Annotated in this window: 55 protein-coding genes and 1 riboswitch (2 of these 56 running past the window's edge); of the genes, 23 read left to right on the top strand and 32 right to left on the bottom strand. The window is 53.7% G+C overall.

The genetic code is table 11. The annotated features are described in order from the left end of the window. Positions 1-128 carry the 3' end of a 6-phosphogluconolactonase gene (gene pgl, locus OGV75_RS12265; RefSeq protein WP_204566068.1) on the top strand. Its footprint begins 868 nt before the window's first position, so the window shows 128 of its 996 coding nt (coding positions 869-996); its start codon lies off the left edge, out of view; the stop codon is at positions 126-128. Positions 129-243: 115 nt separating this feature from the next. Here the strand turns inward: pgl and OGV75_RS12270 are convergent, their stop codons facing one another. The 14 genes from OGV75_RS12270 to OGV75_RS12335 form a co-directional block, all read right to left on the bottom strand. After that, entirely contained in the window at positions 244-1,641 is a 1,398-nt protein-coding gene (locus OGV75_RS12270; RefSeq protein ID WP_047359461.1) for a hypothetical protein, read from the bottom strand. A gap of 14 nt (positions 1,642-1,655) precedes the next feature. Beyond that, positions 1,656-2,432 (bottom strand): M23 family metallopeptidase, encoded by a 777-nt coding sequence (locus OGV75_RS12275; protein ID WP_286480705.1) that lies wholly within the window; start codon positions 2,430-2,432, stop codon positions 1,656-1,658. 12 nt (positions 2,433-2,444) lie between these two features. Next, positions 2,445-3,242 (bottom strand): prepilin peptidase, encoded by a 798-nt coding sequence (locus tag OGV75_RS12280; RefSeq protein WP_286480706.1) that lies wholly within the window; start codon positions 3,240-3,242, stop codon positions 2,445-2,447. Positions 3,243-3,254: 12 nt separating this feature from the next. Continuing rightward, positions 3,255-4,292: a type II secretion system F family protein gene (locus tag OGV75_RS12285; protein ID WP_286480707.1), complete on the bottom strand. Its 1,038-nt coding sequence runs from the start codon at positions 4,290-4,292 to the stop codon at positions 3,255-3,257. After that, positions 4,276-5,805, bottom strand: a complete 1,530-nt coding sequence (locus tag OGV75_RS12290) for an ATPase, T2SS/T4P/T4SS family (RefSeq protein ID WP_047359458.1) — start codon at positions 5,803-5,805, stop codon at positions 4,276-4,278. Before OGV75_RS12290 ends, OGV75_RS12285 begins: the two co-directional genes overlap by 17 nt. Then, entirely contained in the window at positions 5,802-6,338 is a 537-nt protein-coding gene (locus OGV75_RS12295; protein ID WP_053389688.1) for a hypothetical protein, read from the bottom strand. Before OGV75_RS12295 ends, OGV75_RS12290 begins: the two co-directional genes overlap by 4 nt. Further along, complete coding sequence (locus OGV75_RS12300; RefSeq protein WP_286480708.1) at positions 6,320-7,177, bottom strand: hypothetical protein; 858 nt, start codon at positions 7,175-7,177, stop codon at positions 6,320-6,322. Before OGV75_RS12300 ends, OGV75_RS12295 begins: the two co-directional genes overlap by 19 nt. A 4-nt stretch (positions 7,178-7,181) precedes the next feature. Beyond that, complete coding sequence (locus tag OGV75_RS12305; RefSeq protein ID WP_047359456.1) at positions 7,182-7,727, bottom strand: hypothetical protein; 546 nt, start codon at positions 7,725-7,727, stop codon at positions 7,182-7,184. Positions 7,728-7,734: 7 nt separating this feature from the next. Then, complete coding sequence (locus tag OGV75_RS12310) at positions 7,735-9,177, bottom strand: type II and III secretion system protein (protein WP_047359455.1); 1,443 nt, start codon at positions 9,175-9,177, stop codon at positions 7,735-7,737. A gap of 20 nt (positions 9,178-9,197) precedes the next feature. Continuing rightward, on the bottom strand, positions 9,198-9,653 hold the full coding sequence (locus tag OGV75_RS12315) for a TcpQ domain-containing protein (RefSeq protein WP_046274621.1): 456 nt from the start codon (positions 9,651-9,653) through the stop codon (positions 9,198-9,200). Between the two features lie 16 nt (positions 9,654-9,669). Next, complete coding sequence (locus OGV75_RS12320) at positions 9,670-10,323, bottom strand: hypothetical protein (RefSeq protein ID WP_286480709.1); 654 nt, start codon at positions 10,321-10,323, stop codon at positions 9,670-9,672. A 47-nt stretch (positions 10,324-10,370) separates the two neighbouring features. Then, a complete protein-coding gene (locus OGV75_RS12325) occupies positions 10,371-11,846 on the bottom strand; it encodes a prepilin-type N-terminal cleavage/methylation domain-containing protein (RefSeq protein ID WP_286480710.1) in 1,476 nt (491 codons plus the stop codon). 311 nt (positions 11,847-12,157) lie between these two features. Beyond that, the gene (locus tag OGV75_RS12330; RefSeq protein ID WP_286480711.1) at positions 12,158-12,610 is read right to left on the bottom strand and encodes a prepilin-type N-terminal cleavage/methylation domain-containing protein; all 453 of its coding nucleotides are present in this window, start codon (positions 12,608-12,610) and stop codon (positions 12,158-12,160) included. A gap of 548 nt (positions 12,611-13,158) precedes the next feature. Beyond that, positions 13,159-14,442 (bottom strand): putative acyl-CoA thioester hydrolase, encoded by a 1,284-nt coding sequence (locus OGV75_RS12335; RefSeq protein WP_046274669.1) that lies wholly within the window; start codon positions 14,440-14,442, stop codon positions 13,159-13,161. Between the two features lie 223 nt (positions 14,443-14,665). On the opposite strand from OGV75_RS12335, the gene hutI reads away from it, so the two are divergent. The 5 genes from hutI to hutH all read left to right on the top strand — a co-directional run bounded on the left by hutI (position 14,666) and on the right by hutH (position 20,967). Continuing rightward, a complete protein-coding gene (gene hutI, locus OGV75_RS12340; protein WP_046274624.1) occupies positions 14,666-15,889 on the top strand; it encodes an imidazolonepropionase in 1,224 nt (407 codons plus the stop codon). After that, positions 15,886-16,827, top strand: a complete 942-nt coding sequence (gene hutG, locus OGV75_RS12345; RefSeq protein WP_047359451.1) for a formimidoylglutamase — start codon at positions 15,886-15,888, stop codon at positions 16,825-16,827. The genes hutI and hutG overlap by 4 nt, the downstream gene beginning before the upstream one ends. Positions 16,828-16,914: 87 nt before the next feature. Next, the gene (locus OGV75_RS12350) at positions 16,915-17,634 is read left to right on the top strand and encodes a histidine utilization repressor (RefSeq protein WP_016152334.1); all 720 of its coding nucleotides are present in this window, start codon (positions 16,915-16,917) and stop codon (positions 17,632-17,634) included. A 125-nt stretch (positions 17,635-17,759) separates the two neighbouring features. Next, positions 17,760-19,445, top strand: coding sequence for a urocanate hydratase (hutU, locus tag OGV75_RS12355; protein ID WP_286480712.1), 1,686 nt, complete (start codon positions 17,760-17,762; stop codon positions 19,443-19,445). Between the two features lies 1 nt (position 19,446). Next, the gene (gene hutH / locus OGV75_RS12360) at positions 19,447-20,967 is read left to right on the top strand and encodes a histidine ammonia-lyase (protein WP_046274627.1); all 1,521 of its coding nucleotides are present in this window, start codon (positions 19,447-19,449) and stop codon (positions 20,965-20,967) included. A gap of 56 nt (positions 20,968-21,023) precedes the next feature. Here hutH and OGV75_RS12365 read toward each other — a convergent pair whose 3' ends face one another. Next, positions 21,024-21,500, bottom strand: a complete 477-nt coding sequence (locus tag OGV75_RS12365) for a kinase inhibitor (RefSeq protein WP_046274628.1) — start codon at positions 21,498-21,500, stop codon at positions 21,024-21,026. 57 nt (positions 21,501-21,557) lie between these two features. After that, positions 21,558-22,847 (bottom strand): adenosylmethionine--8-amino-7-oxononanoate transaminase, encoded by a 1,290-nt coding sequence (bioA, locus tag OGV75_RS12370; RefSeq protein WP_046274629.1) that lies wholly within the window; start codon positions 22,845-22,847, stop codon positions 21,558-21,560. Positions 22,848-22,923: 76 nt separating this feature from the next. Here bioA and bioB point away from each other — a divergent pair, with 76 nt between their 5' ends. From bioB to bioD, 4 genes are read left to right on the top strand one after another with little or no spacing between them, the layout of a single operon-like run. Next, positions 22,924-23,964, top strand: coding sequence for a biotin synthase BioB (gene bioB / locus OGV75_RS12375; protein ID WP_029139462.1), 1,041 nt, complete (start codon positions 22,924-22,926; stop codon positions 23,962-23,964). After that, positions 23,961-25,118 carry an 8-amino-7-oxononanoate synthase gene (gene bioF, locus OGV75_RS12380; protein ID WP_286480716.1) on the top strand — a complete coding sequence of 386 codons (1,158 nt, stop codon included), beginning with the start codon at positions 23,961-23,963 and terminating at the stop codon, positions 25,116-25,118. Before bioB ends, bioF begins: the two co-directional genes overlap by 4 nt. After that, positions 25,102-25,857 carry a malonyl-ACP O-methyltransferase BioC gene (gene bioC / locus OGV75_RS12385; RefSeq protein ID WP_286480717.1) on the top strand — a complete coding sequence of 252 codons (756 nt, stop codon included), beginning with the start codon at positions 25,102-25,104 and terminating at the stop codon, positions 25,855-25,857. The genes bioF and bioC overlap by 17 nt, the downstream gene beginning before the upstream one ends. Beyond that, complete coding sequence (gene bioD / locus OGV75_RS12390; RefSeq protein ID WP_115190797.1) at positions 25,850-26,548, top strand: dethiobiotin synthase; 699 nt, start codon at positions 25,850-25,852, stop codon at positions 26,546-26,548. The genes bioC and bioD overlap by 8 nt, the downstream gene beginning before the upstream one ends. Here the strand turns inward: bioD and OGV75_RS12395 are convergent. Further along, positions 26,514-27,236 (bottom strand): ATP-binding cassette domain-containing protein, encoded by a 723-nt coding sequence (locus OGV75_RS12395; protein ID WP_046274632.1) that lies wholly within the window; start codon positions 27,234-27,236, stop codon positions 26,514-26,516. The two genes, bioD and OGV75_RS12395, sit on opposite strands and share 35 nt — an antisense overlap. 770 nt (positions 27,237-28,006) lie before the next feature. On the opposite strand from OGV75_RS12395, the gene uvrB reads away from it, so the two are divergent. Continuing rightward, positions 28,007-30,028, top strand: a complete 2,022-nt coding sequence (gene uvrB / locus OGV75_RS12400) for an excinuclease ABC subunit UvrB (RefSeq protein ID WP_016152344.1) — start codon at positions 28,007-28,009, stop codon at positions 30,026-30,028. Positions 30,029-30,122: 94 nt separating this feature from the next. On the opposite strand, the gene yvcK is transcribed toward uvrB, so the two are convergent. After that, positions 30,123-31,031, bottom strand: a complete 909-nt coding sequence (gene yvcK, locus OGV75_RS12405) for a uridine diphosphate-N-acetylglucosamine-binding protein YvcK (protein ID WP_016152345.1) — start codon at positions 31,029-31,031, stop codon at positions 30,123-30,125. A 392-nt stretch (positions 31,032-31,423) separates the two neighbouring features. Then, positions 31,424-31,569, top strand: a riboswitch (molybdenum cofactor riboswitch). Here yvcK and moaA point away from each other — a divergent pair. From moaA to OGV75_RS12435, 6 genes are all read left to right on the top strand, one after another. Continuing rightward, the gene (gene moaA, locus OGV75_RS12410) at positions 31,557-32,546 is read left to right on the top strand and encodes a GTP 3',8-cyclase MoaA (protein WP_065554855.1); all 990 of its coding nucleotides are present in this window, start codon (positions 31,557-31,559) and stop codon (positions 32,544-32,546) included. Its footprint overlaps the riboswitch before it by 13 nt. Before the next feature lie 19 nt (positions 32,547-32,565). Next, positions 32,566-33,078 (top strand): molybdenum cofactor biosynthesis protein B, encoded by a 513-nt coding sequence (gene moaB, locus OGV75_RS12415; protein ID WP_016152347.1) that lies wholly within the window; start codon positions 32,566-32,568, stop codon positions 33,076-33,078. A gap of 2 nt (positions 33,079-33,080) precedes the next feature. Next, the gene (moaC, locus tag OGV75_RS12420) at positions 33,081-33,566 is read left to right on the top strand and encodes a cyclic pyranopterin monophosphate synthase MoaC (protein WP_003035188.1); all 486 of its coding nucleotides are present in this window, start codon (positions 33,081-33,083) and stop codon (positions 33,564-33,566) included. After that, positions 33,559-33,804 carry a molybdopterin synthase sulfur carrier subunit gene (moaD, locus tag OGV75_RS12425; RefSeq protein ID WP_016152348.1) on the top strand — a complete coding sequence of 82 codons (246 nt, stop codon included), beginning with the start codon at positions 33,559-33,561 and terminating at the stop codon, positions 33,802-33,804. The genes moaC and moaD overlap by 8 nt, the downstream gene beginning before the upstream one ends. Before the next feature lies 1 nt (position 33,805). Next, positions 33,806-34,258, top strand: a complete 453-nt coding sequence (gene moaE / locus OGV75_RS12430) for a molybdopterin synthase catalytic subunit MoaE (RefSeq protein ID WP_046274634.1) — start codon at positions 33,806-33,808, stop codon at positions 34,256-34,258. Positions 34,259-34,299: 41 nt separating this feature from the next. Next, positions 34,300-35,004, top strand: coding sequence for a Bax inhibitor-1/YccA family protein (locus tag OGV75_RS12435; RefSeq protein ID WP_286480719.1), 705 nt, complete (start codon positions 34,300-34,302; stop codon positions 35,002-35,004). 39 nt (positions 35,005-35,043) lie between these two features. Here OGV75_RS12435 and OGV75_RS12440 read toward each other — a convergent pair whose 3' ends face one another. From OGV75_RS12440 to OGV75_RS12450, 3 genes are read right to left on the bottom strand one after another with little or no spacing between them, the layout of a single operon-like run. Continuing rightward, the gene (locus OGV75_RS12440) at positions 35,044-36,006 is read right to left on the bottom strand and encodes a lysylphosphatidylglycerol synthase domain-containing protein (RefSeq protein WP_016152350.1); all 963 of its coding nucleotides are present in this window, start codon (positions 36,004-36,006) and stop codon (positions 35,044-35,046) included. Further along, positions 36,006-37,247, bottom strand: coding sequence for a cardiolipin synthase ClsB (gene clsB, locus OGV75_RS12445; protein WP_016152351.1), 1,242 nt, complete (start codon positions 37,245-37,247; stop codon positions 36,006-36,008). Before clsB ends, OGV75_RS12440 begins: the two co-directional genes overlap by 1 nt. After that, on the bottom strand, positions 37,244-38,005 hold the full coding sequence (locus tag OGV75_RS12450) for an endonuclease/exonuclease/phosphatase family protein (RefSeq protein WP_286480720.1): 762 nt from the start codon (positions 38,003-38,005) through the stop codon (positions 37,244-37,246). The genes clsB and OGV75_RS12450 overlap by 4 nt, the downstream gene beginning before the upstream one ends. A gap of 131 nt (positions 38,006-38,136) precedes the next feature. Between OGV75_RS12450 and OGV75_RS12455 the strand changes: the two genes are divergently transcribed. Further along, positions 38,137-38,547 carry a YbhQ family protein gene (locus tag OGV75_RS12455; protein WP_016152353.1) on the top strand — a complete coding sequence of 137 codons (411 nt, stop codon included), beginning with the start codon at positions 38,137-38,139 and terminating at the stop codon, positions 38,545-38,547. On the opposite strand, the gene OGV75_RS12460 is transcribed toward OGV75_RS12455, so the two are convergent. From OGV75_RS12460 to cecR, 5 genes are read right to left on the bottom strand one after another with little or no spacing between them, the layout of a single operon-like run. Then, positions 38,509-39,615 carry an ABC transporter permease gene (locus OGV75_RS12460; protein ID WP_008784194.1) on the bottom strand — a complete coding sequence of 369 codons (1,107 nt, stop codon included), beginning with the start codon at positions 39,613-39,615 and terminating at the stop codon, positions 38,509-38,511. The two genes, OGV75_RS12455 and OGV75_RS12460, sit on opposite strands and share 39 nt — an antisense overlap. Positions 39,616-39,625: 10 nt before the next feature. Then, on the bottom strand, positions 39,626-40,759 hold the full coding sequence (locus OGV75_RS12465; RefSeq protein WP_016156059.1) for an ABC transporter permease: 1,134 nt from the start codon (positions 40,757-40,759) through the stop codon (positions 39,626-39,628). After that, entirely contained in the window at positions 40,752-42,488 is a 1,737-nt protein-coding gene (locus tag OGV75_RS12470) for an ATP-binding cassette domain-containing protein (protein WP_286480721.1), read from the bottom strand. Before OGV75_RS12470 ends, OGV75_RS12465 begins: the two co-directional genes overlap by 8 nt. Next, entirely contained in the window at positions 42,481-43,476 is a 996-nt protein-coding gene (hlyD, locus tag OGV75_RS12475) for a secretion protein HlyD (RefSeq protein ID WP_016156061.1), read from the bottom strand. The genes OGV75_RS12470 and hlyD overlap by 8 nt, the downstream gene beginning before the upstream one ends. Beyond that, complete coding sequence (gene cecR / locus OGV75_RS12480; protein ID WP_286480722.1) at positions 43,473-44,150, bottom strand: transcriptional regulator CecR; 678 nt, start codon at positions 44,148-44,150, stop codon at positions 43,473-43,475. The genes hlyD and cecR overlap by 4 nt, the downstream gene beginning before the upstream one ends. A 221-nt stretch (positions 44,151-44,371) precedes the next feature. Between cecR and rhlE the strand changes: the two genes are divergently transcribed. From rhlE to OGV75_RS12500, 4 genes are all read left to right on the top strand, one after another. Next, a complete protein-coding gene (gene rhlE / locus OGV75_RS12485; protein WP_047415258.1) occupies positions 44,372-45,715 on the top strand; it encodes an ATP-dependent RNA helicase RhlE in 1,344 nt (447 codons plus the stop codon). Between the two features lie 96 nt (positions 45,716-45,811). Then, the gene (dinG, locus tag OGV75_RS12490) at positions 45,812-47,962 is read left to right on the top strand and encodes an ATP-dependent DNA helicase DinG (RefSeq protein WP_046274637.1); all 2,151 of its coding nucleotides are present in this window, start codon (positions 45,812-45,814) and stop codon (positions 47,960-47,962) included. 29 nt (positions 47,963-47,991) lie between these two features. Then, positions 47,992-48,960: a DNA-binding protein YbiB gene (ybiB, locus tag OGV75_RS12495; protein WP_046274638.1), complete on the top strand. Its 969-nt coding sequence runs from the start codon at positions 47,992-47,994 to the stop codon at positions 48,958-48,960. 161 nt (positions 48,961-49,121) lie between these two features. Next, entirely contained in the window at positions 49,122-50,207 is a 1,086-nt protein-coding gene (locus OGV75_RS12500) for a malate/lactate/ureidoglycolate dehydrogenase (RefSeq protein ID WP_200013814.1), read from the top strand. 98 nt (positions 50,208-50,305) lie between these two features. Here the strand turns inward: OGV75_RS12500 and ybiJ are convergent, their stop codons facing one another. The 5 genes from ybiJ to mcbA all read right to left on the bottom strand — a co-directional run bounded on the left by ybiJ (position 50,306) and on the right by mcbA (position 54,769). Next, positions 50,306-50,566, bottom strand: a complete 261-nt coding sequence (gene ybiJ, locus OGV75_RS12505) for a DUF1471 family protein YbiJ (protein WP_016152363.1) — start codon at positions 50,564-50,566, stop codon at positions 50,306-50,308. A 300-nt stretch (positions 50,567-50,866) separates the two neighbouring features. Further along, positions 50,867-51,133, bottom strand: coding sequence for a DksA/TraR family C4-type zinc finger protein (locus tag OGV75_RS12510; RefSeq protein ID WP_115190789.1), 267 nt, complete (start codon positions 51,131-51,133; stop codon positions 50,867-50,869). A gap of 75 nt (positions 51,134-51,208) precedes the next feature. Further along, positions 51,209-51,886, bottom strand: coding sequence for a PKHD-type hydroxylase YbiX (ybiX, locus tag OGV75_RS12515; protein WP_200013813.1), 678 nt, complete (start codon positions 51,884-51,886; stop codon positions 51,209-51,211). 43 nt (positions 51,887-51,929) lie between these two features. Beyond that, positions 51,930-54,215: a catecholate siderophore receptor Fiu gene (locus tag OGV75_RS12520; RefSeq protein WP_131405756.1), complete on the bottom strand. Its 2,286-nt coding sequence runs from the start codon at positions 54,213-54,215 to the stop codon at positions 51,930-51,932. A gap of 293 nt (positions 54,216-54,508) precedes the next feature. Continuing rightward, complete coding sequence (gene mcbA / locus OGV75_RS12525) at positions 54,509-54,769, bottom strand: DUF1471 family periplasmic protein McbA (RefSeq protein WP_016152367.1); 261 nt, start codon at positions 54,767-54,769, stop codon at positions 54,509-54,511. 210 nt (positions 54,770-54,979) lie between these two features. Between mcbA and rlmF the strand changes: the two genes are divergently transcribed. After that, the gene (gene rlmF, locus OGV75_RS12530) at positions 54,980-55,906 is read left to right on the top strand and encodes a 23S rRNA (adenine(1618)-N(6))-methyltransferase RlmF (RefSeq protein ID WP_016152368.1); all 927 of its coding nucleotides are present in this window, start codon (positions 54,980-54,982) and stop codon (positions 55,904-55,906) included. Here the strand turns inward: rlmF and ybiO are convergent. After that, on the bottom strand, positions 55,903-57,671 hold the 3' portion of the coding sequence (gene ybiO, locus OGV75_RS12535; protein ID WP_286480724.1) for a mechanosensitive channel protein. 469 nt of this gene lie beyond the right edge of the window; only the last 1,769 of its 2,238 coding nucleotides appear in the window; its start codon lies off the right edge, out of view; its stop codon occupies positions 55,903-55,905. The genes rlmF and ybiO overlap by 4 nt on opposite strands.

A 57,671-nucleotide genomic window follows, 5' to 3' on the forward strand; every position in this document is an offset into this window, starting at 1 on the left:
TTGCCGCCGGGCAAAAATCGCACCATATCGCGGTGTATGAGATTGCTGGCGAGCAGGGGCTGCTGGCAGAGAAGGGGCGTTATGCGGTGGGTCAGGGACCGATGTGGGTCGTGGTGAACGCCTACTAACGCCATCAGTTAGAGCAGGAAAAGCCTGTCCAAAGATAAAAAGCGAGGTTTACATCCGTGTGAACCTCGCGGGTAACAAATTAACTCATACGGCGCAGACGCCGCCGGTCAGCTATTAATACCGCGTCTTGTAGGCACAATTAGCCTTAAGGTATTCCTCTTCTGTTGCCCCATTAAGTTCTGCCCCGTCAGGGACTACTTCAGGGCCTTCTGAACATTTCCAGTCATATTTGCGAAGACTAACCCCCACTCCACCTCGTGTACCGTCCACGGACACGTTATTCTTTGCCATACGGGAGGGACCATTTAACACCATATGATCGAGAGATTTAAGGTTCACCTCCAGATAGTCAATATTTTTGAAATCCAGAAGAGGCCCGTAGTTGCCGTAACCGACATATTTGTCGTCGTGTCCGTCGTTGCTTATATCTCCATTCCAGTGAAAGTCGGACGCAAACAGATTTATATTTCTGTAAGAGCTAAAACCTTTATTATAAAATGGTACCATATAGCTGATAGGTTCACCTAAATTAACCCCCGTCTTGTCCTGCGACGAGACAAATTCCATCTTATAGCTGTCAGGATCGTCAGGAGCAATGTTGGTATATTTAAACGCTATAATGGGAAAAGTATGAAGATCGTGACTTTGAGCTTCAAACCCCATTACCTCAATAACCATATACTTCAGATTATTACTGGGGATATAGATATAGCCGCTGGGGGTATTGCCAGAGCCACCGCAATATAATGGACCTGCATCATTACAGATACTTGAATCTTGCGAATTGAACATAGCAGAAAGGTGGACATCGTTATCTGGATTAGTAACTTTAGCATCATAGGTTCCATCAGGTCGAAGTGTGCGCGTGGTGCCTGGGATGTTCTCTATGCCATTTCCACAGTATTCAAATCCATCATAAAAACCCCGAAAAAATCGCGTTCTCCTGCCATTAAAAGCATGATTTAAATCTTGATTTCTCACTAGATCGGGACAAACTCCATCGTCAAGGTATTTGGGGGAGCCTACCGTATCACCGTTGAATAGATGGTTAGAATAAACCCATACTAACCCTTCCAGATGCTCTGTTGATCCAAGTTGATACAGTTTTCCACCAGAGCTACGGTCCTCATTTCCATCTTCAGCATTAGCCAAAGTAACGTTACACGGGGCTTCGTTCCCAAATGAACAATTTGGCAGATTTGGCCCAACAAGAGAAGCATGCGAACGCCCCCGCTCCTGATCGATTCCCTTAGTTTTCCAGTAAACATTCACGCCTGTGATCTGATAGTTAATACCCGCTGTCTGTCCCAGGCGGCTAAAATCACTCGAAACCTTAACGAGAAAATAATGTGATCCCGGCAGTTTCAGCGGTGGCTGCGGAGGCAGAAAGCCAAAATGCCCTTTGCTGTTCTCTGGCTCCTGAGTGTCGTCACTTGCCAACACTCCTGGGTTAAAAAGCAGCGCTGCCGCCAGCAACCCCGCCGATAAAGCGATCCTTTTCTTTTTTTCCATTATGTAGCTCCTTGTTATACAGCGGAAATAATCTGATATTTACCACTGCGCAACAGCACGACCTGATAGTTGCCAAACACCATACTACCTGGTGCCACGGTGCGCGTTTTGTTGTTAAACCGGACGGTGATCCGGGTTCCGCCCGGTCCCTGAGAAACCAGCACCACCCGAGGCTGAGAGTCGGATTTTTCTTCCGCAGACGCACGCCCGGCGCGCGCCAGCATCGGGGTGTTGTTCAGCAAGGGCTGCGGGTCGAGCGCCACGCCCCGCCAGGCAATTTCCAGATGCAGGTGCGGACCGGTGCTAAAACCGCTGCTGCCGGATGCGGCGATCTCTTCGCCCGCCGTCAGCTTTTCGCCCTTACGCACCCGCGCAGAGGCGAGATGAAAATAGCGACTCAGCCAGCCGTCTGCATGACGGAGAGTGATAAAGTATCCGGTGCCGCGACCGTAGCCGCTCTCCACCACTTCGCCGTCGGCAATTGCATGCACGCTGCTGCCGAATGGCACAGGAATATCCATCCCTTTATGCTGCATCATGCGCCCCAGCACAGGGTGCAGGCGTTGTCCAAATCCTGAGCTGATCTGGCGCTTCGCCACGGGCCAGATAAAGCGTACTGGGGCGTTATCATCATCCACCGCCGCAGCGCTGGATGGCATCCTCAGGTTCTCTTCTGACCACATTTGCGCCGCCTGTAATGACGGAACGAAAGCTTGCTGCCAGGCTTGCTCGCAGCTGGTCGTCGCCAGCGGCGACATTGTCAGCCATACGCTCCATATCAGACACGACACGATCGACCTCCGTCAGAGCAGCAGTAAAAACGCGACCAGCGCGATAGCCGGACCGAACGGAATATAAAAGCGATGTTTGTCATCCTCTTGCGTATAAAAGCACCGCACGCAGGCGTAAAACAGCAGCCCGGCCAGCGCCGAAAAACAGAGTAATTCCGGCAGGCGCTGCCAGCCAAGCCATGCCCCGCAGGCGGCGTAGAGCTTGACGTCGCCGTAGCCCAGACCGTCGCGTTTGCAGAACGTCTCCCACAGCTTCATCACGCCCCACAGCAGCAGCCAGGCGACGGCGACGCCATAAACCGCGTCCTTCACCCGCACCATGGAGTACCCCGATGCGGCAAGCAGTAGCCCGCCCCAGAGCACGGTGAAGACCAGCGTGTCCGGCAGAATCAGATGTTTAAAATCGATAACCGCCGCGCTGTAGAGCACCATAAACAACAGCGCATATGCCAGCGCGAGTTGAGGAGACCATTGCGGCAGGTAAAACCAGGCCAGCGCCCCCCATACCAATCCCATCGCCAGTTCAGAAATCGGATAAATAACCGGGATCGCAATGCCGCACTGGCGGCATTTGCCCTTCAGTAACAGCCAACTGAGAACCGGAATATTATCCCAGGGCTTAATATCTGATTTACAGGCAGGGCAGTGCGACGGCGGCCACCACAAATTAACAGCCGCCCCTTCTGAATCATCCTCATCTATTACGCCAAGCATCAGCGGCAGACGATAAATAATCACGTTGGCTAAGCTGCCAAACAGCAATCCAAGAGGGATAAAAATAGCCACCATCCATGGCATTAACAGTTCCATGATTTAATTTTCCTAAAAAGAACCGCTGGCGCCCATCGCCGCCAACTTGTCGCTGAGCGAAAACAACGCGGCAAAAACCCATATTACGCAACCGCCTAATATCAGCGTGGAGAGCGCTTTTAATAACCCGGAAAGTTTAGTGATATATTCCCGAATGTGTTCACGTGATTTATTCGATACCGCCAGCAGCACCTCATTAAACGAGGGTAGCGCGGCGTAAAGGCTGATATTGAGCAGCGTTTCCGTGTTCAGTAAACCCGAATTGAGCGCCTCCCCATAGCTGACGCCTGCCGCCATTTTCTTCTGCATCCCGGCCAGGTGCCAGCGCAGCCAGCGGCTGGAGTTCAGGCTAATAATGCTGAGCGCATCGTTGAGCGGAATGCCGTTTTTTAACATCAGCGCCAGGTTGTTGAGAAAAATAGAGGCGGTCAACTGCTTATACGTTGAGAACGGCATAATTCGGTCAAGAAACTGATTACGAATATTCCCGGTCATTTTGCCCATCGCTATTTTGATCACGGTAACCAGCGCAATAAAACCAATGAGGATATATATCCACAGCCCATTACACAGCGCCATCCCAAAAATATAGAGCGCGCTGGTGACGCCAGGCCATTTTTCAACCGGTACAACGCCTTCAAAAGCCGGGAACACCTTATAGGCATAACCGCCTATTACCACCAGCGACAGGACCAGCATAATGAGCGGGAAGGTGATGGCGCCGACGATTTTCTTGCGCAGCTCGTCGTTATAATTAATCACGTTTACCAGGGTGATAAAGCCGTCGGCCAGGCTGCCGCTGCGCTCCGCCGCGTTAATCACGCTCAGTTCAGATTCAGGGACCAGCCCCTCGAAAACCATCGCAATGGAGGTGGTTTTCGCCATTTTCGCAGTTAGCTCTTCCAGACGTTTAGCAAATCCTTTGCCGAGCAGTTTTTCCCCTTCCGCGCGTAATTTTTGCAACGCGTCATACAGCGGAAGTTCAGCGTTAATCATGTCTGCGCAAAACTGATAAAGATAAATACGCTGTTTCTTACCGAATTTTTTCAACTATTACCTCCAGCTCTTCCTGAACGACTTGCCCAAATTCCATTTGAAACCAGGTCGCGCACACGCGTCCCTGAAGTACCGCCGCCATCGTTTTTTCTTTAATTTCGAATCCTTCGCTCAGGCCGGTCTGTTTTAATCGCTTAGCGCGCCAGACGGTATAAACTTTAAGCCACTTCTGTTCAGCAATGGCCTCCAGCTCGTCATACACTGGCAGCAAATACTCCATCACCAACTGGCGTCCGCCAATACCGGTGTGTTTGCAGGCCGGACAGCCTTCAGCGTTTTTTTCATAAAGCTGGAATTCGCGTCCCTTAATGGCGGTGGTCCGTAACGACGTTTTACACTGCGGGCACAGTACTGGTATTAGCTTCTGGCACTGTAAGCCCGCAATAAAGCCCGGCGTTGAAAGCTTATCGCTGGTAATACCGAGCGCGGATAAGCGTTGCAATAACGAAACGATGTTGCCTGCGTGCACGGTGGTAAAGCAGTAGTGACCACTTTCCACCGCCCCGGCCAGCGCGTTAGAAGAGATATTGTCGCGAATTTCCCCTACCATCAGTACGTCCGGGTCGCGACGCAGCGAAGATTTGATCGCCGAATGGAATCCTCCGGATTCGCCGCTTAATACCGAACTTTGCGTCGCGCCATAGATCTGATATTCGACCGGATCTTCTACGGTCAGAAAACAGCCGCGATTGTCATAGCGGTTGATCTGCATCCACTCCATCAGATTTTTCAGGGTAGTGGATTTCCCCGAACCGGTTGTTCCGGCAATAATATAAGCGCCGTAGGGGTTACTCAGGATCCTTTTGAGGTCGCTAATTTCCTCATCGGAAACGCCAAGCTTATCCAGACTCGCGACGCTGGCTCTGTCCAGACCCGATGGAATAATACGCAATACCGCGTGATAGCAATCGCTGGTCTCGCCAAATATCGGATAGTGCGCATAGCGGAAGCGGTAGCTTTTCCCCGCCAGCGAATAGAGGATATTGGCGTTTTGCGCAATATTGCGGTTCCAGGTGGTGTCGCGGGTGCTTGCCTCAACGTTGTAGAGCACGAACACCAGCTCATCGCAGCGTGACGCCTTCATCTGTATAAACGGACAAAGCACGCCGTTAATGCGCAGCTCAATATTCGCCACCATATCATTACGGGTGATATGCAGGTCGCTGGCCTTCAACGCCACGGCCTTTTTCAGCATCTCTTCCAGCGCAAGTTGTGTGTTACTGCTTTCCTGCTCAAGCAGCTTACTTCCTGCCGACAGCAGCTGTTCTACGATCAGGTAATAATTTTTCTCAGTAACCTGCGCTATTCCCTTAACCTGAATATTATGGGAAACCTGCAGGCGGTGGCACACCGCCTGCATTGGCGCCAGATTATCAATCAAAGGCGTGGATACCAGTAACCAGGCTTCATCCGCATGCTCAGCAACCAGAATATCGCCGTCATACTCCTGGAATTGCCACTCCTGAGAATGAATGTTCTCCTCGTTAAACTGGATATAATCGATCACTTACCCACAACCTCGACCGTCACGTCATTTGCCTGGTTATGACGCGCAATATAGTCATAACCGCCGTAGCTAAAACGCTGATTCAGCGGCACCATCTTCACGCCGCCGTCGGCGCCGGCAATCGCCACGCGTTTTTGACCCGCGATTTCGGAAATCAGCAGCGGCCGCAGCCCAGGCGCAGATTCTGACGTTGCTCCAGGGGAAGCGCTAATATCATCCATTGTGCTGGCGGTGCTCACCGGCATAACCGCTGCGCTATCCGCCTTTTTCTCACCGCGCAGCTTGCGCAGCTCGCTACGGACTTTTTCCAGCGCAAGCTGATTCGCCAGCTCGCGGTACTGGCTCTCGAAGTTGAAATCTTTTTCTATCATCTCAACAACGTGATCCTGCATCGGCGATACGTCGCTTAACGGCGGCGTGCCTTCCGCTTGCACAACCTGCTGCGCGGGGATGATTTCTGCCGTATCTGCGGCGTAAAGAGCAGGTGAAAGCGTCAACACTATTCCCGCAATGATTAATTTCCCTTTTTGCATGCCAGTCCTCCGGTAACGAGCGTTGAGTTTTCATTGAATACGATTGATTTGATAATAAACGCGTCGGCAAAGGGTTGTTTATTCAACACCAACGACACGCCTGAGAAATCCATTTTAGTCGGTGAGGTGATCGTCCAACCGGCGAACAGCATGCCGAATGACGTTACCGTACTTTTCAGCGCGCTTTCATTTTGCCCAACGGCAGAGGAGGGCATTCCTGTTAATACCAGTTCGGTATTTCGTCCGCCTAATGAGTTCCAGGTGCTGATATAACTTAATACATCGGTACAGACCGGCAGATTAACCGTATTTTTACTCTGCCACGCGCTGAGCCATGGGTGTTTATTCATCCCGGACTCAACGCCCGTATAGTCCAGCGTGTTTTTTGAAAAACTGGGCGACCAGGTTTTGCCCCAGAGATTAATATCGGCCACGCTAAATATCCGCCCTGGATTCAGCGCATAGCTGAGTGAACAGCCCGTACTGGTACATTCAATACTTTTTGGCGCAAAGCCTACCTGCGACAGTTTTTTATTCGCCAGCAAGAGCTGCTCCAGCAGCAGGCTGGCATCAGAAATGCTGCCGCCCGTAAGCGAGTTGCGATAAAAATCTTCGATAGCTTTGATTTTTTGCTGGCGGGCAGCCTGTTCAGCCTGGACTCTGGCCAATCGTTCCTGCTCCGGTTTCCAGATAAAATAGTAATAGCCCGCCCCGCCGCCGCCAGCTAATAAAATCAGTAGCGTAACGACCCAGACGATAATATTACCTCCTCGCCCGGTAGAACCGCCCCCTATAATATTACGACGTTTCCAGAAATAGATATTTTCAGAGACCGCCACGTTCTCATCCTTTTATAAATAATTTCAGCAGTGTCATAAACACCAGTAAAAATACGATGCCGCCTGCTAACAGAGCGCCGATCATCATCTGTCGCCGTTTTTTCTGCCGCCGCTGATGTTCAGTACAGCCTTCAATCACCGCCTCAAAGTGCTGTTCCGTTAACTGAATTAACGGTAGCTCCGCATACTGTGGCGATTCTTTCAGCTGCTCTTTCAGCTTCATCCAGAAGCGTCTGGAGACCAGACGATCGCTGCCCGAAACGGGAGCACCGCGCGAGATAATCAGGAAATAGTAGCTTTCCGCCTGCTCATAGTAATAAATACCGTCACCGTACAGGGCTTTCATCCACAGGGCGAAAGGCTCATATAAGGTGGAGTGTTTAGTACAGAAACCCGTAACCATTTCCCCTTCATCCGACAAGATCGTTAACTGGCGATGGGTTCGCCGTATATGTGCCAGCCAGTCAAGATAATAAGGTTCGTGAGAGGTGGGCTCGTAGCTCCAGACCAGATCAATTAATACCCGATTTTCTGATAAGTGCTTAAGCATGATGCCCTCATCGGGTCTGCGTTGGGGCACGGTAATTATCAATACCGACTACCATAACCACCGTTTCGACATGATCGTTGTTGGTGACCGAGCCTGCCAGCACCGACCATCCCTGACCGTCAGCATCCTCTTTCGCTTCGTATTTGCTGACCAGCAGCAGGCTACCCGGCGTAATTGTGGAAATGTTAAACATTTCCGTCGTGCTTACCGACGGCAACTGAACTTCATCAAAGGTATCGATTGAGTTGAGGTAGCGCTTGGTAAAGCCGCTGGCCACTTCAATTCGCCCGTCGGTTAAGATACGCGGGGTAAGAATAAAGCTGGTGCCGGTGACCAGTTCCGTGGTTTCCACCTCCGTACTGACGTCTCCTGAATTGGAGTCTTCTTCCCTAGTGCGACTTGAAACATAATATTGCGACGTGGTCATGTTGAGCGGAATAGGGATGTTATTACGGGTAATAAACGAACCGCTCTGGATCACCTTACTGCCGGTGAGTTCGTACAGGGCATCCAACTGAGAGCTGATATTCATATGCTGATTGGTCCAGCCTGCGGTTAAGCCGCCGGAGAGCTTCATCAGCATTTCTGAGCTGTCGATACCAAAAGAGGAGGTCCCGTCGTTGAAGGTCATATTGACCCCACCGCCCAGCTCTTTCGTTTTGCGCTTATCAAGGGTAAATATTTTGTAAGTCACGACAAACTGACGGGTATTATCCGCCTGGAATTTTTTCAGCGACTCATTCAGCGCGTGATACTCCGAAGGACGTGCGGTGATCGTCAGAATCGAGGCGTCTTTAAAAATGCTGTAAACGCCGCTGGAGACAAATTTTTCCGCCATATCCTCAACGTCGTCCCAGAAGCTGGATTCAAACTTGGTTTCGGCTTTGCCTTTCAGACCGCCGCCGGAAGTGGCTTCATTACCGGACAGATCGAGACTGGTCTCAAACTTGTTGTCTTCGCCGTAAAAATCGAGCTTCAGCACATAGTTCTGGAAATAAGAGACGACCAGCACGCCGTTGTTATCCAGCAGCGGATTCACGTCATACAGCGCGGAAATATAGCGGGTAAATTCCTCAAACGTTCCGTTGAACTTAACGCTGCGGAACTCCGGTTCCCCCGCATCCGATTTTCCACCGGGAACGGAAGTATTAATACGGTAGCTAATACCGGTTTGCGCGGTCACCGCCTCAAGAATTGTCGCCAGATCGGTAGGCTCGTAAGACTGAATACTCACCTGCTTACGCAGCAGCGCCTGTTTACGGGAGTTATATTCAACCTTTTTGCCCAGATAAGGCTCGTTATATTTCATATAACCGGTCGTTTTCATCTCATCCGGAGTGGTCGGGTTGCCGGTTTCCTGCTGGACAATACTTTTATCGTACTTGGTATCAATAGACGTACAACCCTGAAGAGCCAGCGTCAACGCCAGAAGCGAAACTTTAATTTTCATAGCATTATTCCCTTGCGTAATTACTGCTCATCAATGATCAGTACGTTATTCGCCTGGTAGTCTTTAATCACCAGCCCGTAGTTTTCTGACGTAAATACTTGTCCAAGTTTAACCAGCACATCCTGTGTTGATTTACCCTGCAAATGAATTGCCTTGTAAATAACAAAATCAGTTGAGCTGTTCCAGAGCAGCTTATAGCCATTTTGCTGCGCCCATTTTGAGAGCTGCTGGCTTAATAACTCTTCTTCCAGTAAATCAATTTTTATTTCCACTACTGGCGCACTGACAGGCGCGACGTTTTTCACCGTATCATCCCCGGAAAAGGGATTTCGCGGTGTGGTTGTACTTTCTTTCACTGGCGTGGTGGTTAACATCCCTGCGTCAATTTTTTGCCCGGCTGGTGCGCTGGCGGCAAAACTTCCCTGGCTGCCTAATAATGCGGACACGGCAGCCCCAATTATCCATGTTTTTTTCATCTTACTCTTCCAATGATTAATAGGTGATTCTTTCATGGTCCGGAATATCAAGTTCATTACCGTTTTCTTTATAAAACTTAAGATCGTTATCTTCCGCAACAAGAGAATGGAGCACATACTTATTCGGCTCCGCCTCAGTCCAGGCGTGACCTTCGGATGAAATCATTCCCCCCTGCGGGATTGTGCTGCACCACTGGTTAATTACCACTGAGAGAGACTGTGGGTTTATTTTATTCACATTTTTTTTGCCATCAGGGGTAATCGTTGCCGACGCGGCGCTGATTAACCAGAAGGGCTCGTCCAGATTATTACTTGTGCCTTTAAACCATTTCTCCGCGATCCAGTCCTCAAAGATTCCGTTTACGTTCGCTTTATCCGGGACGTTGGCAGAGACAATATCTTTGTTCACCACAATGTTGGCCTGGATCGCCACAGCTGCTACCGCGCCCACAGGTTTCGGATCGTTCTTACTCTTGTAGCTATTCGTCCGGGTTGCCCCCTGCTGGGTATAGTCGAAATAGCCACCGGTTTTGTTTGCCCCATCATCCTCATCTGCCGCGACAGATGATATGGCGACCGACAGGCGGGGATAGAGGCTACGCAGCTTGGTTTTACGATCTTTATCGATACCGGTTACTTTAGGACACGTTTGCAACGGTAAACGAATCACGCCTGGTTCAGTGAAGAGATTTTTGTAATTATCCTCACTATTCCAGTTTATATAGTCAGCATCAGCAACATCCGGTTTTTACCCTGCGGATAATTGTTTTTAAATGATTGATAAAAGGTGGTGGTGGGCGTCACCAGCTCATACTGACCATGGAAAGCATCTGCAAATTGATTAGGGAATCTAAGGGTGTCATCATCATCCTGGATACCGTTTTTAAGCCTGTCAGCATCAGTTTCATTGTAAGCCACATACCATTTTTCCGGATGCTTGCGCGAGGTATTTTCCATCACGATATTGGCGTACAGCGTGCCGGTGGTGCCTTTGAGCGAGCTCGGCGAAGCAGGATCCACTTCGCTACCGTCTGTTTTATCCGCGCTGGTACGCAGATGCAGAATGCGATCGTCTGGATTATACGGCGTGCCGTCTGGATTAAGCCTGCCATCCGGATTGACGCCGTTGCTGTTCATTGCCGCCAGGCACAGCGTGCTCTTGTTTTGCTCTCTGCTCCAGCACATCGCCGGTTCGTTTTTATCTTTGTCCGTTGCATCGCTGCTGGTAATCAGCAGGCGGTCTTCATCAATCGCCGTAATACACGGTCCGGCCTCGCCTTTGGCATCGTTCCAGCACAGCTTGGCAGCCGGAACAGAACCATCGGCAGTAATATCTTCACTGTTTTTGTCTAAGCTTAAGCGAATGCCGTAACGTTTATTTGCATCGAGCCTGTCCAGATTATTGGGAACGTCCCCCATCTGCAGCGGTTGGTCTGCGGCCGTTGTTACCAGGTTAAAATTACCGCTATTGTTGACTTCAAACACCACCGCCTGCAGATAACCGAGATCGACGCTTTTCAGCGCTTTTTCCAGCGGCTTAATAAATCCGGCAAAATGGAGGCCTTCGTTCTCGACCTCGTTCTGGTAGACGAGATAGAAGTCGACACGTTCAATGCCCAACCCGCTGGTGCGATTGTTGTTGACGAAGTCCACGCGTTCCAGCACCAGACCCAGCGATTCGGCGCCAGGGCGCAGTTCACACGGCAGCATAGACTCCGTCAGCTTGAAGGGCAGCTTCCCTTTCTCAATATTGCCATTTCTACATTCGCTACCCAGAAACAGATAGCGAGAACCCCGGGTGGGCGATACATCGGTTTGTGTTGACACAGCAGCAGACCAACCGGAATAAAAATTATTATCATCCCTGTCGGGTGAATCCTGTAATGTCCTGTTAGTGACGCGGTTATCATAATTCGCGATATTGACGTGAGTATTTTTTCCGTATAGTGGGTTGGCTTGTTGTGCGCTATTCATGGTAGCCAGTTTGTCTTGTGCCACAAAGCGCATCACGCCGGAAATATCACGGGCGATCATATCAGCGACAATCAGTTGGTGACTTTGCTGGGCTTCTTTTCGTTTATAATTGGCATAAGTCATCAGGCACATGCCGATAATGGCAAGCACAACAATCATTTCAAGAAGGGTGACGCCTGCCTGACGTTCGTAAATATTAGCGTTGCGCTTACTTATCATCGATTAAATCCATTTAGCAAAACTGCCCCCTTTAGGGGGGCAGAATAAGTACAACATAAAATATAAGCGTATTAACGACTACCCAGGATTAAAGCACTGGCACCCTCAGGCGTAGCGGCACAGAAGTTTGCACTCGCAATGTTTGTCGGATTCAGGTTATCCGTTGCGAGGGTTTTCAGAATAACCGGACTAACGGCTGCACTCATGTCAACAACACCAACACCAGCTTGTGCGCCTGCGATTGCTGAACCGCTTGCAACGTAATCCCACTGGGCGCCTATCTGCGATGCCAGGTTACGGCAGTCTTCTACTTACAGACCGTTAATAACAATATAGAAACCTTTATTTGTACCATCGGTAGTGAGTTTTGCCGCACCAATTTCAAACGCATCGCTGGAAATTCCGTTAAAGGCTTCTGGTACATCAAGTTTACCCATTCTCACCAGGGTAGAAATTGGGGTATCGCTAACTGCAGTGGCGATATTTGCTTTCGTCAAAGCAGTGATACTATTTGTCGGGGTTGGATATACTGCCTGGTCTTTATACGCCTCGGCCATTGCAACACGAACGGAGTTGGTATTGTCAATAATCTCAGAAATATCCTGTGCTTTAAACGCACGCTGTGCCAGAATAATCACCCCTGCGGCGATAATACCGATAATGCCCAGTACAATGATAATTTCAAGCAGCGTCACGCCTTTCTGCTTTTTCAGCTCACGATACTGCGCTGATTTCCTTTTCCATGAATGAATCATGTTTTTCATATCCATAAATCCTTAGATATTAGTTGCTGTAAAAAATTAACCCTGCACTCACTGTGCCGAAATATTATATGCGGCATTTTTCGTAAATCACCAGAAGCCAAAAGCTGTGATGGGATAATTAGGAATAAAGGTTACTGGTCAGATGAGTTGTTTTTGAATAAAATTTCACAATATATATATTATATATTGGAAATATCGTAACGGGTTTTTTGATTTATTTTTAGAAAAATTTACGGTAATTTTCCTTTTCCGGAAAGTGATATATATTGACAATGCTCATACATTAAAATTAATATGGCTTGGCTTTTTATCTATTTTAGGTTAAAAAGTGAGTTTAGCGGCAAAACAATATTTGTCCAATTAAACGTTACTGTAACTTACTTACGTAAGCGCCTGGGCTTGCCTTCATACAACTCGAATTATTTTGGCTATAAATAGATCGATTTCAAACCTGCATTGGTGAAAATATGACCTGTGTGAAGAAAAGACGTTGAAAGCGGTGAAGGGGGCTGGCGGGAGTGTTCCCGCCAGCGGTTTGATGGCTGTGATTACTGCTTCGGTTCGGCAACCACTTTGCTACCGATACCGCGGTTGTTGTATTCCCACATGCGGTTAAAGTTGGTGTCGTTCAGGTTGCGCTGGATTTCACCTTTGTCATCTTGTGCACCGGTATTACCGGCAAAAGGACGCTTCGAGATAACGCTGTCAGCCCATGGTTTTGCCATGTTAAAGCCTTCGTTGATCACGCTGTCGCGGATAACGACCTGACCGTTAGTGTTCGAATCGACATCCAGCGAGCGGCCCAACTGTGCCACGCCATCACCACTCGCCGTGAAGCGGCTATTTGTGGCGAGGAAGCCGTAGTAGATGTTTGACAGCGTCGCTGGTGCAAACACATAGGCTTCCTGCTGCGTACGGGAGTTCACAACGCGGAAATCGGTGTTATCGAACACCACGGCGCCGCGACCGGAAACAATATCCACATCCCCTTCAATGTAGCTGTTGGTTACCAAAGTACGCGGTTGACGATCGTTTTCCAGACGGTTTTGTACGCCGCTGTTAGTCACGAAAAACGTATTCTGGCGACCGAGGATGTTGACCTTATTGATCTGCACTTTATCGCCATCGGTACGTAGCGCAACGGCCGGGTGATTACCCGCATCAACGCTGTCACCCAGATTGTTTTCGATGGTCAGGTTCTGCAATTGCAGACCGTTATTTTGCGACCAGACGACGGCAGAACACATCACGCCAATATTTGTGCCGCGCTTGTTCTGGCAATTATCAAACATATACCACGCCGGTTTACCCGGCATGTATTTACCGCCCGGGTTCACCGTACGACGCCAGTCTGCGGTGCTCATGTCACCATCAATAGCCTGGCCAATTTTTACATCCAGCGGTTTTTCGCCCATGCCGTACAGCGTCAGACTTCCCGTTGCTGCCGGGATATATACCGTGCCCTGATACTCGCCCGGCATAATCGCGATGTACTGACGTTTGTTAGTACGCTTGATGATTGCCGCATCAACCGCAGCCTGAATGCTGGTATGGGTGACGCCCTGAGTCCCAGCCGGGCCAACCACGAAGTCAGGCTGTGCAGGCAGAGAAATAGCAGAAGGGCTCCACGGCGCGGTGTTAGGCGTCAGCGCGGAAAAATAGTGCGCAGCAACGAAGTTATTCGCTTCATTGGCCGACAAGATCGGGCGCGAAGAGGTACCTGGCGCGGTCTGATCGGAAGGAATTTGATCGGGCGGCGTAGAGCTACAGGCGGTCAGCGTCACGCCAAAAGCCATTGCCAGCGCCAGACGGGAAACTGATGATATGTTCACAGGTTGCTCCGGGCTTTGAAAGTTATCCATTGAAGCCTGCTTTTTTATACTAAGTTGAGCGAAACGGGAAGGTTAAAAGGTAAAAAGTTGTTTTTATCGCCGTAATGCCCGGCGCGGAGAGTTCTTATATCACAAATACATAACAATTACGGTCCTTCAGGTTGACAACATCCGTATAATCAAAAATAAATGTCTATACAACCTATGACAAGTGGTGAGTCGAATGCAGCAATTCTTCCCTGATGATGTTATCTGGCGCAATGTTCGTCTGGCGACCATGGATCCCGAACGTAACACCCCGTATGGGCTGGTGGAGGGTCATGCGCTGATCGTCCGCCAGGGGAAGATTCGCGATATCGTCCCGGAGTCATCGCTCTATCTCACACATGACAATACCTTTGATATGCAGGGCAGGCTAATTACACCTGGCCTGATTGACTGTCATACGCATCTGGTCTTTGGTGGAAACCGCGCAGGTGAATGGGAGCAGCGGCTAAACGGTGTCTCCTACCAGCAGATAAGCGCCCAGGGCGGGGGTATCAATGCCACCGTATCAGCAACCCGCAGCGCCAGTGATGAGCAACTCTTACATCTAGCGCATCAGCGTATGGAACAGCTGATCAAAGAAGGCGTTACCTTGCTGGAAATAAAATCCGGTTACGGCCTGGATTTGCAGACAGAAGAGAAAATATTGCGTGTGGCAGCGGCGCTGGCGGCGGAGAATATCATTGAAATAAGCCCCACGCTGTTGGCTGCCCATGCGACTCCAGCAGAATACCGGGATGATCCTGACGGCTATATTACGCTGGTGTGCGAGACCATTTTGCCGCAGCTGTGGGAACAAGGGCTGTTTGAGACCGTCGATCTGTTTTGTGAAAGCGTGGGTTTTTCGTTGGCACAGAGCGAGCGGGTGTTTCAGGCCGCGCAGGCGTTGGGCATCCCGATTAAAGGCCATGTTGAACAGCTGTCATTGCTGGGTGGCGCACAGCTGGTAAGCCGCTACCACGGGTTATCCGCCGATCATATTGAATATCTCGATGAAGCGGGCGTAGCGGCGATGAGCCAAAGCGGTACGGTCGGCGTACTGCTGCCCGGCGCATTCTATTTCCTTAAAGAGCAACAGCGTCCGCCGGTGGCATTGCTGCGTCAGTATCAGGTACCGATGGCGGTGGCGACAGATTTTAACCCAGGTACCAGCCCGTTTATCAGCCTGCACTGGGCGATGAATATGGCCTGCGTTCAGTTTGGCTTAACGCCGGAAGAAGCATGGGCGGGCGTCACCCGTCATGCGGCCCGGGCGCTGGGACGTCATACCACTCATGGTCAATTGAAGGCCGGGTTTGTGGCCGATTTTGTGGTGTGGGATGCCACTCTCCCGGTCGAGATCCTGTATGAACCGGGGCGCAACCCGCTCTACCAACGCGTATTCAAAGGACAAATAGTATGACTCACTGGCAACCTGTTTCACCTGCGCTGTGGCAGGGACGTGATGATCGCGCCGAATCGCCGAATGCGCTGCGCCTGTTTCAGACTATCACGCTGAGCCCGACATTTAGCCCAGAAATGTATCGCGAGCAGATAGCGCTGCTCGGGTTTGCCTGCGACGAAGGCGTGAAACGTAATCAGGGCCGGACGGGAGCCGCCGGAGCGCCCGATGTGCTGCGCAAGGCGCTGGCGAATTTAGCCAGCCACGATGGGCATCATCGGCTGGTAGATCTGGGAAATATTGTGGCCCAGGCCCCCGACCTTGAGGGCGCGCAGCAGGCGCTACGCAATGCGGTGCAGCGCTGTCAGCAGGAGAATATACGTACCTTTGTTCTGGGGGGAGGACACGAAACCGCATTTGCGCACGGCGCAGGCGTGTTGGATGCGTTCCCGCAGGCGAAAGTGGGGATCGTCAACTTCGATGCGCACCTCGATTTGCGCCATGCCGATCAGGCTACTTCCGGTACACCGTTTCGCCAACTGGCGCAGCTTTGCGATGAACAGCAGCGTGAATTTCACTATGCCTGTATCGGCGTCAGTCGGGCGGCAAACACCCAGGCGCTATGGGATGAGGCGCAACGGCTCGGTGTGACCGTGGTGGAGGATCTGTTCTGTGCAACGGCGCAGGCGCAGTTAGCGCAGTTTGTCGCCAACCTGGATGTTATCTATCTGACTATCGATCTCGACGTGCTGCCGGTGTGGGAAATGCCCGGCGTGTCGGCACCCGCTGCGCTGGGCGTACCGTTGGCGACGCTGCTGAATCTGATTGAACCCCTGTGTCGTAGCGGTAAACTGCAGGCGGTGGATATGGTTGAATTTAATCCACGCTTTGACGATGATGGCAGAGCGGCGCGCGTTGCGGCGCGATTAGGTTGGCAAATCGCGCACTGGTGGCACTGATATACCTGATGGCGTTGCGCTTATCAGGTTCGGGTAATGTCTGTAAACTGTACCCACTCACATTCTCAGCTTAAGGAAGGCTTACGCATGCTCCCATCCCGTTCTGCTCCGGCACCTTTTTACGAAAAGGTCAAACAGGAGATCAGCGAAAAGATTGCCAGCGGTATCTGGCAACCTCACGATCGCATTCCCTCTGAGGCGGAGCTGGTGGCGCAGTATGGTTTCAGCCGCATGACCATCAACCGGGCGCTGCGTGAGTTAACGGATGAAGGGTTACTGGTTCGTTTGCAGGGCGTAGGGACGTTTGTCGCCGAGCCGAAGGGCCAGTCTGCGCTGTTTGAAATTCGCAGCATCGCGGATGAAATCAACGCCCGTCAGCATCAGCACCGCTGCGAGGTGATCACGCTTGAACGAACCCAGGCAAGCGCGCAGCAGGCTTTGGTGTTAAACGTCAAAGAAGGTACCTCCATTTTTCACTCTGTCATGGTGCACTACGAGAACGAACTGCCGGTGCAGATTGAAGATCGCTGCGTGAATGCCGAAATTGTGCCAGCGTATCTGGCGCAGGATTACAGCCAGACTACGCCGCACGCTTATCTGTCGCTGATAGCCCCTTTAACGGAAGGCGAGCATATTGTTGAAGCGGTCCGCGCCAGTGCCGAAGAGTGCGCGCTGCTGAATATCAAAGAACACGATCCCTGCTTGCTGATCCGCCGTAAAACCTGGTCTGCGTCATCCATTGTCTCTCATGCCCGTTTGCTCTTCCCGGGTTCCCGCTATCGCCTGCAAGGGCGGTTTATGTCCTGAAAAGCGTGATTGCTGCCGCAGTATAATAAAATTGTATCTTTTTTGTTAAAAGCACGCTTGCGACAACTTGTATAGACAAGTATATGTTACTTATCTGTCCGATCGTTCGCGAGGAGTGCTCTACCATGTCTCATAGCAAGTACCGTCAGCAGGATATTCGTGCCCCACGCGGCACCACGTTAACGGCCAAAAGCTGGCTGACCGAAGCGCCGCTGCGCATGTTAATGAACAACCTGGATCCCGATGTGGCGGAAAATCCGCATGAGCTGGTGGTATACGGCGGGATTGGTCGCGCCGCGCGGGACTGGGAATGTTATGACGCCATCGTCAACGCGCTGACCAAACTGGAGACCGATGAGACCCTGCTGGTCCAGTCCGGTAAACCGGTTGGCGTTTTCAAAACCCATGACAATGCGCCGCGCGTACTGATTGCCAACTCCAACCTGGTGCCACATTGGGCTACCTGGGAACACTTCAACGAGCTGGACGCCAAAGGGCTGGCGATGTATGGCCAGATGACCGCCGGGAGCTGGATCTACATCGGTAGCCAGGGCATCGTGCAGGGGACTTATGAAACCTTCGTTGAGGCCGGGCGTCAGCATTATCAGGGTAACCTGAGCGGACGCTGGGTGCTGACCGCCGGGCTGGGCGGCATGGGTGGGGCGCAACCGTTAGCCGCAACGCTGGCAGGTGCTTGCTCGCTGAATATTGAGTGCCAGCAAAGCCGGATCGATTTCCGTCTGCGTACCCGCTACGTGGATGAGCAGGCGACATCGCTTGACGACGCGCTGGTGCGTATCGAAAAGTACACCCGGGAGGGTAAAGCGGTCTCCATTGCGCTATGCGCTAACGCCGCCGACGTTGTGCCGGAACTGGTGAAGCGCGGTGTGCGCCCGGATATGGTCACTGACCAGACCAGCGCCCACGATCCGCTGCATGGTTATCTGCCGTCCGGCTGGAGCTGGGAAGCGTATCAGGCGAAAGCGGTGTCCGATCCGCAGGGCACGGTACAGGCGGCGAAACGCTCAATGGCAACGCACGTCGAGGCAATGCTGGCGTTCAGCAAAATGGGCGTGCCGACGTTTGATTACGGCAACAACATTCGCCAGATGGCCAAAGAGATGGGCGTGGAAAACGCCTTTGATTTCCCCGGTTTCGTCCCTGCTTATATTCGCCCTCTGTTCTGCCGCGGCATTGGCCCGTTCCGTTGGGTGGTGCTTTCCGGCGATCCGCAGGATATTTATAAAACGGATGCCAAAGTGAAAGAGATCGTGGCTGACGATAAACATCTGCACCACTGGCTGGATATGGCGCGTGAGCGGATTAACTTCCAGGGATTACCGGCGCGTATCTGCTGGGTCGGTCTGGAATGGCGTCAAAAACTGGGGCTGGCGTTTAATGAAATGGTGCGCAGCGGTGAAGTATCTGCGCCGATTGTTATTGGCCGTGATCATCTGGATTCCGGGTCCGTCGCCAGCCCGAACCGCGAAACCGAAGCCATGCGCGACGGTTCTGATGCAGTATCCGACTGGCCGCTGCTGAACGCGCTGCTTAACACCGCCAGCGGTGCAACCTGGGTGTCACTGCATCACGGTGGCGGGGTAGGAATGGGCTTCTCCCAGCATGCCGGGATGGTGATTGTTTGCGATGGCACTGATGAAGCCGCAGCGCGTATCGCCCGGGTATTACATAACGATCCGGCTACCGGGGTGATGCGCCACGCCGACGCCGGGTATGACATTGCGGTGGAATGCGCCGTCGAAGAAGGGCTGAATTTGCCGATGGTCGCGGCGACGCAGGAGAAACGTTGATATGAACACCATGACATTAACGCCGGGTCATCTGAGCTTTGCGCAACTGCGCGACATCTGGCAGCAGCCGGTCAAACTGAGCCTGGATGCCGGGGCGATTGATGCGATCAACGCAAGCGTCGCCTGCGTCAATAATATTGTCGCTGAAGGCCGTACGGCGTATGGCATTAATACCGGCTTTGGCCTGCTGGCTCAGACCCGTATCGCCACGGAAGATTTGCAGAATTTACAGCGTTCTCTGGTGCTTTCCCATGCGGCAGGCGTTGGTGAGGCGCTCGATGACGCGATGGTTCGCCTGATTATGGTGCTGAAAATCAACAGCCTGGCGCGGGGTTTTTCGGGTATTCGTCTCAGCGTGATTGAAGCGCTGATTGCGCTGGTGAATGCCGGGGTGTATCCGCTGATCCCGGCGAAAGGGTCAGTGGGCGCATCGGGCGATCTGGCACCGCTGGCGCATATGTCTCTGACGCTGCTGGGCGAAGGTAAAGCGCGCTGGCAGGGGGAATGGCTTCCGGCGACTGAAGCGCTGAAAAAGGCCGGACTGGAGCCGATTACGCTGGAGGCGAAAGAAGGGCTGGCGCTGCTCAACGGTACCCAGGCTTCCACAGCCTTTGCGCTGCGTGGGTTAATTGAAGCCCAGGAGCTGTTCGCGTCTGCGACGGTGTGTGGGGCGCTGACCACCGAAGCGGTATTGGGCTCTCGTCGTCCGTTTGATGCCCGTATTCATGCCGCACGAGGACAGCGTGGGCAGATTGATGCCGCAGCGCTGTACCGCCATGTGTTGACCGACACCAGCGCACTTTCTCAGTCGCATCATAACTGTGAAAAAGTGCAGGATCCGTATTCTTTGCGCTGTCAGCCGCAGGTGATGGGGGCGTGCCTGACGCAAATGCGTCAGGTAATGGAGGTCTTACTGGTAGAAGCCAACGCGGTTTCCGACAACCCGCTGGTGTTTGCCGAAGAGGGCGATGTCATTTCCGGCGGCAACTTCCATGCTGAACCGGTGGCGATGGCGGCAGATAATCTGGCGCTGGCGATTGCGGAAATCGGGGCGTTATCAGAGCGACGCATTGCGCTGATGATGGACAAACATATGTCGCAGTTGCCGCCGTTCCTGGTGAAAAACGGCGGGGTGAACTCCGGCTTTATGATTGCTCAGGTAACCGCGGCCGCGCTGGCGAGCGAGAACAAAGCGCTGGCGCATCCGCACAGCGTGGACAGCCTGCCGACCTCCGCCAACCAGGAAGATCATGTGTCTATGGCGCCGGCAGCGGGCCGCAGGTTGTGGGAGATGGCGGCGAATACGCGCGGCGTGATTGCCGTGGAGTGGCTGGCGGCGTGTCAGGGGATTGACCTGCGTGAAGGGTTAACCTCAAGCCCGCTGCTGGAGCAGGCGCGCCAGGCTCTGCGCGAGCAGGTTGCCCACTATACGCAGGATCGCTTTTTTGCTCCGGATATTGAGTGCGCAACCGAACTGTTAGCCCAGGGGGCATTGTTGAAATTGTTGCCTGAATTTCTGTAGATAAGCCTTGTTTAGTAGGCCGGATGCGGCGAAGCCGACATCCGGCACAACACAGCTTAACTGAACAGCGCCGTAATCGAGGCGCTGGCGAGCGAGTGGAAGTGAACGTTAAAGCCAACCATCGCGCCGCTGGCGTCCTCATCGACATCAATACGCTCCACATCTAGCGCGTGAACCGTAAAGATATAGCGATGGGTTTCCCCCTTCGGCGGCGCAGCACCGCCATAACCTGCTTTACCAAAATCCGTACGGGTCTGAATCACTCCATCCGGCAGCGCAACCAGCCCGGAGCCGAAACCTTGCGTGAGTACGCGGGTATCTGCTGGCAGATTTACCACCACCCAGTGCCACCAGCCGGAGCCGGTTGGCGCATCAGGATCGTAGCAGGTCACGACAAAGCTTTTAGTCCCTGCGGGCACGTCATCCCACGCCAGATGCGGGGAAATATTATCCCCGTCATATCCCATGCCGTTAAAGACGTGGCGATGCGCAAGCTTTTCGCCATCGCGCAGATCGTTACTGATTAGTTTCATGCTGACTCCTCTCGTTAGCCAAAAAGTGTAGCCAGAAACCGTAGAGCTTACCGCTGATTAATCGCTAAAAAATGTTGCACTGCGCACAGCCTCGTTTACGGCCTGGGTCAGACGACGCAACTGATCGGGCTGAATAATGTACGGCGGCATCAGATAGATCAGTTTGCCAAACGGTCGTACCCACACACCCTGTTCAACAAAGAACTTCTGTAACGCCGCCATATTCACCGGATGCGTGGTTTCGATCACACCGATGGCGCCGAGTACGCGCACGTCGGCTACCCAACTGGAGTCTGCCGCCGGGGCGAGTTCTGTCCGCAGTTGCGCTTCAATAGCCGCTACCTGTGAGCGCCACTCACCGGTTTCGAGTAACGACAGGCTGGCGGAGGCGACGGCGCAGGCCAGCGGATTACCCATAAAGGTTGGACCGTGCATGAAGCATCCGGCTTCACCGTTGCTGATGGTTTCCGCGACCTGACGCGTGGTCAGGGTGGCGGAAAGGGTCATGGTTCCGCCGGTTAACGCTTTGCCCAGACACAAAATGTCCGGGGTTATGTTGGCGTGTTCACAGGCAAAAAGCTTGCCTGTACGACCAAATCCGGTGGCGATTTCATCGGCAATCAGCAGGATCCCTTCACGGTCGCACATCTTACGGATGCGTTTTAACCATTCGGGATGATACATGCGCATGCCGCCAGCGCCCTGCACAATCGGCTCAAGGATCACCGCCGCAATCTCGTGGCGATGCGCGGCCATCAGGCGGGCAAAAGGCACCATATCCAGTTCGTCCCACTCGCCGTCCATGCGGCTTTGCGGGGCGGGCGCAAACAGGTTCTCCGGCAGATAACCCTTCCACAGACTGTGCATCGAGTTGTCGGGATCGCAGACCGACATCGCGCCGAAGGTATCGCCGTGATAACCGTTTCGAAATGTCAGGAAACGCTGACGGGATTCGCCTTTGGCCTGCCAGTATTGCAGCGCCATTTTCATTGCTACTTCTACGGCGACCGAACCTGAATCCGCGAGAAAAACGCACTCCAGCGCCTCTGGCGTCATCGCCACCAACTGGCGGCACAGCGCAATGGCCGGGGCATGGGTAATGCCGCCAAACATCACATGTGACATGGCATCAATCTGCGTTTTCATCGCGGCGTTCAGCTGTGGATGATTGTAACCGTGGATCGCCGCCCACCAGGACGACATGCCGTCTATCAGCCTCTCACCGCTGGCTAAAATCAGTTCGCAACCTTCGGCACGCGCCACCGGATAAACCGGTAACGGGGAGGTCATGGAGGTGTAAGGGTGCCAGATATGGCGTTGGTCAAACGCAAGATCGTCCGTTGTCATAATCGACTTGTAAACCAAATTAAAAAGATTTAGGTTTACGAGTCTACACCAAACTCATAACGAAACGTATACCAATATGGCTCATTCTTCTCGCTGGACAATGTCGCAAGTCACCGAATTATTTGAAAAACCGCTGTTGGATCTGCTGTTTGAAGCGCAGCAGGTTCACCGTCAGCACTTTGATCCGCGGCAGGTTCAGGTCAGTACGCTGCTGTCGATTAAGACCGGTGCCTGCCCGGAAGACTGCAAATACTGCCCGCAAAGCTCCCGCTATAAAACCGGTCTGGAAACGGAACGTTTGATGGAGGTTGAACAGGTACTGGACTCAGCGCGTAAAGCGAAACAGGCCGGTTCAACGCGGTTTTGCATGGGCGCGGCGTGGAAGAATCCACACGAACGCGACATGCCTTACCTGGAACAGATGGTTCAGGGCGTCAAAGAACTGGGGCTGGAAGCGTGTATGACGCTGGGTACGCTGAACGAAAATCAGGCCCAGCGGCTGGCCAATGCGGGTCTGGACTACTACAACCATAACCTCGACACCTCGCCGGAATTCTACGGCAATATCATCACAACCCGGTCGTACCAGGAGCGCCTGGATACGCTGGATAAAGTGCGTGAGGCGGGCATTAAAGTTTGCTCCGGCGGGATTGTGGGACTGGGGGAAACGGTGACTGACCGCGCGGGTCTGTTGCTGCAATTAGCGAATCTGCCAACGCCGCCAGAAAGCGTGCCGATCAACATGCTGGTGAAAGTGAAAGGCACGCCGCTTGCCGATAACGACGATGTGGATGCCTTTGATTTTATTCGTACTATCGCCGTGGCGCGGATCATGATGCCGACTTCATATGTCCGTCTTTCAGCCGGACGCGAGCAAATGAACGAACAAACCCAGGCGATGTGCTTTATGGCCGGAGCTAACTCGATTTTCTACGGCTGCAAACTGCTGACCACGCCGAACCCGAACGAAGATAAGGATTTGCTGTTGTTTCGCAAGCTGGGTCTCAATCCGCAGCAAACGGCGGTGCTGGCAGGCGATAACGAACAGCAGCAACGCCTGGAACAGGCGCTGCGTACCCCGGATACCGACGAATACTACAACGCGGCAACCGTATGACCTGGCAGCAAAAAATAGACGATGCGTTAACGGCGCGTCGTCGTGCTGATGCGTTGCGTCGGCGCTATGCGGTGACGCAGGGCGCCGGTCGCTGGCTGCAGGCCGACGGTCGCCAGTACCTGAACTTTTCCAGCAACGACTACCTTGGCTTAAGCCACCATCCGCATATTATCTGCGCGTGGCAGCAAGGCGCTGAGCGTTTTGGCGTCGGCAGCGGCGGCTCGGGTCATGTGAGCGGTTATTCCGTTGCTCATCAGGCGCTGGAAGATGAGCTGGCGCAATGGCTCGGCTATTCACGGGCGCTGTTGTTTATCTCCGGTTTTGTCGCTAATCAGGCGGTCATTGCCGCGCTGATGGGCAAAGAGGACCGGATTGTTGCTGACCGACTCAGCCACGCCTCACTGCTGGAGGCTGCCAGCCTTAGCCCTGCCGTGCTACGTCGCTTTACCCATAACGATCCGCAACATCTGGAACGTCTGCTGACAACCCCCTGTCCGGGGCAACAACTCGTGGTCACTGAAGGTGTGTTCAGCATGGATGGCGATAGCGCACCGCTGGCGGAAATTCACGCGGTAGCAGAGCGGCAGGGCGCGTGGTTGCTGGTGGATGATGCGCACGGGATTGGCGTCAGCGGTGAGGAAGGGCGCGGCTCGTGCTCCCGACAGCAGGTGAAACCCGAGCTGTTAGTGGTGACGTTTGGCAAAGGTTTTGGCGTCAGCGGCGCAGCAATCTTGTGCTCAGACAGCGTGGCCGATTATCTGCTGCAGTTTGCCCGTCATCTGATCTACAGCACCAGTATGCCTCCGGCGCAGGCCCAGGCCTTGCGCGCCGCGCTGGAGGTGATCCGCAGCCGCGAAGGCGATGAGCGCAGAGAAAAACTGGCGATGCTGATCCAGCGTTTTCGCGCTGGGGTGAATACGCCGGACTTAACGCTGGCGCAGTCAGACAGCGCCATTCAGCCACTGATCGTGGGCGACAATCATAAAGCCTTGCAACTGGCGGAGGCATTACGTCAACAGGGATGCTGGGTGACGGCTATTCGCCCACCGACGGTGCCGGTTGGTACGGCCAGGCTGCGGCTTACGCTGACCCAGGCGCATGAAGTCCAGGATATCGATCGCTTACTGGAGGTGCTGCATGGCGCAGGTCAATAAGCAGGCGATTGCTGCCGCGTTTGGCCGCGCGGCTACTCACTATGAGCAACACGCGGAACTCCAGCGTCAGAGCGCCGATGCGTTACTGGCACGACTCGATGGTCGGGCATTCTCTCAGGTTTTAGATGCGGGCTGCGGACCCGGGCGTATGAGCCGTTACTGGCGGGAGCAGGGGAGCGAGGTCTGCGCGCTGGATCTGTCGGCGCAAATGCTGACTGAAGCGCAGCGTCACGATGTCGCCCACCGCTATCTGTTGGCGGATATTGAAGCCATTCCGCAGGCTGCTGCTACTTTCGACCTGGCCTGGAGCAATCTGGCCGTACAGTGGTGCAGTGACCTGCGCGGCGCGTTACGCGAGCTTTACCGGGTGGTGCGTCCTGGCGGGACGGTGGCGTTTAGTACCCTGGCGCAGGGGTCAATGCCGGAACTTCGTCAGGCGTGGCGAGCGGTTGATGAGCGGGAACACGCCAATCGTTTTTTGCCCGTGGAGCAACTGGAAAACGCCCTGTATGGGTGGGACGTTGAATACCAGTCTCATGCCGTCACGCTGTGGTTTGACGATGCGCTGAGCGCCATGCGCTCGCTGAAGGGCATTGGCGCGACGCATTTGCATGATGGCCGCGAGCCGCGCGTCCTCACCCGCTCACAGTTGCGCCAGCTACAGCTAGCCTGGTCCTGCCAGCAGGGGAAATATCCGCTGACCTATCATCTATTTTTGGGAGTGATTCAACGTGACTAACACTTTTTTTGTCACCGGGACGGATACCGAAGTGGGGAAAACTATCGCCAGCTGCGCGTTGCTACAGGCGGCGGGGCAGAGGGGATTGCGAACCGTCGGCTATAAGCCAGTGGCGTCGGGTAGTGAAATGACGGTTGAAGGTCTGCGTAATAGCGATGCCCTGGCATTACAGCGCAACAGCGTTGTGACGGTGGACTATGCGGCTATCAACCCCTATACCTTCGCGGAACCTACCTCACCGCATATCATCAGCGCGGACGAAGGTCGCCCCATTCAGGCCTCTGTAATGTCTGCGGGTTTACGCGCGCTGGAACAACAGGCTGACTGGGTGCTGGTGGAAGGTGCCGGCGGGTGGTTTACGCCGCTTTCGCCAACGCTGAGTTTTGCTGACTGGGTGAAAACAGAGCAGTTGCCGGTTATTCTGGTGGTTGGCGTTAAGCTCGGCTGCATCAACCACGCTATGCTGACCGCCCAGGCGGTGCAGCAGGCCGGACTGACGCTTGCCGGATGGGTCGCCAATGATGTGACGCCACCTGGCAAGCGTCATGCTGAATATATGGCAACGCTCAGGCGTGTGCTTGCGGCTCCGCTGCTGGGGGAAATTCCCTGGCTGGCAGAAGAGCCGGAGCGGGCATCGACAGGACGTTATATCGATCTTAGCGTTTTGTCTGTAGCGCCCCCCAGTCGGTGATTAGCGGGTTGCTGAGCTGTGTGATTTGCCCCTGAGCCACGTTGCGCCCACGGTGTAACAGGCAGTAGCAGTCAGCGACCCGACGAATAAACGGCAGGCTCTGCTCCGCGAGCATTATGGCGATGCCGAGCTCCTGGCCTAACCTTACAACCAGGTTCCCCAGTTTGTGGATATATGCCTGGCCACTTCCCCGCGTGGGCTCATCGAGGATCAGCAGGCGCGGGCGTGTGACCAGCGCGCTGGCGAGCGCAAGCTGGTGCTGATCATCTTCCGATAATGCCGCCCCTTTGGCCTGACGCAGTACGAACAACTGTGGAAACAGGCGGTAAATATCACTGCTGTTCATCGTTTCGCTTTCCTCAACCGCCTGACGCGCAATATGCAGATTTTCCTCTACCGTCAATTGCGAAAAAATCCGTCTCTCTTGTGAAACGTAGTTAATGCCCAGCGCGATGCGATTTGCCGCCGGAATGGGACTCAGGTCGCGCGGCGGCGCGCCAGCCTGATGCCAGAACATGGTGCCGCTTTCGATCGGTAAATTGCCGATAATGCAATTGGTCAGCGTAGTCTTTCCCATCCCTGGAAGCCCCAGCACACCGGTACATTTACCGGGCAGCAGGTCGAGATCCACATCCCATAGGGAGTGTTGATTACCGTAATAATGATTCACTGCGCGAAGACTCAACATAGATTCCTCCAGCATGATGCTATCCGCCCCACGTACAGGTCGTCGGAAGAAAATTGCAATTCTCTTGCCAGAAGAGGGATTGGGGTCAAAAAACAGCAGGAGAGTGTGCCGCGCAGGCGGTAACGTCTGGCTGGCCGGAGGGCTGGCGTTGTTTTGTGCACATTGCCAGTGCCTGGCGGTGTCGTAATGGTGCAGGCAAGAAAATGATGAAAATGCGAGCAAGATCCCGGCCATTTCAGGCCGCTTCGTTAGCTGATAAATATCAAAAAATAGCGATAAATTTTTTTTATCCCTCCGGAAAAGGGAGTGAGGGCGTTTTTGCCAGGCTACAGTCCATACGGGCTGGAGGCAGTTATCCACTATTCCTGTGGATAACCTTGTGTATTAGAGTTAGAAAACACAATGTAAGCGAGAGAAGACGCGGCCTGCGACTAAATTGATGCGAAAGACGGCTCGGGATAATAGTCATTAAATTACAGAATGTTAGATAAAATCAATGGCTGTCGCAGAAGTGTCATGCGTTGCCACAAAACTTTCATCGGGCGGCTTGACAAATGTTAAAAAAGTCATTGCTTTGGGGATAACACGTTTTTGCTGGTGTTTTATCTTGTCTGAGGCCAAATTTTAGCCTGCGGTCACGGTCATTCTGATGGCGTATCAGAAATATTCTGGTGCGTTACTGTTTTTTCATCCAGTATATTTTACTGGCAAAATATACGACTGCGAGTAAAATTACACACCTGCCCGCCCATTGCTTCAGGTAGCTGCTCATGAGTAAACCGTTCAAACTAAATTCCGCTTTTAAACCCTCTGGCGATCAGCCTGAGGCTATTCGCCGTCTGGAAGAAGGGCTGGAGGATGGTCTGGCGCATCAGACGCTGCTGGGGGTGACGGGCTCGGGGAAGACATTCACCATCGCTAACGTAATTGCGGACTTGCAGCGGCCTACCATGGTGCTGGCTCCCAATAAGACGCTGGCCGCGCAGCTGTACGGTGAGATGAAAGAGTTCTTCCCGGATAACGCGGTGGAGTATTTCGTCTCCTACTACGACTATTATCAACCGGAAGCCTACGTACCAAGTTCTGATACCTTCATCGAGAAGGATGCCTCGGTTAACGAACATATTGAGCAAATGCGTCTGTCGGCGACCAAAGCGCTGCTGGAACGTCGGGATGTCGTTGTCGTCGCGTCAGTTTCCGCTATCTATGGTTTGGGCGATCCGGATCTGTATCTGAAAATGATGCTGCACCTGACGGTGGGGATGATTATCGACCAGCGTGCGATCCTGCGCCGGCTGGCGGAACTGCAATATACCCGCAACGATCAGGCATTTCAGCGCGGAACCTTCCGCGTGCGTGGTGAAGTGATCGACATTTTCCCGGCTGAATCCGACGATATCGCGCTGCGCGTGGAACTGTTTGATGAAGAGGTCGAACGTTTATCGCTGTTTGACCCGCTTACCGGGCAGGTTGAATCCACGATTTCACGCTACACCATCTATCCTAAAACGCACTACGTGACGCCGCGCGAACGTATCGTGCAGGCGATGGAAGAAATCAAAGTTGAGCTGGCAGAGCGGCGTAAGGTCCTGCTGGCAAATAACAAACTGCTGGAAGAACAGCGGCTAAGTCAGCGTACGCAGTTCGATCTGGAAATGATGAATGAGCTGGGTTACTGCTCGGGGATTGAAAACTACTCCCGCTATCTGTCCGGGCGTGGCCCCGGCGAGCCGCCGCCGACGCTGTTTGATTACCTGCCTGCCGACGGCCTGCTGGTGGTGGATGAATCCCACGTCACTATCCCGCAAATTGGCGGTATGTATCGTGGTGACCGGGCGCGTAAAGAGACTCTGGTCGAATACGGATTCCGTCTGCCGTCGGCGCTGGATAACCGTCCGCTTAAATTTGAAGAGTTTGAAGCGCTGGCCCCGCAGACCATCTACGTCTCAGCGACGCCGGGCAACTATGAACTGGAGAAATCCGGTGATGACGTCGTCGATCAGGTAGTACGACCGACCGGCCTGCTGGATCCTATCATTGAGGTACGCCCGGTGGCGACGCAGGTTGACGATCTGCTGTCTGAGATCCGCATCCGTGCGGCGATTAACGAACGTGTGCTGGTCACTACGCTCACGAAACGGATGGCAGAGGATCTCACCGAATACCTCGAAGAGCACGGTGAGCGGGTGCGCTATCTGCACTCAGACATCGATACCGTGGAACGTATGGAAATCATTCGTGACCTGCGTCTGGGCGAGTTTGACGTGCTGGTGGGTATCAACCTGTTACGTGAGGGTCTGGACATGCCTGAGGTCTCACTGGTGGCGATTCTGGACGCAGACAAAGAAGGGTTCCTGCGTTCTGAACGTTCGCTTATTCAGACCATCGGTCGTGCGGCGCGTAATATCAACGGGAAGGCTATTCTCTACGGCGACAAAATTACCGCCTCAATGGCTAAGGCGATAGGTGAAACTGAACGCCGTCGTGAGAAACAGCAGCTCTACAACGAAGAACACGGTATTACGCCGCAGGGGCTGAACAAGAAAGTGGTCGATATTCTGGCGCTGGGTCAGAATATTGCGAAGACTAAGGCGAAAGGCAAAGGGAAGTCACGCGCAGGTGCGAAGTCTGAAATTGTCGAACTGGATATGACGCCAAAAGCGCTGCAGCAGAAGATTCATGAGCTGGAAGGGCAGATGATGCAGCATGCGCAGAATCTTGAATTTGAAGAGGCTGCGACGATCCGCGACCAGTTGCATCAGCTGCGCGAGTTGTTTATCGCGGCATCGTAAGATTGTGCCGGAGGCGGGGGAACCCCCTCATCCGGCCTGTGGGAGTAGATCGCGTTTGTAGGCCTGATAAGCGCAGCCCATCAGGTAATTCCACTTACCCCAGCGCCTGTACCGCTTTCTCCAGCGCGTAATGCAATAGCTGGCGGTCATGGCGGTAGGGAATGTCGCTGGCTTCCAGCACTTCCTGAATAACAACGCGGTCGGTAACGGTGGATACATCCACTTTCGGGCCCACAACCACCGCATCAATCACTTTCCTGCCAACGTACTGTTCAATGATTGCCAGCTTATCGTTAAGCGTCAGGCTGGCTGCTGGCAGGCTTAACTCACGACCCAGATTGCCGATGTAGACCATCGGGGCAGGTGTGCGACGTAATGCCTGCGCCAATTCGTCGAGCAGCAGGAGCGGCATCAGGCTGGTGTAAAAACTGCCGGGTCCGATCAAAATCAAATCCGCTTCGGCGATAGCTTCAACTGCCTCCCGCGTGGTGGGGACTTTTGGCGACAGCATCAGTTCCTGAGGCGGGATGGTGAGCTGATCGATATTCACTTCGCCATAGACTTCATGTCCCTGATCGTCGATAGCCATCAGATCCACCGGCAGCTCCGACATCGGAATTAAATGCGCATCAACTTTCAGCAGGCTACGAATTAAATTGATGGCTTCCAGAGGCCGCACACTGAGGTGATCGAGCGCCTTTAACATCAGATTTCCGAGGTTATGCCCGGAAAGCTCACCATTACCGCCAAAACGATACTCAAACATGGCGGATGCAACGCTGGGTTGAGTAATTAACTGGTTCAGACAGTTACGCATGTCTCCCCAGGCAATGCCTCCTTCAGAGCGACGAATACGACCTGTCGACCCGCCGTTATCGGTCGTGGTGACGATCCCCGTCAGGCGTGAACCTAAAGGGGAAAGAGAGGAGAGAACGCGTCCCAATCCATGCCCTCCGCCGAGAGCGACAACGCGGTCCAGATCTGCCAGCGTGCGAGTGCGCATATATTTTCCTGATATCAATTGATCGGCGCTACAGTAACGTAAATAGTGTGTTTTCAGCAATTATCCAGGCGGAATCTGGCGTAATTTTTTTCTGCGATCTACTCCTTTCTGACGAGATTCACCTGCTGGCAAGATGATGTATATCAATGCAAAACTGTGGTTTTTGCTTATTCTGTAGCGAAATTGCACGATCATGTCGCTATGTATGTGTTTATACAACGAAAGTGTACATGGCAAAAGCGTCATTTACACGCTAGTATCGGCATAACCACAATGTACTCTGAATAATTTGAGTTGCAGGAAGGCAGTGAGCGAGAAAATCCCCCGTAAGCGGACATAAGTACGTGACTGGGGTGAACGAATAAAGCCCACGCTTCTGCAATTTGAAGTATGACGAGAATAAACACTCTAGCCTCTGCACCTGGGTCAAATGATACGGTGCTTTGGCCGTGACAATACTTGAATAAGTTTGTCACCAGGGCGTAGGAAGAAATGACTACGTCTCCCGTATTTGGAAAGGTGTACATGGGCTCTCAACTTACCGATGCTTTCGCACGTAAGTTTTACTACTTACGTTTGTCGATTACCGATGTGTGTAACTTTCGTTGCACCTACTGCCTGCCGGATGGCTATAAGCCCGGCGGTGTCACCAATAACGGCTTTTTGACCGTTGATGAAATTCGCCGCGTCACGCGCGCGTTCGCCAGTCTGGGAACGGAAAAAGTGCGTCTGACAGGGGGCGAACCTTCATTGCGTCGCGACTTTACCGACATTATCGCCGCCGTGCGCGAAAACGATGCCATCCGTCAGATTGCGGTGACCACTAATGGTTATCGTCTGGCGCGTGATGCCGCTGCCTGGCGCGATGCCGGACTGACCGCACTTAACGTCAGCGTCGACAGCCTCGATGCCCGTCAGTTTCACGCCATTACCGGGCAGGACAAATTTCAGCAGGTGATGGCAGGCATTGACGCCGCCTTTGATGCGGGTTTTGAAAAAGTGAAAGTCAATACCGTGCTGATGCGCGACGTAAACCATCATCAACTGGACACCTTCCTGGCGTGGGTTCAGCCCCGTCCTATCCAACTACGCTTTATTGAACTGATGGAAACGGGTGAGGGTAGCTCTCTCTTCCGTAAACACCATATCTCAGGCCAGGTCCTGCGCGATGAGCTGCTGCGTCGCGGCTGGATCCACCAGATCCGACAGCGCAGCGACGGCCCGGCTCAGGTTTTCTGTCATCCTGACTATGCTGGTGAAATTGGTCTGATCATGCCTTATGAGAAAGACTTCTGCGCCACCTGCAACCGTCTGCGCGTTTCCTCTGTCGGCAAGCTGCATCTGTGTTTATTTGGTGAAGGCGGCGTAAGCCTGCGTGATTTGCTGGAAGATGACGCTCAGCAGTCGGCGCTGGAAGAACGCATTTCAGCCGCGCTGCTGGAGAAAAAGCAGACTCATTTCCTGCATCAGAACAATACCGGTATTACGCAAAACTTATCTTACATTGGCGGCTGATCGCTAAAAGGAGTTTTTCATGAGTCAGGTAAGCGCTGAATTTATCCCGACACGCATTGCTATTCTTACTGTTTCCAACCGTCGCGGCGAAGAAGATGACACCTCCGGCCATTATCTGCGTGACTCGGCGCAAGAGGCGGGTCATCAGATTGTCGACAAGGCGATTGTCAAAGAGAACCGCTACGCCATTCGCGCCCAGGTTTCTGCATGGATTGCCAGTGAGGATGTGCAGGTTGTGCTCATTACAGGCGGCACGGGCTTAACCGAAGGGGACCAGGCGCCAGAAGCGCTGCAACCGCTGTTCGACAGAGAAGTCGAAGGGTTTGGTGAAGTATTCCGTATGCTGTCGTTTGAAGAGATTGGCACCGCGACGCTGCAATCCCGGGCGATTGCCGGAGTGGCCAACAAAACGTTGATTTTCGCCATGCCGGGGTCGACTAAAGCGTGTCGTACCGCATGGGAAAATATCATTGCGCCGCAGCTCGATGCCCGTACGCGTCCGTGTAATTTCCACCCACATTTGAAGAAATAAGTATGTCGCAACTGACTCATATTAACGCCGCTGGCGAAGCGCATATGGTGGATGTCTCCGCCAAAGCGGAAACCGTACGCGAGGCGCGTGCAGAAGCATTCGTGACCATGCGTAGCGAAACGCTGGCGATGATTATCGACGGCAGCCACCATAAGGGCGACGTTTTCGCCACGGCGCGTATTGCCGGTATTCAGGCCGCCAAACGGACCTGGGATCTTATCCCGCTGTGCCATCCGCTGATGTTGAGCAAGGTTGAAGTTAATCTGCACGCCGAGCCGGAACACAACCGCGTACGCATTGAAACGCTGTGTCGCCTGACCGGGAAAACCGGCGTCGAAATGGAAGCGTTAACGGCGGCCTCCGTGGCAGCGTTGACCATCTACGATATGTGCAAAGCGGTGCAAAAGGATATGGTAATTGGTCCGGTGCGTTTGCTGGCTAAAAGCGGCGGCAAATCGGGAGATTTTAAGGTGGATGCGCATGATTAAGGTTCTTTTCTTTGCTCAGGTACGGGAATTGGTGAACACGGATGCGATAGAAGTCGCCGCTGAGTTTGCAACGGTAGAAGCGCTGCGCCGGAGTCTTGCGGCAAAAAGCGATCGCTGGGCGTTGGCGCTGGAAGACGGCAAGCTGCTGGCCGCGGTAAACCAGACGCTGGTCAGTTTTGACCATCCCCTTAATGCGGGTGACGAAGTGGCTTTCTTCCCACCGGTAACCGGAGGCTAAGATGGCTGAAACGCGAATTGTTGTTGGTCATGCGCCGTTCAGCGTCGGGGATGAGTATCCCTGGCTGGCCGAACGCGATGAAGATGGCGCGGTGGTCACTTTCACCGGTAAAGTCCGCAATCACAATCTCGGCGATAGCGTGCAGGCGTTAACGCTGGAACACTATCCGGGAATGACCGAAAAAGCGCTGGCGGAGATTGTCGACGAAGCGCGTGCGCGCTGGCCGCTGGGACGAGTAACGGTCATTCATCGCATTGGCGAACTGTGGCCGGGTGACGAAATCGTTTTTGTTGGCGTGACCAGTGCGCATCGCAGCAGCGCGTTTGATGCCGGGCAGTTCATTATGGATTATCTGAAAACCCGCGCACCGTTCTGGAAGCGCGAGGCCACGCCAGAAGGTGAGCGCTGGGTTGATGCCCGCGACAGCGATAAGCTAGCAGCAAAACGCTGGTAGAGTACAATTGGTGTAGGCTCATACTGATTCAGGAGATTGTCATGGACCGATTCCCACGATCCGATTCTATTGTACAGGCCCGTTCCGGCCTGCAAACGTATATGGCGCAGGTGTACGGCTGGATGACCTGCGGATTGTTGCTGACGGCGTTTATCGCCTGGTATGCAGCAAATACGCCCGCGGTGATGATGTTTGTCTTCTCCAGCAAAATCACCTTCTTTGGACTGATCATTGCCCAGCTAGCGCTGGTGTTCGTCCTGTCCGGCATGGTGCAAAGGCTCAGCGCGGGAATGGCGACCACGCTGTTTATGCTCTATTCGGTATTAACCGGGCTGACGCTATCAAGCATTTTTATCGTCTATACCTACTCGTCTATCGCCAGCACCTTCGTGGTCACCGGCGGGATGTTCGGGATCATGAGTTTGTACGGCTACACCACCAAACGCGATCTCAGCGGTTTCGGCAATATGCTGTTTATGGCGCTGATTGGTATTGTGCTGGCCTCGCTGGTTAACTTCTGGTTGAAGAGCGAAGCGCTGATGTGGGCGGTGACCTATATTGGGGTGATTGTGTTTGTCGGCCTGACCGCTTATGACACGCAGAAGCTGAAAAATATCGGTGAGCAGATCGACCTGCGTGACAGCTCAAATCTGCGTAAATACGCAATTCTTGGGGCCTTAACGCTGTATCTGGACTTCATCAACCTGTTCCTGATGCTGCTGCGTATCTTCGGCAATCGTCGTTAACTCTCTGTTGCCGGATGGCGTAAGCCGCCATCCGGTGAATCATTTCGCCATCGCCTTCTCGTTTTTTACCCGCAACTTTTTCGCACGACTCTCCAGCAGCAAATAGCACATCAGCGCCAGCAGCAGCGGAATAAAATAGTACAGCACGCGATATGCGAGCAGGGCGGCAATGATTGTCCCCTGAGAGGTGTTCTCTCCCGCCAGCAGCGCCATAAAGACCGCCTCCAGCACGCCAATCCCCGCCGGAATATGCACGATAACACCGGCGATACTGCTCACCAGCAGCACGCCCAGCACGAAGAAATAGTTGATATTCTGACCCAGCAACAGCCAGATAATCGCCCCCATTACCATCCAGTTAGTACCGGATATCGCCATTTGCGCGAGGGCAAATTTCCAGGAGGGCAGCACCAGTTTTTGGCCCTTGATGGTGATGTGGCGATGTTTAGCGAAAGCGCAAAACCACAGATAAACAACAATCATCAGCAGCAGCGCAATGCCTAAGAGGCGTAGCGTACCTTCATCGATATACCAGTGCGCGGGCAGTTCAACGACGCCGAAGGTGAAAATAAAACCGCCCAGCAGAATATAGCCCAGCCAGTTGGTGGTAATGCTCAGTGAAAAAATTCGCGTAATTGTGCTCCCCGGTAACCCGAGACGCGAGTAGAGACGATAACGCATCCCAATACCGCCCACCCATGTGCTTAACGTCAGGTTGAAGGCGTAACAGATAAACGACACCAGCATGACCTGGCGTTTTGCCAGCTTGTGCCCGCAGTAGTAGCGCCCGAGCAGGTCATAGCAGCCGTAAAGTAAATAACTGACGATCACCAGCCCTACGGCGCTGAGCAGGGCGATCCGATTGTAATCGCGAATTACCGTCCACACTTCCTGCCAGTTGACCTTACTGGCATAAACGACCAGCAATACGATGACCGCAATAAAAAATAGCCATGTGAGGATCTTTTTCGCTAAGCGCCAGCGTCGGTGGTTTTTTGGCATCAGGTTTCCCCTCCTGCATCCTCAGTTGGAATACGATCCTGGGTTTCCAGAGTTGGCTGTGCGGGTGGTTCTACCTCGGCCAGATGCGGGGTATGCGCCGGTAGCCAGCCGACCAGCGCCGGGAAGTGGCGTAAAAAGTGGAAGGCCAGCACGCTTTTGGTCAGGTTCCACCAGGTGCGTTTTGGCAGCATTGATTCATCAACTCGCTTGCAGTCCTGCGCAATAATGGGGTTCAGGTTGTCACGCAGGGTCTGGTTAAACGTGCGGTCATGAATAATAAGATTTGCCTCCAGATTGAGCGACAGACTGAGCGGGTCGAGATTGCTGGAACCTACCGTCGCCCAATGATCGTCCATTAGCGCGACTTTACCATGCAGGGGCTTACGCCGGTATTCATAGACATGGACGCCGCCTTTAACCAGATAGTTATACAGCAGGCGGGCACCCACTTTCACAATCGGCATATCCGGTTCACCCTGGACGATGAGTTTTACCCGAACACCGCGTCGCGCAGCTTTTCGTAGGGCATGCAGCAGGCGATAACCCGGAAAGAAATAGGCATTGGCAATGATCACTTCTCGCCGGGCCTGGGTCAGCATTTTCAAATAGTGGCGTTCAATATCATCGCGATGCTCTTCGTTATCGCGCCAGACAAACAGCGCCTGCGCTTCGCCAGGCCGATGATTCTCAATTGCCCGGTGATGACGTCGCCACCAGCGTCGTACGGCGCTCTGTCCCGGTAAGTTATCCAGCACGAATTTCAGGATGTCGGCCACGACAGGACCTTCCACGCGAACGGCATAATCCTGCTTGGCCTCGGGACCGTAATCAGACATGTGTTCAGCGGAATAATTAATACCGCCGACAAAGGCAACACGGTCATCAATGACCACAATTTTGCGATGCATACGGCGAAAGAGATTGGTGCGCATACCGAACAGACGCGGGCGCGGATCGTAGTAGCGGAAAACAACGCCAGCTACGGTCAACTCTTCGACAAAACTGTCGCTAAGATCCGGCGAACCGTAACCGTCCAGCAGCACCTCTGCTTTGATTCCGCGCTGGGCGGCTCCGAGCAAGGCGGCATGCAGCTGTTTTCCGACCGCATCTTCAAACCAGATAAAGGTCTCAAGGATAATTTTTTGCTGTGCCTGTTCAATGGCGTCAAAGACGGCGGGATAGTATTGATCGCCGTTTTCCAGCAGTTGAATTTGATTGCCTTCACGCCAGCCATTTTTCATAAATGAATCTCCGCACTCAGGGGGGCATGATCGGACAAATGTCGCCAGTGACGCAGCGCCAGCGTCGTTGGGGTACTGGCATTCGCGTTTTTCACGTAGATCCTGTCCAGACGCAGCAGGGGAAACTGCACCGGAAACGTCCGCGCCGGGCGACCGTGGGCGCGGGTAAAAATCTCGTCAAGGCCGGCCCTGGCTTTCAGCGGGTGATTGGCCGTTTGCCGCCAGTCGTTAAAATCTCCGGCGATCACCACGGGCTCCGCGTCGGGCAGGGCATTGACCCAGTCAGCCAGCATAGCGAGCTGGGCCTGACGGTGTGCTTCACGCAAACCGAGATGCACGCACATGACATGAATTGGGTGCGAGAGCATTGGCGGCACGATGCGGCAGTAGAGGACCCCGCGCTTTTCACTCGCGCCGACGGACACATCGCGATTTTCATAATGTTCAATAGGATAACGCGACAACACCGCGTTACCGTGATGCCCTTGCGGGTACACGGCGTTACGCCCGTAGGCGAAGTCGCTCCACATGGTGTCCGCCAGAAATTCGTAGTGGGTGGTATCCGGCCAGTTCTCAATCTGCAGCGAGTGAGCATCGTGCGCGCCCATAACTTCCTGTAGGCACACAATGTCTGCACCGACCGTTCTGACAGCCTCCCGTAGCTCAGGCAAAATAAAACGCCGGTTGAAGGCGGTGAACCCTTTGTGAGTATTAATGGTGAGCACATTGAATGAAAATTGAACTCCTGATCCGTTCATGAGCCTCCCGTTGGCGTCACTTCCTAAATAAAATAGTGTAGTCGTCGTCACAAAAAGATGCGGTGTTGCGGAATTTTCCGTAAAGTCCGGTACTCTGAATAATTAGTTGAAAATCCTTCAGGAGAAAAGCCATGAGGTGGCAACAACGTGTTCGTGTCGCAACGGGTCTAAGTTGCTGGCAGATTGTGTTGCATTTACTGGTAGTGGCGTTGCTGGTAATGGGCTGGATGAGCGGTACGCTGGTGCGCGTCGGCCTGGGATTATGCGTCGTTTACGGCGTAACGGTTTTATTAATGCTGGCCTTGCAACGTCACCATGAACAGCGCTGGCGCGACGTAGCTGATGTGCTGGAAGAACTGACTACCACGTGGTATTTCGGTGCCGCGATGATCGTACTGTGGTTGCTGTCGCGCGTGCTGCAAAACAACGTCTTGCTGGCCCTGGCGGGGCTGGTGATCCTTGCCGGACCCGCCGTGGTCTCGCTGTTGGCGAAAGACAAAAAGCTACATCACCTTGCGTCTAAACATCGCATACGCCGCTGAGCCGGTCGTGGCCGCTATCACCAACAGCGGCCACAAACTTCCCCACACAATCTGCAGACTCGCATCCTTCAGGTAAATCTGTTTCGTGATGTCCGTAAAATGGCGGATTGGGTTTATCCACGTCAGATTCTGTAGCCAGACCGGCATATTTTCGACCGGCGATACGTAGCCTGAAAGTAAAATCGCCGGCATCATAAACACAAACACGCCGATAAACGCCTGCTGCTGGGTGGCACACAGTGATGAAATCAGCAGACCAAAGCCGACCAGCGACAGCCCGTAAATCACCATCGTGAAATAGAACAACCCCAGTGAACCGGCAAACGGGATGTGATAAGCCCAGATGCCGATCGCCAGCACAATGGTGGCCTGAAACGTTGCCACAATTAACGCGGGCACCGCTTTACCGATGAATATCTGCCAGGTGGTAAGCGGGGAGACCAGCAACTGATCCAGCGTGCCTTGCTCGCGCTCGCGGGCAACCGAGAGCGAAGTGACGATCATGACGCCGATGGTGGTGATCATGGCGATCAGCGACGGAACCACAAACCATTTGTAATCCAGATTCGGGTTATACCAGTTACGCACCACCAGCTCGCTGTTGTTCGGTTTCGGCTTGCCGTCCATCAGCTCCTGCTGATACTCCTTAACGATTTGTTGCAGGTAATTCGCGGCAATTTGCGCACTGTTAGAGTTACGCCCGTCGAGAATAATCTGCATGGGAGCCTGCTGGAAAGTATCCAGATTACGCGAAAAGTTGGCCGGGAAGCGCACCAGCAACAGGGCTTTTTGCGTGTCGATGGTGGGCTGGATCTCCTGCGGGCTTTTCAGCAGCAGAACGTGCGTAAAGGCGCTGGCGCGAGCGAAGCGCTGGGTTAGTTCCACCGAATGTTTACCGTTGTCTTCGTTATAGATAGCGATAGTGGCGTTGGTGACTTCCAGCGTGGCCGCGAACGGGAACAGAATAACCTGAATCAGCACCGGTAAAATCAGAATGGCTCGCGTCTGCGGTTCACGTAACAGCGATTGCAGCTCTTTACGAATTAATGTCCATAAGCGATGAAACATGCCCGTCCCCTTAATCCAGCCGACGTTTGGTTTTAAGCCACGTCAGGCCAATAAACATCACCGCCGAAGCGATTAAAAACAGCACGTTGATAATCAGTACCACCGGAATATTTCCCGCCAGAAACAGGCTTTGTAGGGTGCTGACGAAATAACGAGCCGGAATAATATAGGTTACTGCCCGGATAATCGCCGGCATGCTGTCTATCTGGAAGATAAAACCCGACAGCATAATCGAGGGCAGGAAGGCGGCGTTTAGCGCGACCTGCGCAGCGTTAAACTGATTGCGGGTGATGGTGGAGATAAGCAACCCCATGCCGAGCGTGCTGAGCAGAAACAGGCTGGTAATGAAAAACAGGATCAGCAACGAACCGCGATAAGGCACGCCGAGAATAAACACCGACACCAGCATACACAGCAGCATCGCCAGCATGCCCAGAAAGTAATAGGGGATCAGTTTACACAGCAGCAGTTCGACGCGGGTGACTTCGGTAGACAACAGCGCTTCCATGGTTCCGCGCTCCCATTCGCGCGCCACCACTAATGAGGTGAGGATAGCGCCAATAACCGTCATGATGATGGTTACCGCCCCGGGAATAATAAAATGTTGGCTGATGGCCGCCGGGTTAAACCAGTAGCGTGTCTGCACGTCGATCAAAGGTTCAAATGATTCTCCGCGATCTTCCGCCCGCTGTTGTTGCCAAATCTGCCAGATGCCTTCGACATAACCCTGCACAAAGTTAGCGGTATTCGGTTCACTGCCGTCGGTGATCACCTGGATCGGCGCCACGTCGTTGGGGCGCGCCATCTGCTGGGCGAAATCCACCGGGATCACCACCAGCCCGCGAATGCGCCCGGCCTGCATTTTCTCAATCAATTCCTGACGGTTATCGCTGATGGTGGCGTCAATATACGGTGAACCGGTCATGGTATGGGTAAAATCCAGCGCCTCTTCGCTTTGCTGTTCGAGCAAAATCCCTACCCGCAGCTTGCTGGAGTCGAGGTTGATCCCGTAGCCGAAGATAAACAGCAGCAGCAGCGGGATTACCACCGCAATCAGCCAACTGCTGGGATCGCGGACGATCTGGCGCGTCTCTTTCACGCACAGCGCGCGTACGCGACGCCAGGAGAGAACGGAGTTACTCATGCGTATGCTCCTTATCCCAGTCATTGATTAGCGTGATAAACGCCTGTTCCATGGTCGGGTCTGGCGTCTCACTGTCAGCAGCCTGAGCTTTCAGGTCGTCCGGCGTACCGCTGGTAATCAATTTGCCGCGATACACCAGCCCGATGCGATCGCAGTATTCTGCCTCATCCATAAAGTGGGTGGTCACCATCACCGTGACGCCTTTTTCCACCATGCTGTTGATATGTAACCAGAACTCCCGACGGGTGAGCGGATCGACCCCGGAAGTGGGTTCATCGAGGAACAGAATGTCGGGTTCATGCATCAGCGAACAGGCCAGCGCCAGGCGCTGTTTAAAGCCCAGCGGCAGTTCGTCGGTGGCGTGGGAGGCGATACTCTTCAGGCCGAATGCCTCGCTCATCCGCTCGATTTTCTCCTTCTGCGCCCGACCGCGCAGGCCGTAGACGCCGGAGAAAAAGCGCAGATTCTGTTCAACCGTCAGGTTGCCATAGAGGGAGAATTTCTGTGCCATATAACCCAGATGCTGGCGCGCTTTACCGGAGCTGACCTTCAGGTCCATGTCCAGCACCAGCGCTTTACCCGAAGTGGGGACCAGCAGGCCGCACATCATTTTAAAGGTAGTGGATTTGCCCGCGCCGTTGGGTCCTAACAAACCAAAAATCTCGCCGCGCTGCACGGCAAAGTCTACGTGGTCGGTAGCGGCAAAATCGCCAAATTTTTTGGTCAGCGCTTTGGCTTCGATCACCGTTTCACCAGGCGTGCCTTCCACGGTATGCAGGATAGCGCCCAGCGGGGACTCCGATGTTCCGGCCCCGCCGAGTAAATCGATAAAGGCATCCTCGAAGCGGGGGGCGGTTTCGTTGATGGTTATCTCCGGCATGCCGTCAGCGTTTTGAATCTGCTGGGCCGTCGCTTCTTTTTTCAGGATTAAGCGGACGGATTTCCCCTGAATCATCCCGTCGCTAACCTGCGGCAGTTTTAACGTGCGTTGCAGCAGTCGGCGGTTATTTTCCTGCGAACTGCTCATCAGGAAGCTGCGACCCGACATGGTTTGCGTAAGCTGAGTGGGATCGCCCTGATACAGCAATTCACCTTCGTTCATCAGCAGCACATCACGGCATTGTTCAGCTTCATCCAGATACGACGTGCTCCAGAGGATCAGCATGCCGTCCCCGGCCAGTTCATGAACCATTTGCCACAGTTCGCGGCGGGAAATAGGGTCGACGCCTACGCCAGGCTCATCCAGCAGCAACACGCTGGGTTCACCGACCAGCGTACAGGCAAGTCCGAGCTTCTGTTTCATGCCGCCGGAAAGCTTGCCGGCCAGTCGTCCGGTAAACGGCCCCAGTGAGGTAAATTCCAGTAGCCGGGCAAAGGTTTTTTCTCGCGCTTCACCGGTAACGCTACGTAAATCTGCATAGAGATTGAGGTTCTCCATGACGGTCAAATCTTCATACAGACCAAATTTCTGCGGCATGTACCCCAGTACCGCATGCAGCACGCTGTCGTCTTTGATGGGATCAAAACCAATCACCGTTGCGCTACCGGCGTCGGGTTTCAACAGCCCTGCCAGCATTCGCATCAGCGTGGTTTTGCCAGCGCCATCCGGCCCGACCAGCCCGGTCACGTAGCCCGCATGAACGGTACAGTCGAGCGGGGCGACAGCCGGTTTATCCATTCCGGCAAAGTTTTTCGTCAGTCCATTCAGCGTAATGACGGCGTCATTCATGCCGTGCCTCATCGCTGAACTTTATCGTTACCGGCATTCCCTGGCGCAGCGCATCGTCCGCGTCGGTCACCACAATACGCAGGCGATAAACCAGGTCGGTGCGCAGGTCAGGGGTCTCGACTGTTTTTGGGGTAAACTCGGCGGTGGGCGACACGAAGCCGATTTTACCGTGATACGGTTTGTCCGGACGGCCATCGGTGTAAAGCAGGATTTCGCGTCCTGGCTGCGCCTGGCTCAGATTTCGTTCGTCAACGTAGGCGCGAACCCATACCGGACGCGTGAGTGACAGCGTCAGTACCGTGCCCCCTTCGTTCAGCATGCTGCCGGGTTCGACCGCACGGGTGAGTAACGTGCCGTCAGACGGCGAGGTCAGCGTGGTGTCATGCAAATTAAGCTCTGCCTGGGCCAGCTCGGCCTGAGCTTGTTCGAGCGTGGCTTTCGCCTGCTCGATGTCCTGCACACGATTACCGCTGCGGTATTGGCTGAGTTTATCCTGTGCGGATTTCAGAGAGGCCAGCGCCTGATCGCGTGATGAACGGGCGTTTTCCAGATCGTTGGCGGAGATAGTGCGGCTTTTCCACAATCCCACCTGCCGATTGTAAAAGTTTTGCGCGTAATCATAGGCTGCCTGCGCCTGTTTGACTGCCGCTGCGGTTTGCGCGATCTCCTCTTCACGATACCCTGCCAGCATCAGATCGTATTGCGCCTGGGCGGCGGCAACATTCGCTTTTGCCTGCATTAATGCGTTTTCATACGGTGCTCGGTCCAGTTCGCCCAGCACCTGACCGGCGGTAATGGCATCGCCTTCGTCAACCGCCAGCGAGGCCAGCCTGCCGCCGACGCGAAAACTCAGGTTGACGCTACGGATATCGACATTGCCGTACAGCGTCAGACCGTTATCTTGCCGACTTTGATACCACCACGTTCCACCGGCAATCACGGCAACGAGGGCCGCGATGACCAGCCCGAGAACGACAGGTTTTTTCATGACTCCTGACTCCTTTGCGTTAAACCTTGCAGAATAAGATCGATGTGACAGGTGATCGTTTGGTCAATCAGCGCGGTTTTATCCTCATCAAATTGTGACCAGCCCGTACGCAACAGAATGGTTTCTTTCCCCAGACGAAAGGCCAGTACCTCGCCGAGTAGGGCGTGGGTGTGCAGGATCATTCGGGTATCGTTGGCATCGCCGCCGGTATAGGCAGCAATCAGGCGCGTCAGGTGAGTATGTAGCGGATTGATAACCTGGTCGTGCACCAGTTGATAAGCCGCGGTGGGGGAAAGCTGTTCGCGCGAAATAAATTTGCTCAGGTTAACGGTATCGTCCTGGGTTAACAGCATGATCATATTTTTGCAGGCGCGGAGGATCAGTTCGCGCATCGCGCCACGATCCGGTTCCGGCTGAGCAAACAGACGCTCGGCTTCTTCAGCGTGCGGGCGAAACTGTGAGCCGATAAAATCCGCAATCCACTGGGCGCAGGCGAGATATAAATCCTCTTTTGAGCCAAAATAGTAGGTGATAGCAGCAATATTTTGCCCGGCCTGCGCGGCGATATCGCGCGTTGTGGCGTGCAGACCATACTCGCCAAACTGCGCCAGCGCGGCGGCAATGAGCTGATTTTTCGCCTGTTCACCTTTGGTTGTCATGGTGGGTGTATTCATAGCACGACTCAGATCTTAATCAATCGATTGATTAAGATTATGACTGATGTGTAACCTTGTCCAGTCCGGACCGTTATTTTTCAGCGCAGGGATAATTTATGCGGCATATCACAAAAACTGCTACACTCCGCCCCTTCATGACATTGTGGTTTTTGTCATCTTTATTATATGTATCTCCCTGAAAACGACACCGGTAACGGTCAGGGGGGTTCGGAGTTGTTATGTCTTTTGATTCCCTTGGTTTAAACCCTGATATTTTACGTGCCGTTGCCGAGCAGGGTTACCGTGAACCTACCCCTATTCAGCAGCAGGCGATCCCTGCCGTGCTGGAAGGCCGCGATCTGATGGCTAGCGCCCAGACCGGTACGGGGAAAACGGCAGGTTTTACCCTGCCGCTGTTGCAGCACCTGATTACCCATCAGCCGCATGGCAAAAGCCGTCGTCCGGTGCGTGCGCTGATCCTTACGCCAACCCGCGAACTGGCGGCCCAGATTGGCGAAAACGTACGTGATTACAGTAAGTATCTGAATATTCGCTCGCTGGTGGTCTTCGGCGGCGTGAGCATTAACCCGCAGATGATGAAGCTGCGCGGCGGTGTGGATGTGCTGATCGCCACGCCTGGTCGTTTGCTCGATCTGGAACACCAGAATGCGGTGAAACTGGATCAGGTTGAGATTCTGGTACTGGATGAAGCTGACCGCATGCTGGATATGGGCTTTATTCATGATATCCGTCGCGTTCTGGCGAAACTGCCGGCAAAACGCCAGAACCTGCTGTTCTCAGCAACGTTCTCTGATGATATTAAGTCGCTGGCCGAAAAGCTGCTGCACAATCCGCTGGAAATCGAAGTGGCGCGCCGTAATACCGCGTCAGAGCAGGTGACTCAGCACGTTCATTTCGTTGATAAAAAGCGTAAACGTGAACTGTTGTCGCAGATGATCGGTCAGGGCAACTGGCAGCAGGTGCTGGTGTTTACCCGTACCAAACATGGTGCAAACCATCTGGCGGAACAGCTGAATAAAGACGGCATTCGCAGCGCGGCGATCCACGGTAATAAATCTCAGGGGGCGCGTACGCGTGCGCTGGCTGATTTTAAATCCGGTGATATTCGTGTGCTGGTGGCAACCGATATTGCCGCGCGCGGTCTGGATATTGAAGAGCTGCCGCACGTGGTGAACTACGAGCTGCCAAACGTCCCGGAAGATTACGTGCACCGTATTGGTCGTACCGGTCGTGCGGCCGCTACCGGCGAAGCGTTGTCTCTGGTGTGCGTCGATGAACACAAGCTGCTGCGTGACATCGAGAAGCTGCTGAAAAAAGAGATCCCGCGAATTGCGATGCCAGGCTACGAGCCAGACCCGTCCATCAAAGCCGAGCCGATCCAGAATGGTCGCCAGCAGCGTGGCGGCGGTGGTCGCGGTCAGGGTGGAGCAGGGCGTGGTCAGCAGCCGCGTCGTCAGGATGGCGGTGCGCCAAAAGCGAAACCGCGTAGCGGCGAAGGCAAACCGGCGGGCGATAAGCCTCGTCCACCGCGCCGTCCGCGCAAACCGTCTACAGCGCAGTAATTGCGAGCCCGGCCGAAAGGTCGGGCTTTTCTTTTTGCGACACGTATCAGAAAGTGCCACAATAGTGGCTGTTTATACAGTATTTCAGGTTTTCTCATGGCACTAACGGCTGCGCTAAAAGCGCAAATTGCCGCCTGGTATAAGGCGCTTCAGGAACAGATCCCCGACTTTATTCCCCGTGCGCCCCAGCGGCAGATGATTGCTGACGTCGCGAAAACGCTCACCGGGGAAGAAGGGCGGCATCTGGCAATTGAAGCGCCGACCGGGGTGGGGAAAACGCTGTCGTACCTGATTCCCGGTATTGCCATAGCGCGTGAAGAACAAAAAACGCTGGTGGTCAGTACCGCCAACGTTGCTTTACAGGATCAGATCTACAGCAAAGATTTACCGCTGCTGCGCAAAATTATCCCCGATCTGCGTTTTACCGCCGCGTTTGGTCGCGGGCGTTATGTCTGCCCGCGTAATTTAGCGGCGCTGGCCAGTAGCGAACCCAATCAGCAGGATCTGTTGGCCTTTCTCGACGATGACCTGACGCCCAACAACCAGGAAGAACAAAAGCGCTGCGCCAGGCTAAAAGGCGATCTCGACAGCTACAAGTGGGACGGGCTGCGCGATCACACGGATATCGCTATCGACGACGGACTCTGGCAGCGCCTGAGCACTGATAAAGCCAGCTGTTTGAATCGTAACTGTCACTACTATCGTGAATGCCCCTTTTTTGTCGCCCGCCGTGAGATTCAGGAAGCCGAAGTGGTGGTGGCTAACCACGCGCTGGTGATGGCGGCCATGGAAAGCGAAGCTGTTTTGCCGGAGCCGAAGAACCTGCTGCTGGTTCTTGATGAAGGTCACCATTTGCCGGACGTCGCGCGTGATGCGCTGGAGATGAGCGCAGAAATCAGCGCCCCCTGGTATCGGCTGCAGTTGGATCTGTTTTGCAAATTAGTAGCCACCTGCCTGGAACAGTTTCGCCCAAAAACCACGCCGCCGCTGGCGAATGCCGAGCGTCTGAACGGTCACTGTGAGGAACTGTATGAGCTGATTTCATCGCTCAATAACATTCTTAATCTGTATATGCCTGCGACCCAGGAGGCGGAACACCGTTTCGCGATGGGCGAACTGCCTGCGGAAGTGATGGAGATTTGTCAGCGTCTGGCGAAGCTAACAGAAATGCTGCGCGGTCTGGCGGAACTGTTCCTCAACGATCTCAGCGAAAAAACCGGCACCCACGATATTGTGCGTCTGCATCGGGTTATTTTGCAGATGAATCGGGCTTTGGGCATGTTTGAGGCGCAAAGCAAACTGTGGCGGCTGGCTTCGCTCGCGCAGTCGTCAGGCGCGCCGGTGAGTAAATGGGCGACGCGCGAAGTGCGTGACGGGCAGATCCACGTCTGGTTCCACTGTGTGGGGATCCGTGTGAGCGATCAGCTTGAACGACTGCTGTGGCGCAGCGTACCGCATATTATCGTGACCTCCGCCACGCTGCGTTCGCTCAACAGCTTCTCGCGTTTGCAGGAGATGAGCGGGCTGAAAGAAAAAGCAGGGGACCGCTTTATCGCGCTGGATTCACCGTTTAATCACGTTGAGCAAGGCAAAATCGTCATTCCACAGATGCGCTACGAACCGTCAATTGATAACGAAGAGCAGCATATCGCGGAAATGGCCGCCTATTTCCGCGAACAGCTGGAAAGTAAAAAGCATCAGGGCATGCTGGTACTCTTTGCCAGCGGTCGGGCAATGCAGCGTTTTCTTGAGCACGTTACCGATCTGCGTCTGCTGTTGCTGGTACAGGGCGACCAGCCGCGCTATCGACTGGTGGAGCTGCACCGCAAGCGGGTGACCAACGGCGAGCGTAGCGTACTGATTGGGCTGCAATCTTTTGCCGAAGGTCTGGATTTGAAAGGCGACTTGCTGACCCAGGTGCATATTCACAAAATTGCTTTTCCGCCTATCGACAGCCCGGTGGTGATCACCGAGGGCGAGTGGCTGAAAAGCCTGAACCGCTACCCCTTTGAGGTGCAGAGCTTGCCCGCGGCGTCATTCAATTTGATCCAGCAGGTTGGGCGACTCATTCGTAGCCACGGCTGCTGGGGAGAAGTGGTTATTTATGACAAGCGTTTATTGACCAAAAGCTATGGCAAGCGTTTACTGAACGCATTACCCATATTTCCGATAGAGCAACCTGCTGTGCCAGACGTTATAGTAAAACCAAAAGAAAAAGCGAAACCCACGCGTCGCCGTCGGCGTTAACGATGCGAGCAACAGGCAAGGAGTTATCGATGGATTACCGCAAAATCATCAAAGAGATTGGGCGAGGAAAAAATCACGCGCGTGACCTGGATAAGGATACCGCTCGCGGACTGTATACCCATATGATGAACGGCGAAGTGCCCGATCTTGAGATGGGCGGTGTACTGATTGCGCTGCGTATTAAAGGCGAAGGCGAAGCGGAGATGCTGGGCTTTTACGAAGCGATGCAGAACCACACCATTCGCCTGACTCCGCCAGTGGCCAAACCCATGCCGATTGTCATTCCCAGCTACAATGGCGCGCGCAAGCAGGCAAATTTGACTCCGCTGCTGGCGATTTTACTGCATAAGCTGGGCTTCCCGGTGGTGGTGCACGGTGTCAGCGAGGATCCAACCCGCGTGCTGACTGAAACCATTTTCGAACTGATGGGGATTGCGCCGACGCTGCATGCCGGGCAGGCGCAGGCAAAGCTGGATGGTCATGAGCCGGTGTTTATCCCGGTGAGTGCGCTGTGTCCTCCGCTGGAAAAACAGCTGGCGATGCGCTGGCGAATGGGCGTGCGTAACAGTGCGCATACGCTGGCTAAATTAGCCACGCCGTTTGCCGAAGATGCCGCGCTGCGTCTTTCCAGCGTTTCCCACCCGGAATACGTATCGCGCGTGGCGAAATTTTTCGGCGATATCGGTGGGCGTGCCCTGTTGATGCACGGTACCGAGGGTGAAGTGTACGCCAACCCGCAGCGCTGCCCGCAGATAAGCCTGATAGATTCGTCCGGCGTGCGAGTGCTACAGGACCGGCAGAGCGAGATGCCCGATGAGCCGGTCCCACTGCCGGTGGCTAAAGACCCGGAAACTACCGCGCGCTGGATTGAGCGTTGTCTGGCGGGCAGTGAGCCGGTTCCGGCATCGCTGAAAATCCAGATGGCCTGCTGCCTGGTAGCAACCGGTGAATCCGCGACGCTGGCTGAAGGACTTGACCGCGTCGAGCAAAGCTTCTGATTTTTCTTTCTCCCGACGGGTCATTTGCCTGGCCCGTCGCTTCACGCCTTCCGGCAACGTGAAATTTCTGCACGTTTATTGATCTCCTGAGCGCTGTGGCGCAGCATAGTTTGTTGAAAAATAAGAACCACAATCAACACGCGACACAACAGGAGATAACAATGAACAGTGGACATCGCTTCCATGTGCCAACGCTGCACGCCTTTATCCAGGCCGTTTTTCACCAGATGGGAAGCAATGAACTGGAGGCGCGGCTGGTGGCCGATCATCTGATAGCCTCTAACCTCGCCGGCCACGACTCCCACGGTATCGGCATGATCCCAAGCTATATTCGCTCATTTTCGCAGGGACACCTGCAGATCAACCGCCATGCCAAAGTGGTCAACGATGCGGGAGCGGTGATTACGCTTGACGGCGACTGCGCATTTGGTCAGGTGGCGGCCCACGAGGCAATTACGCTTGGGATCGAAAAAGCGCGCCAGTACGGTATCGCTGCCGTGGCATTACATAATTCGCACCATATTGGACGCATTGGCTACTGGGCGGAGCAATGTGCGGCGGCGGGTTTTGTTTCGGTGCACTTTGTGAATGTGGTAGGGATCCCGATGGTCGCACCGTTTCATGGCCGCGATAGTCGATTTGGCACCAACCCCTTCTGCGTGGTGTTCCCGCGTAAAAATACGTTCCCGTTGTTGCTGGACTATGCAACCAGCGCCATCGCGTTTGGCAAAACCCGCGTGGCATGGCACAAGGGCGAGCCGGTGGCTCCGGGATGCCTGATTGATGCTAATGGGGTACCCACAACCGATCCCGCCGTAATGCAGGTCTCTCCGCTGGGGTCGTTGCTGACCTTCGCCCAACACAAAGGTTATGCGCTGGCGGCAATGTGCGAAATTATGGGGGGAGCGCTTTCTGGTGGTAAAACTACACATGAAGAGAGCCTGCAGACCAGCGCGGACGCCATCATTAACTGTATGACGACCATCATTATGAATCCGGAACTGTTTGGCGCGCCGGACTGCGACAACCAGGTCGCGGCATTTGCTAAGTGGGTGAAAGCGTCCCCCCATGCTGAAGATGTCCCGATCCTGTTGCCAGGGGAGTGGGAGGTGAATACTCGTGAAGAACGGCTGGAGCAAGGTATTCCGCTGGATGCCGGAAGCTGGCAGGCGATTTGCGAGGCGGCGTTGCAAATAGGGATGCCAGACGCCGTGTTGCAGGAATTCCGTCAACGACTGGAACACTAAGCAAAAAAAAAGCCCGTCCAGTGGCGGACGGGCAAACAAAGGGTAACAAACAGGGTCAATGAGGGTTGGAGCATTGGGTCGTACAGGTAATCTTTCGGTTATTTATAGATAACCGCGGTGCCGCTCATTTTGTCTTTGCCGATAGCAGAAGTGATGCTGTAACCCGTTGCGCCAGCAGCAGTCGCTTTTTCAGCCAGTTTTGCTTCCAGGCCGTCCAGCGTGGTGGCGCCGTCAGCAGATACCACACCAATTTTGTTCATGTTTTGCGCCTGAGTAGAGGAAACTGGCTCGGCAGCGAAAACGCCAAATGACAGGGTAGACAGAGCGATGGCGGCAACAGCAAATTTGATATTTTTCATGATTAATTTCTCGCAGGTTTGTTCTGTTAGTCAGTGTTCTTTAAGAAGACGTTGTTTCGTCGATGTGAGAAGTATCACGTTTTTTTATGCGAGATAAAATCGAATAGAATTGACGACGTCAATCAAAAAAATTGAATGACAAATAACTTATTGAATATTAATAAATTCGAAAGAGGGATTTACAGTTCTTGTCATTGCGCTTTACAGAGAAACCGACAACGGCACATTTTGCTACACAGAGTGCAAAAAAGCGTGCTCGTAAAGGAAATCGTATGCGCTGAAACTTTCGGTAAAGATAAGTCAACGTAGCTGGCTGTCTTTCGAACCTCTGCGATTATATCCTGAAAATCCTGCGCTATGTGAATCTTTATCCTGCTGGCATGTGATGCACAAGCGTACGCCGGGCACGGCCTCCCGTCTGGCCTGAGGGATTGGATTACCACATTCTTCGCATTCATACAGACTTTCCCCCGTCGGTAACTCACCGCGGGCGCGGGCAACAGCATCTTCAATAGTATTGTTGATCTGTTCGTTAACAGCGTCGTCATTTGCCCATCCGGATGCCATACCTACCTCCTGCTGATGTCTACAGAATAAGTATAGCGAATGTGATGGCTGAAAAACGACCACGCGTCAGCGGTATCAGATTTCAGACCATTCGCGCAGCAGGTTATGGTAGAGATTGAGAAGCGACAGGATCTCGCTACTCTCCCCATGACGTGTCTTCAGGGACTGGATGTTTTTATCCAGTTCAAAAAGCATGGCGCGATTTTTGTCGTCCCGGATCATCGACTGGATCCACATAAAGGATGCCACCCGAACCCCACGGGTCACCGGCGTAACGCAGTGCAGGCTGCTGGAAGGGTAAAGTACCAGATCGCCTGCCGGAAGTTTTACCGCATGCTGGCCGTAGGTGTCATTGACCAGCAGCTCTCCTCCCTCATAATCGTCGGGATTACTCAGGAATAAGGTGGCGGAAAGATCTGTGCGCATCCAGCCGTTTTCCGGATGACTACGCACCGCGCCGTCAACGTGAAAACCGTAGGTCTCGTTGTGCTGGTAGCGATTGAACAGCGGTGTGGAAAGCGTTTTCGGTAATGCAGCGGCGAAGAATAACGCGCTGTTGTTCACCGCGTTTTGTACCGCCTGTTGTAAAACGCTGTAACGCTCACTTTGCGTATCCACCTGCTGGTTGTTTTTAACCTGCGCACCCTGAGCGCCGGTGGTTGCGCGTCCATCAACCCAGTCGGCAGCGTCCAGTTGTTCGCGAAACCAGGTGACATCCTGCGCCGACAGAATGCCGGGAATGTGATACATCATCAGTGTTTCTCCTGAAAGTGGGGCTTACGCCCCACGTAAAAGATCAGAAATGCATATTTGCCGTGAGCAGGAAGGTTCTTGGCTCACCCGGATGGTAACGGTATCCGCTCTTGTTAATGGAGGATACATAATCGGTGTCGAACAGGTTATAGACGTTCAACTGGAAATCGAGATTGCGATTCACGCGATACCCCAGTTTTGCGTCGGCGACCCAGTAACCTTCGGTGTAGGATGGCGTACCCACGGCCCCGTCGGAACCGCGATGCATACTGCCCACGTAGCGAGCGCCCGCGCCAACAGAGATATCATCGGTAGCCTGATACTGGTTCCACAGCGTGAACGCATGTTCTGGCGTATACGGCAGGGATGAAGAACCATCCTGAGCAACGTTTTTGCCGCTGTGGATCGTCGCGCGCTGCTGGGTGTAACCCCCAATAACCTGCCATGCGGGAGTGATGTTCCCTGCTACCGAGAGTTCGTAACCTTCAACGCGCTTCTCCCCGTACTGGGAATATGTGCCGTCGTCGTTCTGCTCAACTTCGTTCTCAATATCCGTACGGAAAATCGCGGCAGTTAACAGCAGGCGCTTATCCAGCACCTCCCATTTGGTGCCGATCTCGCTGGTTTTCGCTTTCTGCGGTTTGAAATCGGTACGGTTCGCACTGTTACCGCTTCCGCCCTGAGCGAGGGCAAAGTTGCTGCCGCCCGGCGGTTGCTGAGAAACGGCGTAGTTAATGTAAACGTTACCGTTATCGGTCAGGTGATACAGCGCGCCCGCTTTCCAGTTCACCAGATTGCCTGATTTGGCAGTATCCACGGTGGTGACCGGAGAACCTTTCGCCACGCCTGTCGGACACGCGACCGCGCCGCGACCAGAAGCGCCGCAAGCGGTGGCGCTGTCATATTCCGTGCGGTAATTGTCGAGGCGAATACCACCGTTTAGTTCAAACTCACGGGTAATCTGTAGCGTATCAAAGGCGTATACACCGAAGGTATCGGTTTGCCCGTTAGCATTAGCGCCGTTACGAGACAATCCGCCGATATTCACATTGCTGTCGGGATGATAGATATTTACCGGCGGCGGGGTGATCGGGTTTACACCATAGTTGGTTTGCGTTTCACGCGTTAGCTCCACGCCGGTGCTGATGTCGTGACCGATGGATCCGGTGTAAAATTTTGAGGTCAGGTTGGTCTGGTTGGTCAGGATCTTATTGCTGACATCTTTGGTATTAGCCAGGCGTGACCAGGTCCAGGTGTCGACGCTGCTGGTGGGTTGAGTGATGTTAGTCGCGCCGCCCATCACCGCCGTCATCAGATAATCCTGCTTAATGCGTGACCAGCGGGTGGTGTTGCGAATAGTGGTGCTGTCGTTCAGGTCATGTTCAAAACGCATCGTTGCGGTATCGGTCGTCGAATCGTCGTAATCAGAGTTGGTACCGTAGAAGTTATGCGTATCCACTTTTCCTGACTGATTCAGTGCAGCAGTCCCCGCGGAAGGCGCGGAATATCCCGGCAGACCGATGGTCGGGACACCTCCATCCGGGGTGTTGTGCTGGGTGACATGCAGATAGTTCAGATACAGTCGGTTCTCAGTGCCTAAGCCAAAGGCGAGAGAGGGGGCCACACCATAACGTTCATTCTTAACGTTATCGCGACCGGCATCATGCGTTTTTTCACCCATCAGGTTTAACCGTGCAGCGGTGGTCTCGCCGATGACCTGGTTAATGTCCAGCGTACCACGGCGGAACCAGGCGCTACCGACGCTGGCCGAGGCATCGATCCCTGAGTCAGTGCGCGGCTGTTTGCTGATCATATTGATGGAGCCCGTTGGCGCGCTACGGCCATAGTCGGTGCCGGAGGGGCCTTTGATCACTTCAACCTGTTCGGTATTGAAAGTGTCGCGCGTAACGCTGCCAATATCTCGGATACCGTCGATATAAATACTGTTCGAGGTATCCGCACCACGCATGTACACCGCGTCACCGGTGGTGGAGTTACCGTTCTCACCGGCGAAAAACGCGCCAACGCCCGGTACGTTTTTCAGCGCATCGGTCAGATTGGTTGCACCTTGATCCTTAATCACCTGCTCAGAAATCACTGTCATGGTGCGGGTTGTATCCGCTACCGGGCGGGAGAACTTAGGGTCGGCAGACTGCGTTGGGGCGTATAACGAAGGTTTGGCCGCTTCAACAACCAACGTATCTTCTTGTTTTTTATCTTGATCGCCCGCGGCGACAGCCTGAGCTACCGGAGACAGGCCAATACACAGACCGGCAAAAAAAGTCAGTGAATGAAAACTACTGGCAGGCAAATTGCGATTTTTATCCATGTTAGTGAGTGACTTATTATTTTTTGAGTAGACGGTTTCACTCGCGCGAAGGGACATCTCTGTGGATGTTATACCCTGCAGGCCTCGCGGGAGTGAACGTGTAATTGATAATGATTTTGATAAGCATTACTAATCAGTGCGACGTTTTAGCATTCATTAATTCAAAAATAAATACATTTATTTACATTGGACTCAAAATTGCTACACGATGATTACAATTTAAGCGGTGAACGACGTGAACAGTAGGTAGCAAACTGCATTCGGGGTGAATGCAGTTGGGCTAAGGTGAGGGACTACTTATAGATAGTTGCGCTGCCGTACATCTGGTTTTTACCGCCCGCAGAATTGACGACAAAGCCTTTTGCGCCTTGCTCTTTCGCTTTCTCTGCCAGCTTGTCTTCGAGATCGCTCAGGTTAGAAGCTCCGGTAGCGAAAACAGTGCCGGAAGCTTGTAGCTGGCCGGTTTGGGGGCTGGTGTAGGGCTGTGCAGCAAAGGACGCAAATGTCATGCCGGTCAGTACGGTAGCGGCAAGGAATGTGAGGCATTTCTTCATGGTGATATCCTCTGAGAAACAACAGGTCGTGCCTGATAAGTTTAGGCCGTCAGTGGATAACATTTACCGCAAAAAACTGGTGATGAGATGTCTGTTTTTTGAACAATCAGCAAGCCATCAAATAGGTATAAAAAAAGCAAATTTCCTTGCTGTGTGTTTACCGCGTGGCGTTATGCGGGTATCTTACGCCGCTGTTAAAAGGAGAATGCTATGTCCCCCCAGAAACCGGGATTACACCCACGTAACCGCCACAATGGCCGTTATGATCTTGCGACTTTATGCCAGGTTACACCCGAGTTGACGCAATTTCTCACCCTCACGCCAGGCGGCGAGCAGAGTGTTGATTTCGCGAATCCGCAGGCAGTGAAGGCGCTCAATAAAGCACTGCTGGCGCATTTTTATGCGGTGAAAAACTGGGATATTCCAGACGGTTTTCTGTGCCCGCCGGTTCCTGGTCGCGCTGACTACATTCACCATCTGGCCGACCTGTTAGGTGAAACCAGCGGAACCATTCCGGCAAATGCGAGCGTGCTGGACGTGGGAGTTGGGGCAAACTGTATTTATCCGCTGATCGGCGTGCATGAATACGGCTGGCGATTCACCGGCAGTGAGACCAGTAGCGAAGCGTTTAACAGCGCTCAGGCGATCGTAAATGCCAATCCGGGGTTAACTCGCGCAATTCGTCTGCGTCGCCAGAAAGATGCTACGGCAATCTTCAACGGTATCATTCACAAGAATGAGCAATACGAAGCCACATTGTGTAACCCGCCATTCCATGATTCTGCGGCTTCAGCCCGCGCCGGAAGCGAGCGCAAACGTCGTAATCTGGGGCAGGATAAAGATGATGCGCTGAACTTTGGCGGGCAGCAGCAGGAGCTGTGGTGTGAAGGCGGTGAAGTGGCGTTCATCAAAAAAATGATCGCCGAAAGCCAGGCCTTTGGCCGTCAGGTGATGTGGTTCACCACGCTGGTTTCGCGCGGTGAGAATTTGCCTCCGCTGTACCATGCGTTAACGGATGCGGGCGCGGTGAAAGTGGTTAAGAAAGAGATGGCCCAAGGGCAAAAGCAGAGTCGCTTTATTGCCTGGACCTTTATGGATAACGATCAGCGTCGCCGTTTTATGGCGCGTAAACGCTAAAGCGTTGGCTCGGTTGGCGGCAGCGGTTCGCTTGCTGCCGACGCAGGGCCATTCACCGGTGCAGGCAAAACCTGATAGGTCTGTACCGGCGCGCGTACGTTGGCCAGATCGAAGTATTTCTTCACCTGGCTGTCGAGCGCGAAACGTACCGTCCACTGTTTCAGCGGTAATGTGGTAAATGAGACCCGTAGCGTGAAGGCCGTATTGGTTAACCCCACAATCCCGGCAAACGACGGCTCGCCAATAATCAGCCCGCGAATATCGTCCTGTTCCATCACTGCAGCCACAGCGTCTTTCAACGCCTGATTCGCTTTATCTGCATCCTCATGGCGGTCTACGTCGTAATTGGCGACGACCGATCCAATCCCGCGCACAAAGTTGGCGAAGGTCGTTATCGATGACCAGGGAATGATATGGTACGCCCCGGTGTCCTGACGGACGCCCACAGAGCGGATGGACATCCGTTCAACCGTACCGGTGAGTGGGCCGATAGTCACCAGGTCACCTGTGTTCATGCCATTTTCGAACTGAATAAAGATCCCGGTAATAATATCTTTTACCAGCGTTTGCGAGCCGAAAGAGATAGCCAGCCCCAGCGCCCCGGCCCCGGCCAGTAAGGGCGCGATATTGACGCCAATTTCGGATAGCACAATCATGATGGTGATCGTGCTGATGATCACCGCCAGCGCGTTGCGAAACAGCGTCAGCAGGGTGCGGGTACGGGCGCTGGGGAGCGGGCGGCCGTGAATATCGGAAGCCAGACGATTTTCAATCAGGCTGGCAAGGATCGTCCAGCCGATGGCGGAGAAGAATAAAATCAGTGCGATACGGATCAGGATATCCACCGTTTTTTCTCCTGCGCCGTAATGCAGCCAGTTCCAGAAGTCGAACAATCCCCAGGCATTCAGTAGCAGCATTACCGCGACGCACACCGTCAGGATCCTGGCCACGCTTAACGCCGTCGACAGCCAGCCATTCAACCGTTTTTGTAGTTCCGGATAGCTGCGCTGGGTGTGTGGCGAAAGGGTAATAGTTTTGGCTATCCAGCGGGAAAACATGCCGGAAACAAAGGCGGCAATTCCAATGATTACCAGACTGCGCAGCGTAGCGCCCATCATGAATTTCAGGCTGTTGCCCGGATCAAACAGCGAGAAGAAAAACAGCACAATGAAGTAGGCGCTGGCCAGCCAATGCCATACCAGCGCAAAGGCGCGGATAAACAGGCTGAAAAACGCTAACGATCTTTCCGCCAGATTCAGCAAATGCTGCGTTATCTCTTTCTTGTTTCTGAAAATCAGGTACAGCGCCCATAGCGTGATACACAGCATGATGATGACGTTGGCCATCGCGCCGACCTGCACGTTGACCTGATTCGAGATAATGGGAACGGCAACGATAAGTCCGTATCCAATCAGGCTGCTCAATGAACTTAAACGGCGATTCCAGTAGCGCGCACCGGCATCCTGAATGTTAAACGGGCGCAGTTCGGCCACCGTTGGGCAAAATATCAGGCGCAGAATGGCTTTGAAGAACTCAATCAGCGCAAAGGCATTGAGAAACAGACTTTGCTGAAAGGCGATAGTGCGGCTACCGGCGTTCATTCTGTCGCTCAGTATCTGCCCGACAAACAAAGTCAGCGCCAGCAGAAGCAAATCGATAATGAATGCGCCGACGATCATTGCCGGAAGCTGGAGCCAGTTGCTGCGTTCGCGGTTTTTCCGTCGTGCCCATTGCCCCATTTTGCGATACAGCGGCAGCGCGCACA

Origin of the sequence: Citrobacter sp. Cb028 (assembly GCF_030336705.1) — a bacterium.
Taxonomy (GTDB): Bacteria; Pseudomonadota; Gammaproteobacteria; order Enterobacterales; family Enterobacteriaceae; genus Citrobacter; species Citrobacter braakii.

Coding starts and splice junctions, on each gene's coding strand:
- OGV75_RS12270 (WP_047359461.1), bottom strand. CDS start 1,641: ATGGAAAAAAAGAAAAGGATCGCTTTATCGGCGGGGTTGCTGGCGGCA.
- OGV75_RS12280 (WP_286480706.1), bottom strand. CDS start 3,242: ATGGAACTGTTAATGCCATGGATGGTGGCTATTTTTATCCCTCTTGGA.
- OGV75_RS12295 (WP_053389688.1), bottom strand. CDS start 6,338: ATGCAAAAAGGGAAATTAATCATTGCGGGAATAGTGTTGACGCTTTCA.
- OGV75_RS12305 (WP_047359456.1), bottom strand. CDS start 7,727: ATGCTTAAGCACTTATCAGAAAATCGGGTATTAATTGATCTGGTCTGG.
- OGV75_RS12310 (WP_047359455.1), bottom strand. CDS start 9,177: ATGAAAATTAAAGTTTCGCTTCTGGCGTTGACGCTGGCTCTTCAGGGT.
- OGV75_RS12315 (WP_046274621.1), bottom strand. CDS start 9,653: ATGAAAAAAACATGGATAATTGGGGCTGCCGTGTCCGCATTATTAGGC.
- OGV75_RS12325 (WP_286480710.1), bottom strand. CDS start 11,846: ATGATAAGTAAGCGCAACGCTAATATTTACGAACGTCAGGCAGGCGTC.
- OGV75_RS12330 (WP_286480711.1), bottom strand. CDS start 12,610: ATGAAAAACATGATTCATTCATGGAAAAGGAAATCAGCGCAGTATCGT.
- hutI (WP_046274624.1), top strand. CDS start 14,666: ATGCAGCAATTCTTCCCTGATGATGTTATCTGGCGCAATGTTCGTCTG.
- hutG (WP_047359451.1), top strand. CDS start 15,886: ATGACTCACTGGCAACCTGTTTCACCTGCGCTGTGGCAGGGACGTGAT.
- OGV75_RS12350 (WP_016152334.1), top strand. CDS start 16,915: ATGCTCCCATCCCGTTCTGCTCCGGCACCTTTTTACGAAAAGGTCAAA.
- hutU (WP_286480712.1), top strand. CDS start 17,760: ATGTCTCATAGCAAGTACCGTCAGCAGGATATTCGTGCCCCACGCGGC.
- hutH (WP_046274627.1), top strand. CDS start 19,447: ATGAACACCATGACATTAACGCCGGGTCATCTGAGCTTTGCGCAACTG.
- OGV75_RS12365 (WP_046274628.1), bottom strand. CDS start 21,500: ATGAAACTAATCAGTAACGATCTGCGCGATGGCGAAAAGCTTGCGCAT.
- bioA (WP_046274629.1), bottom strand. CDS start 22,847: ATGACAACGGACGATCTTGCGTTTGACCAACGCCATATCTGGCACCCT.
- bioB (WP_029139462.1), top strand. CDS start 22,924: ATGGCTCATTCTTCTCGCTGGACAATGTCGCAAGTCACCGAATTATTT.
- bioF (WP_286480716.1), top strand. CDS start 23,961: ATGACCTGGCAGCAAAAAATAGACGATGCGTTAACGGCGCGTCGTCGT.
- bioC (WP_286480717.1), top strand. CDS start 25,102: ATGGCGCAGGTCAATAAGCAGGCGATTGCTGCCGCGTTTGGCCGCGCG.
- OGV75_RS12395 (WP_046274632.1), bottom strand. CDS start 27,236: ATGTTGAGTCTTCGCGCAGTGAATCATTATTACGGTAATCAACACTCC.
- uvrB (WP_016152344.1), top strand. CDS start 28,007: ATGAGTAAACCGTTCAAACTAAATTCCGCTTTTAAACCCTCTGGCGAT.
- yvcK (WP_016152345.1), bottom strand. CDS start 31,031: ATGCGCACTCGCACGCTGGCAGATCTGGACCGCGTTGTCGCTCTCGGC.
- moaA (WP_065554855.1), top strand. CDS start 31,557: ATGGGCTCTCAACTTACCGATGCTTTCGCACGTAAGTTTTACTACTTA.
- moaB (WP_016152347.1), top strand. CDS start 32,566: ATGAGTCAGGTAAGCGCTGAATTTATCCCGACACGCATTGCTATTCTT.
- moaC (WP_003035188.1), top strand. CDS start 33,081: ATGTCGCAACTGACTCATATTAACGCCGCTGGCGAAGCGCATATGGTG.
- moaD (WP_016152348.1), top strand. CDS start 33,559: ATGATTAAGGTTCTTTTCTTTGCTCAGGTACGGGAATTGGTGAACACG.
- moaE (WP_046274634.1), top strand. CDS start 33,806: ATGGCTGAAACGCGAATTGTTGTTGGTCATGCGCCGTTCAGCGTCGGG.
- OGV75_RS12435 (WP_286480719.1), top strand. CDS start 34,300: ATGGACCGATTCCCACGATCCGATTCTATTGTACAGGCCCGTTCCGGC.
- OGV75_RS12440 (WP_016152350.1), bottom strand. CDS start 36,006: ATGCCAAAAAACCACCGACGCTGGCGCTTAGCGAAAAAGATCCTCACA.
- clsB (WP_016152351.1), bottom strand. CDS start 37,247: ATGAAAAATGGCTGGCGTGAAGGCAATCAAATTCAACTGCTGGAAAAC.
- OGV75_RS12450 (WP_286480720.1), bottom strand. CDS start 38,005: ATGAACGGATCAGGAGTTCAATTTTCATTCAATGTGCTCACCATTAAT.
- OGV75_RS12455 (WP_016152353.1), top strand. CDS start 38,137: ATGAGGTGGCAACAACGTGTTCGTGTCGCAACGGGTCTAAGTTGCTGG.
- OGV75_RS12460 (WP_008784194.1), bottom strand. CDS start 39,615: ATGTTTCATCGCTTATGGACATTAATTCGTAAAGAGCTGCAATCGCTG.
- OGV75_RS12465 (WP_016156059.1), bottom strand. CDS start 40,759: ATGAGTAACTCCGTTCTCTCCTGGCGTCGCGTACGCGCGCTGTGCGTG.
- OGV75_RS12470 (WP_286480721.1), bottom strand. CDS start 42,488: ATGAATGACGCCGTCATTACGCTGAATGGACTGACGAAAAACTTTGCC.
- hlyD (WP_016156061.1), bottom strand. CDS start 43,476: ATGAAAAAACCTGTCGTTCTCGGGCTGGTCATCGCGGCCCTCGTTGCC.
- cecR (WP_286480722.1), bottom strand. CDS start 44,150: ATGAATACACCCACCATGACAACCAAAGGTGAACAGGCGAAAAATCAG.
- rhlE (WP_047415258.1), top strand. CDS start 44,372: ATGTCTTTTGATTCCCTTGGTTTAAACCCTGATATTTTACGTGCCGTT.
- dinG (WP_046274637.1), top strand. CDS start 45,812: ATGGCACTAACGGCTGCGCTAAAAGCGCAAATTGCCGCCTGGTATAAG.
- ybiB (WP_046274638.1), top strand. CDS start 47,992: ATGGATTACCGCAAAATCATCAAAGAGATTGGGCGAGGAAAAAATCAC.
- OGV75_RS12500 (WP_200013814.1), top strand. CDS start 49,122: ATGAACAGTGGACATCGCTTCCATGTGCCAACGCTGCACGCCTTTATC.
- ybiJ (WP_016152363.1), bottom strand. CDS start 50,566: ATGAAAAATATCAAATTTGCTGTTGCCGCCATCGCTCTGTCTACCCTG.
- OGV75_RS12510 (WP_115190789.1), bottom strand. CDS start 51,133: ATGGCATCCGGATGGGCAAATGACGACGCTGTTAACGAACAGATCAAC.
- ybiX (WP_200013813.1), bottom strand. CDS start 51,886: ATGATGTATCACATTCCCGGCATTCTGTCGGCGCAGGATGTCACCTGG.
- OGV75_RS12520 (WP_131405756.1), bottom strand. CDS start 54,215: ATGGATAAAAATCGCAATTTGCCTGCCAGTAGTTTTCATTCACTGACT.
- mcbA (WP_016152367.1), bottom strand. CDS start 54,769: ATGAAGAAATGCCTCACATTCCTTGCCGCTACCGTACTGACCGGCATG.
- rlmF (WP_016152368.1), top strand. CDS start 54,980: ATGTCCCCCCAGAAACCGGGATTACACCCACGTAACCGCCACAATGGC.